This window comes from Pseudomonas fluorescens, from assembly GCF_902497745.1.
Lineage (GTDB): Bacteria > Pseudomonadota > Gammaproteobacteria > Pseudomonadales > Pseudomonadaceae > Aquipseudomonas > Aquipseudomonas fluorescens_BM.
In genome coordinates this window covers 225,479-281,118 of sequence record NZ_CABVHJ010000001.1, presented here as the reverse complement: position 1 = coordinate 281,118, position 55,640 = coordinate 225,479, and the positions used below count along the sequence as shown (strand labels likewise).

At 59.8% G+C, this 55,640-nt stretch carries 55 protein-coding genes and 1 pseudogene (2 of these 56 running past the window's edge); 31 read left to right on the top strand and 25 right to left on the bottom strand.

From position 1 onward, the window contains the following. Positions 1-1,198: the 5' portion of a bifunctional phosphopantothenoylcysteine decarboxylase/phosphopantothenate--cysteine ligase CoaBC gene (coaBC, locus tag F8N44_RS01370; RefSeq protein ID WP_095119812.1), read on the bottom strand. It extends 11 nt beyond the left edge of the window; only the first 1,198 of its 1,209 coding nucleotides appear in the window; its start codon is at positions 1,196-1,198; its stop codon lies off the left edge, out of view. Positions 1,199-1,332: 134 nt separating this feature from the next. Here coaBC and radC point away from each other — a divergent pair, with 134 nt between their 5' ends. Beyond that, on the top strand, positions 1,333-2,007 hold the full coding sequence (radC, locus tag F8N44_RS01365) for a RadC family protein (RefSeq protein WP_150649024.1): 675 nt from the start codon (positions 1,333-1,335) through the stop codon (positions 2,005-2,007). Positions 2,008-2,156: 149 nt separating this feature from the next. On the opposite strand, the gene F8N44_RS01360 is transcribed toward radC, so the two are convergent. Then, complete coding sequence (locus tag F8N44_RS01360; protein WP_150649023.1) at positions 2,157-3,743, bottom strand: ABC transporter substrate-binding protein; 1,587 nt, start codon at positions 3,741-3,743, stop codon at positions 2,157-2,159. Positions 3,744-4,191: 448 nt separating this feature from the next. Here F8N44_RS01360 and rpmB point away from each other — a divergent pair, with 448 nt between their 5' ends. After that, entirely contained in the window at positions 4,192-4,425 is a 234-nt protein-coding gene (rpmB, locus tag F8N44_RS01355; RefSeq protein WP_007920377.1) for a 50S ribosomal protein L28, read from the top strand. Positions 4,426-4,436: 11 nt separating this feature from the next. Continuing rightward, positions 4,437-4,592 carry a 50S ribosomal protein L33 gene (rpmG, locus tag F8N44_RS01350; RefSeq protein ID WP_003177274.1) on the top strand — a complete coding sequence of 52 codons (156 nt, stop codon included), beginning with the start codon at positions 4,437-4,439 and terminating at the stop codon, positions 4,590-4,592. Between the two features lie 180 nt (positions 4,593-4,772). Here the strand turns inward: rpmG and F8N44_RS01345 are convergent, their stop codons facing one another. Further along, on the bottom strand, positions 4,773-5,135 hold the full coding sequence (locus F8N44_RS01345) for a cupin domain-containing protein (RefSeq protein WP_150649022.1): 363 nt from the start codon (positions 5,133-5,135) through the stop codon (positions 4,773-4,775). 239 nt (positions 5,136-5,374) lie between these two features. On the opposite strand from F8N44_RS01345, the gene F8N44_RS01340 reads away from it, so the two are divergent. Together F8N44_RS01340 and F8N44_RS01335 are read left to right on the top strand one after the other, a co-directional pair. After that, positions 5,375-6,868, top strand: a complete 1,494-nt coding sequence (locus F8N44_RS01340; protein WP_041071948.1) for an aldehyde dehydrogenase — start codon at positions 5,375-5,377, stop codon at positions 6,866-6,868. Between the two features lie 188 nt (positions 6,869-7,056). Beyond that, positions 7,057-8,199: an MFS transporter gene (locus F8N44_RS01335; RefSeq protein ID WP_150649021.1), complete on the top strand. Its 1,143-nt coding sequence runs from the start codon at positions 7,057-7,059 to the stop codon at positions 8,197-8,199. A gap of 87 nt (positions 8,200-8,286) precedes the next feature. Here the strand turns inward: F8N44_RS01335 and F8N44_RS01330 are convergent, their stop codons facing one another. After that, positions 8,287-9,855 (bottom strand): phospholipase D family protein, encoded by a 1,569-nt coding sequence (locus tag F8N44_RS01330; protein WP_150649020.1) that lies wholly within the window; start codon positions 9,853-9,855, stop codon positions 8,287-8,289. A 60-nt stretch (positions 9,856-9,915) separates the two neighbouring features. Beyond that, positions 9,916-11,337: a PLP-dependent aminotransferase family protein gene (locus F8N44_RS01325; RefSeq protein WP_150649019.1), complete on the bottom strand. Its 1,422-nt coding sequence runs from the start codon at positions 11,335-11,337 to the stop codon at positions 9,916-9,918. A gap of 178 nt (positions 11,338-11,515) precedes the next feature. On the opposite strand from F8N44_RS01325, the gene F8N44_RS01320 reads away from it, so the two are divergent. After that, on the top strand, positions 11,516-11,761 hold the full coding sequence (locus tag F8N44_RS01320) for a DUF1127 domain-containing protein (protein ID WP_150649018.1): 246 nt from the start codon (positions 11,516-11,518) through the stop codon (positions 11,759-11,761). Between the two features lie 144 nt (positions 11,762-11,905). Here the strand turns inward: F8N44_RS01320 and F8N44_RS01315 are convergent, their stop codons facing one another. After that, complete coding sequence (locus F8N44_RS01315) at positions 11,906-13,216, bottom strand: NAD(P)/FAD-dependent oxidoreductase (RefSeq protein WP_150649017.1); 1,311 nt, start codon at positions 13,214-13,216, stop codon at positions 11,906-11,908. 148 nt (positions 13,217-13,364) lie between these two features. Here F8N44_RS01315 and F8N44_RS01310 point away from each other — a divergent pair, with 148 nt between their 5' ends. Continuing rightward, the gene (locus F8N44_RS01310; RefSeq protein WP_150649218.1) at positions 13,365-13,718 is read left to right on the top strand and encodes a YkgJ family cysteine cluster protein; all 354 of its coding nucleotides are present in this window, start codon (positions 13,365-13,367) and stop codon (positions 13,716-13,718) included. Between the two features lie 87 nt (positions 13,719-13,805). On the opposite strand, the gene F8N44_RS01305 is transcribed toward F8N44_RS01310, so the two are convergent. Next, positions 13,806-14,294, bottom strand: a complete 489-nt coding sequence (locus F8N44_RS01305) for an Lrp/AsnC ligand binding domain-containing protein (protein ID WP_003177284.1) — start codon at positions 14,292-14,294, stop codon at positions 13,806-13,808. 156 nt (positions 14,295-14,450) lie between these two features. Here F8N44_RS01305 and dadA point away from each other — a divergent pair, with 156 nt between their 5' ends. From dadA to F8N44_RS01275, 6 genes are all read left to right on the top strand, one after another. Further along, complete coding sequence (gene dadA, locus F8N44_RS01300) at positions 14,451-15,755, top strand: D-amino acid dehydrogenase (protein WP_150649016.1); 1,305 nt, start codon at positions 14,451-14,453, stop codon at positions 15,753-15,755. Continuing rightward, positions 15,727-16,080, top strand: a complete 354-nt coding sequence (locus F8N44_RS01295) for a RidA family protein (RefSeq protein ID WP_150649015.1) — start codon at positions 15,727-15,729, stop codon at positions 16,078-16,080. The genes dadA and F8N44_RS01295 overlap by 29 nt, the downstream gene beginning before the upstream one ends. Before the next feature lie 94 nt (positions 16,081-16,174). Further along, complete coding sequence (gene alr, locus F8N44_RS01290) at positions 16,175-17,248, top strand: alanine racemase (protein WP_150649014.1); 1,074 nt, start codon at positions 16,175-16,177, stop codon at positions 17,246-17,248. 88 nt (positions 17,249-17,336) lie between these two features. After that, on the top strand, positions 17,337-17,885 hold the full coding sequence (locus F8N44_RS01285) for a cupin domain-containing protein (RefSeq protein WP_007920393.1): 549 nt from the start codon (positions 17,337-17,339) through the stop codon (positions 17,883-17,885). Between the two features lie 181 nt (positions 17,886-18,066). Next, complete coding sequence (locus tag F8N44_RS01280) at positions 18,067-18,483, top strand: c-type cytochrome (RefSeq protein WP_318182727.1); 417 nt, start codon at positions 18,067-18,069, stop codon at positions 18,481-18,483. Positions 18,484-18,847: 364 nt separating this feature from the next. Beyond that, positions 18,848-20,770 (top strand): acetyl-CoA hydrolase/transferase C-terminal domain-containing protein, encoded by a 1,923-nt coding sequence (locus F8N44_RS01275; protein WP_150649013.1) that lies wholly within the window; start codon positions 18,848-18,850, stop codon positions 20,768-20,770. 132 nt (positions 20,771-20,902) lie between these two features. Here the strand turns inward: F8N44_RS01275 and F8N44_RS01270 are convergent, their stop codons facing one another. Beyond that, on the bottom strand, positions 20,903-21,475 hold the full coding sequence (locus F8N44_RS01270; RefSeq protein ID WP_034152041.1) for a xanthine phosphoribosyltransferase: 573 nt from the start codon (positions 21,473-21,475) through the stop codon (positions 20,903-20,905). Between the two features lie 57 nt (positions 21,476-21,532). Beyond that, positions 21,533-23,542 (bottom strand): DNA helicase Rep, encoded by a 2,010-nt coding sequence (gene rep, locus F8N44_RS01265; protein ID WP_150649012.1) that lies wholly within the window; start codon positions 23,540-23,542, stop codon positions 21,533-21,535. 262 nt (positions 23,543-23,804) lie between these two features. On the opposite strand from rep, the gene F8N44_RS01260 reads away from it, so the two are divergent. Then, the gene (locus tag F8N44_RS01260) at positions 23,805-25,478 is read left to right on the top strand and encodes a putative bifunctional diguanylate cyclase/phosphodiesterase (RefSeq protein ID WP_150649011.1); all 1,674 of its coding nucleotides are present in this window, start codon (positions 23,805-23,807) and stop codon (positions 25,476-25,478) included. A gap of 107 nt (positions 25,479-25,585) precedes the next feature. Here the strand turns inward: F8N44_RS01260 and F8N44_RS01255 are convergent, their stop codons facing one another. Then, the gene (locus tag F8N44_RS01255) at positions 25,586-26,980 is read right to left on the bottom strand and encodes a NorM family multidrug efflux MATE transporter (RefSeq protein WP_150649010.1); all 1,395 of its coding nucleotides are present in this window, start codon (positions 26,978-26,980) and stop codon (positions 25,586-25,588) included. Between the two features lie 158 nt (positions 26,981-27,138). Here F8N44_RS01255 and F8N44_RS01250 point away from each other — a divergent pair, with 158 nt between their 5' ends. The 3 genes from F8N44_RS01250 (at position 27,139) to F8N44_RS01235 (ending at position 31,652) form a co-directional block, all read left to right on the top strand. Continuing rightward, positions 27,139-28,059 carry a LysR substrate-binding domain-containing protein gene (locus F8N44_RS01250; protein WP_150649009.1) on the top strand — a complete coding sequence of 307 codons (921 nt, stop codon included), beginning with the start codon at positions 27,139-27,141 and terminating at the stop codon, positions 28,057-28,059. Positions 28,060-28,241: 182 nt separating this feature from the next. Further along, positions 28,242-30,218, top strand: coding sequence for a methyl-accepting chemotaxis protein (locus tag F8N44_RS01240; protein WP_064389541.1), 1,977 nt, complete (start codon positions 28,242-28,244; stop codon positions 30,216-30,218). Positions 30,219-30,437: 219 nt separating this feature from the next. Further along, positions 30,438-31,652, top strand: coding sequence for an aldose 1-epimerase family protein (locus tag F8N44_RS01235; RefSeq protein ID WP_150649008.1), 1,215 nt, complete (start codon positions 30,438-30,440; stop codon positions 31,650-31,652). Here F8N44_RS01235 and F8N44_RS01230 read toward each other — a convergent pair. The 3 genes from F8N44_RS01230 to F8N44_RS01225 all read right to left on the bottom strand — a co-directional run bounded on the left by F8N44_RS01230 (position 31,649) and on the right by F8N44_RS01225 (position 33,972). Further along, positions 31,649-33,142 carry a YifB family Mg chelatase-like AAA ATPase gene (locus F8N44_RS01230; RefSeq protein ID WP_110718106.1) on the bottom strand — a complete coding sequence of 498 codons (1,494 nt, stop codon included), beginning with the start codon at positions 33,140-33,142 and terminating at the stop codon, positions 31,649-31,651. The two genes, F8N44_RS01235 and F8N44_RS01230, sit on opposite strands and share 4 nt — an antisense overlap. 172 nt (positions 33,143-33,314) lie before the next feature. Continuing rightward, positions 33,315-33,485, bottom strand: a complete 171-nt coding sequence (locus F8N44_RS31245; protein ID WP_171057229.1) for a hypothetical protein — start codon at positions 33,483-33,485, stop codon at positions 33,315-33,317. Between the two features lie 34 nt (positions 33,486-33,519). After that, on the bottom strand, positions 33,520-33,972 hold the full coding sequence (locus F8N44_RS01225) for an N-acetyltransferase (protein ID WP_224794712.1): 453 nt from the start codon (positions 33,970-33,972) through the stop codon (positions 33,520-33,522). A 913-nt stretch (positions 33,973-34,885) separates the two neighbouring features. Between F8N44_RS01225 and F8N44_RS01220 the strand changes: the two genes are divergently transcribed. Beyond that, the gene (locus tag F8N44_RS01220) at positions 34,886-35,155 is read left to right on the top strand and encodes a HigA family addiction module antitoxin (protein ID WP_116254251.1); all 270 of its coding nucleotides are present in this window, start codon (positions 34,886-34,888) and stop codon (positions 35,153-35,155) included. On the opposite strand, the gene F8N44_RS01215 is transcribed toward F8N44_RS01220, so the two are convergent. Next, complete coding sequence (locus tag F8N44_RS01215) at positions 35,150-35,671, bottom strand: Bro-N domain-containing protein (RefSeq protein WP_150649007.1); 522 nt, start codon at positions 35,669-35,671, stop codon at positions 35,150-35,152. The genes F8N44_RS01220 and F8N44_RS01215 overlap by 6 nt on opposite strands. 364 nt (positions 35,672-36,035) lie before the next feature. Then, complete coding sequence (locus F8N44_RS01205) at positions 36,036-36,296, bottom strand: accessory factor UbiK family protein (RefSeq protein ID WP_007920416.1); 261 nt, start codon at positions 36,294-36,296, stop codon at positions 36,036-36,038. Between the two features lie 414 nt (positions 36,297-36,710). Here F8N44_RS01205 and glnK point away from each other — a divergent pair, with 414 nt between their 5' ends. The 4 genes from glnK to sutA all read left to right on the top strand — a co-directional run bounded on the left by glnK (position 36,711) and on the right by sutA (position 39,495). After that, positions 36,711-37,049 (top strand): P-II family nitrogen regulator, encoded by a 339-nt coding sequence (gene glnK / locus F8N44_RS01200; protein WP_002555808.1) that lies wholly within the window; start codon positions 36,711-36,713, stop codon positions 37,047-37,049. Positions 37,050-37,087: 38 nt separating this feature from the next. Continuing rightward, complete coding sequence (locus F8N44_RS01195) at positions 37,088-38,425, top strand: ammonium transporter (RefSeq protein WP_007920417.1); 1,338 nt, start codon at positions 37,088-37,090, stop codon at positions 38,423-38,425. A 215-nt stretch (positions 38,426-38,640) separates the two neighbouring features. Further along, positions 38,641-39,066 (top strand): secondary thiamine-phosphate synthase enzyme YjbQ, encoded by a 426-nt coding sequence (locus F8N44_RS01190; protein WP_007920418.1) that lies wholly within the window; start codon positions 38,641-38,643, stop codon positions 39,064-39,066. Between the two features lie 102 nt (positions 39,067-39,168). Next, on the top strand, positions 39,169-39,495 hold the full coding sequence (sutA, locus tag F8N44_RS01185) for a transcriptional regulator SutA (RefSeq protein WP_007920420.1): 327 nt from the start codon (positions 39,169-39,171) through the stop codon (positions 39,493-39,495). A gap of 189 nt (positions 39,496-39,684) precedes the next feature. Here the strand turns inward: sutA and F8N44_RS01180 are convergent, their stop codons facing one another. From F8N44_RS01180 to lptM, 6 genes are read right to left on the bottom strand one after another with little or no spacing between them, the layout of a single operon-like run. Continuing rightward, positions 39,685-40,392: an HAD family hydrolase gene (locus F8N44_RS01180; RefSeq protein ID WP_150649005.1), complete on the bottom strand. Its 708-nt coding sequence runs from the start codon at positions 40,390-40,392 to the stop codon at positions 39,685-39,687. Next, a complete protein-coding gene (gene xerC, locus F8N44_RS01175) occupies positions 40,389-41,288 on the bottom strand; it encodes a tyrosine recombinase XerC (protein ID WP_034152032.1) in 900 nt (299 codons plus the stop codon). The genes F8N44_RS01180 and xerC overlap by 4 nt, the downstream gene beginning before the upstream one ends. Before the next feature lie 2 nt (positions 41,289-41,290). Next, entirely contained in the window at positions 41,291-42,016 is a 726-nt protein-coding gene (locus F8N44_RS01170; protein ID WP_150649004.1) for a DUF484 family protein, read from the bottom strand. Between the two features lie 13 nt (positions 42,017-42,029). Further along, positions 42,030-42,860 (bottom strand): diaminopimelate epimerase, encoded by an 831-nt coding sequence (gene dapF, locus F8N44_RS01165; RefSeq protein ID WP_008084573.1) that lies wholly within the window; start codon positions 42,858-42,860, stop codon positions 42,030-42,032. A gap of 3 nt (positions 42,861-42,863) precedes the next feature. After that, the gene (gene lysA, locus F8N44_RS01160) at positions 42,864-44,111 is read right to left on the bottom strand and encodes a diaminopimelate decarboxylase (RefSeq protein WP_064389521.1); all 1,248 of its coding nucleotides are present in this window, start codon (positions 44,109-44,111) and stop codon (positions 42,864-42,866) included. Positions 44,112-44,120: 9 nt separating this feature from the next. After that, positions 44,121-44,294, bottom strand: coding sequence for an LPS translocon maturation chaperone LptM (gene lptM, locus F8N44_RS01155; RefSeq protein WP_007911098.1), 174 nt, complete (start codon positions 44,292-44,294; stop codon positions 44,121-44,123). Between the two features lie 317 nt (positions 44,295-44,611). Between lptM and cyaY the strand changes: the two genes are divergently transcribed. The 3 genes from cyaY (at position 44,612) to rnk (ending at position 45,737) form a co-directional block, all read left to right on the top strand. After that, entirely contained in the window at positions 44,612-44,944 is a 333-nt protein-coding gene (gene cyaY, locus F8N44_RS01150) for an iron donor protein CyaY (protein ID WP_150649003.1), read from the top strand. A 4-nt stretch (positions 44,945-44,948) separates the two neighbouring features. Continuing rightward, a complete protein-coding gene (locus tag F8N44_RS01145; protein WP_150649002.1) occupies positions 44,949-45,170 on the top strand; it encodes a DUF1289 domain-containing protein in 222 nt (73 codons plus the stop codon). Between the two features lie 147 nt (positions 45,171-45,317). Then, complete coding sequence (gene rnk, locus F8N44_RS01140; RefSeq protein ID WP_053124969.1) at positions 45,318-45,737, top strand: nucleoside diphosphate kinase regulator; 420 nt, start codon at positions 45,318-45,320, stop codon at positions 45,735-45,737. Between the two features lie 6 nt (positions 45,738-45,743). Here the strand turns inward: rnk and F8N44_RS01135 are convergent, their stop codons facing one another. The 3 genes from F8N44_RS01135 to F8N44_RS01125 all read right to left on the bottom strand — a co-directional run bounded on the left by F8N44_RS01135 (position 45,744) and on the right by F8N44_RS01125 (position 49,582). Beyond that, positions 45,744-48,587: a class I adenylate cyclase gene (locus F8N44_RS01135; protein WP_150649001.1), complete on the bottom strand. Its 2,844-nt coding sequence runs from the start codon at positions 48,585-48,587 to the stop codon at positions 45,744-45,746. Between the two features lie 183 nt (positions 48,588-48,770). Next, positions 48,771-49,016: a TIGR02647 family protein gene (locus F8N44_RS01130; RefSeq protein ID WP_150649000.1), complete on the bottom strand. Its 246-nt coding sequence runs from the start codon at positions 49,014-49,016 to the stop codon at positions 48,771-48,773. A gap of 275 nt (positions 49,017-49,291) precedes the next feature. Beyond that, complete coding sequence (locus F8N44_RS01125) at positions 49,292-49,582, bottom strand: hypothetical protein (RefSeq protein WP_150648999.1); 291 nt, start codon at positions 49,580-49,582, stop codon at positions 49,292-49,294. A 123-nt stretch (positions 49,583-49,705) separates the two neighbouring features. On the opposite strand from F8N44_RS01125, the gene F8N44_RS01120 reads away from it, so the two are divergent. Then, complete coding sequence (locus tag F8N44_RS01120; protein WP_150648998.1) at positions 49,706-50,365, top strand: glutathione S-transferase; 660 nt, start codon at positions 49,706-49,708, stop codon at positions 50,363-50,365. 124 nt (positions 50,366-50,489) lie between these two features. On the opposite strand, the gene argH is transcribed toward F8N44_RS01120, so the two are convergent. After that, positions 50,490-51,884 carry an argininosuccinate lyase gene (gene argH, locus F8N44_RS01115; RefSeq protein WP_095187961.1) on the bottom strand — a complete coding sequence of 465 codons (1,395 nt, stop codon included), beginning with the start codon at positions 51,882-51,884 and terminating at the stop codon, positions 50,490-50,492. Positions 51,885-52,126: 242 nt separating this feature from the next. Here argH and F8N44_RS32130 point away from each other — a divergent pair. From F8N44_RS32130 to F8N44_RS01095, 5 genes and pseudogenes are all read left to right on the top strand, one after another. Then, positions 52,127-52,360, top strand: a pseudogene (locus tag F8N44_RS32130) (sensor histidine kinase); the annotation flags it as partial. After that, a complete protein-coding gene (locus F8N44_RS01110; RefSeq protein ID WP_150648997.1) occupies positions 52,357-53,103 on the top strand; it encodes a LytR/AlgR family response regulator transcription factor in 747 nt (248 codons plus the stop codon). The pseudogene F8N44_RS32130 and the gene F8N44_RS01110, both read left to right, overlap by 4 nt. A 137-nt stretch (positions 53,104-53,240) precedes the next feature. After that, positions 53,241-54,182 carry a hydroxymethylbilane synthase gene (gene hemC, locus F8N44_RS01105; protein WP_150648996.1) on the top strand — a complete coding sequence of 314 codons (942 nt, stop codon included), beginning with the start codon at positions 53,241-53,243 and terminating at the stop codon, positions 54,180-54,182. After that, positions 54,179-54,940 carry a uroporphyrinogen-III synthase gene (locus F8N44_RS01100; RefSeq protein ID WP_150648995.1) on the top strand — a complete coding sequence of 254 codons (762 nt, stop codon included), beginning with the start codon at positions 54,179-54,181 and terminating at the stop codon, positions 54,938-54,940. The genes hemC and F8N44_RS01100 overlap by 4 nt, the downstream gene beginning before the upstream one ends. A 16-nt stretch (positions 54,941-54,956) precedes the next feature. Next, on the top strand, positions 54,957-55,640 hold the 5' portion of the coding sequence (locus F8N44_RS01095) for a uroporphyrinogen-III C-methyltransferase (protein ID WP_150648994.1). The gene runs 459 nt beyond the window's last position; the window shows 684 of its 1,143 coding nt (coding positions 1-684); its start codon is at positions 54,957-54,959; its stop codon lies beyond the right edge, outside the window.

The following is a 55,640-nucleotide window of genomic DNA, read 5'->3' as shown; positions in this document are numbered from 1 at the left end:
TCAGACGTTCGGCGATAAAAGTGACCAGTTGGCGAGCGATCTTGCTCTTGCTGGTCTGGGCGAAAACCGTGGCGTGCAGCGCACGGTCAATCACGCTGCAGGCGTTTTCTTCACTGTTGAAACCGATGCTCGGGTTGGCGACGTCATTGGCGACGATCAAATCGAGATTCTTGTCCTTCAGCTTGCGCGCAGCGTAGTCGAGCAGGTGTTCGGTCTCGGCGGCGAAGCCGACACTGAACGGACGGTCGGGACGGGTCGCGATGGTGGCCAGGATGTCCGGGTTACGCACCATTTGCAGGACGAAGCCGTCACCGCTCGTAGGATCTTTCTTGAGTTTTTGCGGGGCAACGACTTCCGGGCGGTAGTCCGCGACCGCTGCAGAGGCGATGAACACGTCGCACGGGATCGCCGACTCACAGGCCGCGAGCATGTCGCGGGCACTGACCACGTCGATACGGGTGACGCGATCCGGCGTCGGCAGGTGCACCGGGCCGCTGATCAATGTGACGCGGGCGCCGGCTTCTACCGCGGCTTCGGCGAGGGCAAAGCCCATTTTCCCGGAGCTGTGGTTGGTGATGTAGCGCACCGGGTCGATGTTTTCCTGGGTCGGGCCGGCGGTAATCACTACGTGCTTGCCGGTCAGCGCCTGACGCTGGAAGCAGTCGGCCGCGCATTGCGCCAGATCGGTGGCTTCCATCATGCGGCCCATGCCGACGTCGCCGCAGGCCTGGCTGCCCGAGGCCGGGCCGAAGGTCTTCAGGCCACGGCTCTCAAGGAGTTGCAGGTTGGCCTGGGTCGCCGGATCGCGCCACATCGCCTGATTCATCGCGGGGGCGACGGCCACGACGGCGTCGGTGGCGAGTACCAGCGTGGTCAGCAAATCGTTGGCGATGCCTTGGGCCAGACGGGCGAGCAGGTCGGCGGTGGCCGGGGCGATCAGCACCAGATCGGCCCACTTGGCCAGCTCGATGTGGCCCATCGCGGCTTCGGCGGCCGGGTCGAGCAGGTCGAGGTGCACAGGGTGGCCGGACAGCGCCTGCATGGTCAGCGGGGTGATGAACTCGGCGCCGCCATGGGTCATGACCACGCGCACTTCGGCGCCCTGGTCGATCAGGCGACGAACCAGATCGGCGCTCTTGTAGGCCGCGATGCCGCCGCCGACGCCCAGAACGATGCGTTTCCGATACAGCCGCTGCATAGGTCTGCCTTTCATTTCGTTGATGACTGCGGTGCGATGCCCCCTCCCCAGGGTTGAATCGACCGCAAAAAAGATGGGCTACGATATCACAGCGACCGCTACGGAACAGCGGCGCCCACAGACAGGGAATGTGTATGAGTATTCGCGATTGGCCTGCGGCGGAACGCCCGCGGGAAAGGTTATTGGAGCACGGGGCAGCGAGCCTCTCGGACGCTGAGTTATTGGCGATTTTTCTGCGCACCGGATTGCCCGGAATAAGCGCTGTGGACCTGGCGCGCAATCTGTTGACTCAATTCGGCAGCCTGCGTTTGCTGCTTGAGGCCGATCAGGACGCATTCAGCAAACAATTGGGACTCGGGCCGGCGAAGTTTGCGCAACTGCAGGCGGCTCAGGAAATGAACAGGCGGCATCTGGCTGAGAGATCACGGCAGAAACCAGCCCTGGAAAACCCTCAGGTCGTTCGCGATTATCTGAAAGCGATGCTGCGTCACGAACCGCATGAGGTGTTTGGTTGCCTGTTTCTCGACTCCAAACATCAAGTCCTGAATTTCGAGATCCTGTTTCGCGGCTCGATCGACAACACCAGCGTGCATCCGCGCGAGGTTGTGAAGCGATGTTTGGCCAATAACGCGGCGGCGTTGATCCTGTGCCACAACCATCCATCGGGGAACACTGACCCGAGTCAGGCCGATCGATTGCTGACCAAGCGTTTGCAGAAGGCGCTGGAGTTGATTGATGTGCGGGTGCTGGATCACTTCATCGTCGGCGATGGTGAGCCGCTGTCGATGGCGGAGTGTGGCTGGATGTAGTTCTCAGGGACAATGCAAGTCCCCTGTGGGAGCGAGCTTGCTCGCGAAGGCGCAGTGTCAGTCAGCATCATTTTTACTGACAGACCGCTTTCGCGAGCAAGCTCGCTCCCACAGGTTTGATTGCATCCCCAGGTGATGTGCTGGGCAGGTTATTTGAGGTTGACCTTGGAATAGTCCTGACGGCCGAACGGGCTCACGGAGTAACCCTGCACGTCTTTACGCGTCAGTGCGTAGGCCGTCGGATGTGCGAGAGGCAGCCACAGCGCCTGCTGTTGAATCTGCGTCTGCGCCTGCTCATACAGCTTGGTGCGCACGCCTTGCTCGCTGGTGGTCTTGCCGGCGCTGATCAGCTTGTCCAGATCGGCGTTGCAGTAGCGTGCGAAGTTGGTGCCCGATTTGACCGCTGCGCAGGAAAACTGCGGCGTGAGGAAGTTGTCCGGGTCGCCGTTATCTCCGGCCCAGCCCATGAACAGCAGATCATGCTCGCCAGCCTTGGCGCGGCGGATCAATTCACCCCACTCGATCACGCGGATTTCCGCCTGAATGCCGATTTCCGCCAGATCTGACTGCAACATCTGTGCGCCCAGGCTTGGGTTCGGATTCAGCAGGCTGCCGGAAGGGCGCGTCCAGATGGTGGTCTGGAAACCGTCCTTCAACCCGGCCTTGGCCAGCAATGCCTTGGCTTTGGCGACATCGTGCGGGTAACCCGGCAGGTTCTTCGCGTAGCTCCAGGTGTTCGGCGGGTAAGGGCCGTTGGCCGCTTCGGCGGTGTCTTCAAACACAGCCTTGATGTAGTTGGCCTTGTCGAACGCGAGGTTGATCGCTTGACGCACTTCCGGCTTGTCCAGCGGCGGATGCTGGCTGTTGATGCCAACGAAAGCGGTCATGAATGCGTCAGTCTTTTCGACTTTCAGCGTCGGTTCTTTCAGCGCGGCTTGTACGTCGAGTGGCTTCGGTGACAGGGCGATCTGGCATTCATTGCGTCGCAGCTTTTGCAGGCGCACGTTGGCGTCCGGCGTGATGGCGAAGATCAACGGGTCAACCGAAGGCTTGCCGTGGAAGTAATCCGGGTTGGCCTTGTAGCGGATGGCTGCATCTTTCTGGAAGCGATTGAACACGAACGGGCCGGTGCCGATTGGCTGGCTGTTGAGCTTGTCCGTGGCATTGGCTTTCATCAGTTTGTCGGCGTATTCGGCGGAGTAGATCGAGGCGAAGCCCATGCTCAGGGTCGCCAGGAATGTTGAATCCGGATGATCAAGGGTAAAGCGTACGGTCAGCGGATCGAGTGCGTCGATCTTCTTGATCAGTGCAGGTAACTGCATCGACTGGGCATGCGGGAAGCCGCTCTGGGCGACTTTGTGCCACGGGTTGGCCGGGTCGAGCATGCGGTCGAAGCTGAATTTGACGTCTTCGGCGGTCAGCTCACGGCTTGGCTTGAAGTAGTCAGTCGTATGAAACTTCACCTGCGGGTGCAGCTTGAACACGTAAGTCAGGCCATCGGTGCTGACTTCCCAGCTGTCGGCCAGGCTCGGCACGACCTTGCCGCTGGCGGTGTCGAAATCCACCAGGCGATTCATTAGCACGTCAGCCGAGGCGTTGGTGGTGGTCAGCGAGTTGTACTGCACCACGTCGAACCCTTCCGGGCTGGCCTCGGTGCAGACGCTCAGCGCGGCGGCCTGGGCCAGGGGGCTCAGCAGGAGCGGGGCGAGCAACAGGGGTAGGGCAGCGAGGCGCATGGTCGGTTTCCTTTTACAGATCGAAGGCCCATCTGCAAGTGCAGTCTGGAAAAGGCCTACCCTAGAGGGCTGGATTACAAATGACTATCCCCTTTTTGCATTTTCGGGGCACAGTGATGGCAGTTTTTCAGACCACGGCGTCACGTTAAAAGTCGGAAACGCCTGCGCGGGCGATTTTCTGCGACGAGTGGTAAAAATCGATGTCAGCCTTTATCCAAGGCGTTCGCGGGCTGAAAAAGCGCCTTTTTGTGGATTGATTGCACACCGATTGTTGTTGCTCCGAAGTCTTTCTGGTATAAAGCAGCGCTCTTTTCTAGGGGCCCGGTTCCTTCACTGTAGGTGTAGCCGGTAAGACCTCTAAAGAAACGCGGCGCCTGGCGCCAAATGACTGAGAGATTAAGCGGCCAACCCATGCCGGGTTGGGCATGTGGTTTTAGAGGGCTGAGGCATGTCGAGAGTATGTCAAGTTACCGGTAAGGGTCCGGTGACTGGGAATAACATTTCCCACGCAAACAACAAAACCCGTCGTCGTTTCCTGCCGAACCTGCAGCATCACCGCTTCTGGGTTGAAGAAGAGAAACGTTTTGTGCGTCTGCGCGTATCTGCCAAAGGCATGCGTATCATCGACAAGCGTGGCATCACTGTCGTGCTCGCCGAACTTCGCCGCGATGGCAAGATTTAAGGGAGCTAATCATGCGTGAATTGATTCGTTTGATCTCGAGCGCCGGTACTGGTCACTTCTACACTACCGACAAGAACAAGCGTACTACCCCGGACAAAATCGAGATCAAGAAATATGATCCGGTTGTTCGCAAGCACGTGATCTACAAGGAAGGCAAAATCAAGTAATTGATTTTTCCCGACTTACGAAAAAGGCCCGTATCTCACGATACGGGCCTTTTTTGTTGCCTCGGTTTTTGTGTCGCCTGTCCTGACGCCTTCGCGAGCAAGCTCGCTCCCACAATGGAATGCGGTAGGAATGTGGGAGCGAGCCTGCTCGCGAAGAGGCCGGTAAAATCAGCGAAAAACTCAAGCCTTCTGTTCAAAGATCACATAAATCTTGCGGCAAGCCTCCAGCACTTCCCAAGTGCCACGAAACCCCGCCGGAATCACGAACCGGTCGCCCACACGCAAGGTCTTGGCATTGCCATCGCTGTCACGCAGCACCGAAACGCCCTGCAAAATCTCGCAATATTCATGCTCGGTGTAATTCACCGTCCACTGTCCCACCGCACCTTCCCACACGCCGACGCCCATCTGCCCGCAAGGGCTGTCGTACTGATGGAACACCGCTTGCTCAGGATCACCCTTGAGCACTTTCGCCGGATCCGGGCGATAGCGTTCGGCTTCGCTGCTGGTGAGGCTGATGTCGACGACGTTCTGGATGTTCATTGTTGTTATCCCCCGTGAATACGGCGCGATTGGCTGGAAAGGGCCAAAGTCTATGTTGATTAAAATCAACACCGCAAGGCCGTATGGCCACCTTATGTCAAATATATTGAAACAACCCCGGCCGCTGGTTTAGGGTGGCGGGTGCCTCTGGCCGAAAAACCGGCTGGCCGGGCAGAATTCTTGAGGACGCTGGCGAAGATCGCGCGGCGCTCGTATTCAACAAGCGGAGGACACTCGAAATGACCACCCTGACTCGTGCCGACTGGGAACAACGCGCCCGCGACCTGAAAATCGAAGGCCGCGCTTATCTCAATGGCGAATACACCGACGCCGTCTCCGGCGAGACCTTCGAGTGCATCAGCCCGGTCGACGGCCGTCTGCTCGGCAAGATCGCCAGCTGTGACGCCGCCGATGCTCAGCGCGCCGTGGAAAACGCCCGCGCCACGTTCAATTCCGGCGTCTGGTCGCGCCTGGCGCCGACCAAACGCAAAGCCACCATGATCCGTTTTGCCGGCCTGCTGAAGCAGCACGCCGAAGAACTGGCCCTGCTCGAAACCCTCGACATGGGCAAGCCGATCAGTGATTCGCTGTACATCGACGTTCCGGGCGCGGCGCAAGCGCTGAGCTGGAGCGGTGAAGCGATCGACAAGATTTACGACGAAGTCGCGGCCACGCCGCACGATCAACTGGGTCTGGTGACCCGCGAGCCGGTGGGCGTGGTCGGTGCCATTGTGCCGTGGAACTTCCCGTTGATGATGGCCTGCTGGAAACTCGGCCCGGCACTGTCGACCGGTAACTCGGTGATTCTCAAGCCGTCGGAAAAATCCCCGCTGACCGCCATCCGCATCGCGGCGCTGGCCGTTGAGGCCGGTATTCCGAAAGGCGTGCTCAACGTGCTGCCGGGTTATGGTCATACCGTTGGCAAGGCGCTGGCCCTGCACAACGATGTCGACACACTGGTGTTCACCGGTTCGACCAAGATCGCCAAGCAACTGATGATCTACTCCGGCGAATCGAACATGAAGCGTGTCTGGCTGGAAGCCGGCGGCAAGAGTCCGAACATCGTCTTTGCCGATGCCCCGGATCTGCAAGCCGCCGCTGAATCCGCTGCCAGCGCCATCGCCTTCAACCAGGGCGAAGTCTGCACCGCTGGTTCGCGTCTGCTGGTCGAGCGTTCCATCAAAGACAAGTTCTTGCCGATGGTGATCGAGGCGCTGAAAACCTGGAAGCCGGGCAATCCGCTGGATCCGGCGACCAACGTCGGTGCGCTGGTCGACACTCAGCAGATGAATACTGTGCTGTCGTACATCGAATCCGGCCACAGCGATGGCGCCAAGCTGGTCGCTGGCGGTAAGCGCATTCTTCAGGAAACCGGCGGCACTTATGTTGAACCAACGATTTTCGACGGCGTGAGCAACGCGATGAAGATCGCTCAGGAAGAGATCTTCGGCCCAGTGCTGTCGGTGATCGCTTTCGATACCGCTGAAGAAGCGATTCAGATTGCCAACGACACGCCGTATGGCCTGGCGGCTGCGGTATGGACGCAAGATATCTCCAAGGCCCACCTGACCGCCAAGGCACTGCGTGCCGGCAGCGTCTGGGTCAACCAGTACGACGGGGGTGACATGACTGCGCCGTTTGGCGGCTTCAAGCAATCGGGCAACGGCCGCGACAAGTCGCTGCACGCGTTCGACAAGTACACCGAACTGAAGGCGACGTGGATCAAGCTGTAAGCCGCTGAGGGGAGCCTGATTCAATCAGGCTCCCGAACCAGACAGAGATCCCCTGTGGGAGCGAGCTTGCTCGCGAAGGCGGTGTATCAGTCAGCCCATGTGCTGAATGTGAAACCGCTTTCGCGAGCAAGCTCGCTCCCACAGTGGTTTTGTGGTGCACATAATAATTATCCACAGGAGCGTGGAACATGCGTTGGGCGACGTATTTCGCCGTGTTGGCGTCTGTCTTGAGTGTCGGTCTGGCCCTGGGGGTCAGCATGCCGTTGGTGTCGTTGCGCCTGGAAGGCTGGGGTTACGGTTCCTTCGCCATCGGTGTAATGGCAGCGATGCCGGCGATTGGCGTGTTGTTGGGCGCGAAGATTTCCAGTCATCTGGCGGCGCGCTTCGGCACGGCGAACCTGATGCGCTTGTGCCTGTGGGCTGGGGCATTGTCGATTGGTCTGCTGGCGCTGTTGCCGAGCTATCCGATCTGGCTGGTGCTTCGGCTGATGATCGGCGTGATCCTGACCATCGTGTTCATCCTCGGCGAGAGCTGGATCAATCAACTGGTGGTCGAGCACTGGCGCGGGCGATTGGTGGCGCTGTATGGCAGCAGCTATGCGTTGAGCCAACTGTCGGGCCCGTTGTTGCTGGGTGCTTTGGGCACTGAACATGATTACGGTTTCTGGGTCGGTGTCGGTTTGCTGGTGGTTTCGCCGTTGCTGTTACTCGGTCGCAGCGGTGCGCCAAGCAGTGAAGCGAGCAGCGTGACGTTCCGCGACCTCTGGGGCTTCGCTCGCGAGCTGCCGGCAATTGCCTGGGCGGTGTCGTTGTTTGCCGCGTTCGAGGCGATGATCCTGACGTTGCTGCCGGTGTATTGCCTGCAGCAGGGTTTCACCGCTGAAACCGCGCTGGCGATGGTCAGCACCGTGGTGGTGGGGGATGCGTTGCTGCAACTGCCGATTGGCGCGTTGGCCGATTACCTGTCGCGACGTACGTTGTTCGCGGGTTGCGCGGTGGTGTTGATGCTGTCGAGTCTGGCGATTCCGCTGTTGCTCGATACGCTTCTCATCTGGCCGTTGTGGGTGCTGTTCGGGGCGAGTGCCGGTGGCTTGTTTACTTTGTCGCTGATTCTGATTGGCGAGCGTTATCGCGACGATGCGCTGGTACGCGCCAATGCGCACATCGCGCAATTGTGGGGTGTCGGTTGTCTGGTCGGGCCGCTCGCGGCGGGGGCGGGCAGCCAGTGGATCAGCGGGCATGCGTTGCCGTTGCTGATGGCGATCGGGGCGTTTGGCTTGGTGATTCTGCTCTTGCGCCAAGGGGCGTTTGGCACAGCGCAGACGGCTTGAAGTCAAAAGATCGCAGCCTGCGGCAGCTCCTACAGTTGGAATGCATTCGTTCTGCAGGAGCTGCCGAAAGCTGCGATCTTTTGCTCTTTAAAGCATTCGCTCAAGCCCGACAGTGGTGCTGAACCACGCGTTGAATCGTCGCCACCAACTCCCCGGCTCTTTGGTCAGGGTATGCATCTGGCCGTGGTCTTCGGTGACCCAGACAATCTGGCCATCCTGTAATTTCGCCTGATAACTCAGCGCTGGCGCCATGCCTTGCAGGGCCAGTTCGCGAACATGTTCGGCAAGCTCAGGGCTGTCGACCAAGACCCCGACTTCCGTGTTCCACAGCACCGAACGCGGATCAAAGTTGAACGAGCCGATAAACGATTTCTGCCGGTCGAAGATCATCGCTTTGCTGTGCAGACTTGAGTCCGAACCACGAAACGACTTGCTGTAAAACACATGCGGGCCGCTGCCGTAGTTATCCCCAGGCTGACGGCGCAGTTCATACAACTTCACGCCATGCTCCAGCAACGCTTTGCGATACGGCGCATATCCGCCATGCACCGCCGGTACATCGGTGGCCTCCAGCGCGTTGGTCAGCAGGCTCACCGAGACGCCGGCATCGGCGCGACCGGTCAAGTACACCAGCCCCGGTTGGCCGGGCACGAAGTACGCTGAAATCATGATCAGCTCTTTGCTCACGCCTCTGAGCTCGGGTGCCAGTTGCGTGGTCAGCAGCAATTGCGGATCCGGTTCGCCTTTGGCCAACACTTTGCTCGGCGCATCCCACAACGCCTGATTCCATGCCCAGATCAGCTCTTTGCGCCAGATGTCCATGCGCGGCGCGGTCTTGAACGTCATGAGCTGCTGATAGAGCGCGTGATTTTGTTTACGGGTTTCTTCCAGCGATTCTTCCAGCCGGGTGCGAGTGTTCTGCAGATCCTTGGCGGTCGGTTGGCTGGTAAGGAATTCATCGATCGGTTTGCTCAGGGCGCTGTTCCAGTACTGGTCGAAACTGTGTCCGAGCTGCTCGGCCACCGGCCCGACGCTGAGCATGTCGATGTCGGTGAAATTCAGGTTCGGTTCGGCGTCGAAATACTCGTCGCCCAGATTGCGCCCGCCGACGATGGCCACGCTGTTGTCCGCCAGCCACAGCTTGTTGTGCATGCGCCGGTGTTGCAGCGACAGGTTGAACAAGCGGCCAGCCGCGCGCGTGACGCCGGTGCTACGGCCCAGATGCAGCGGGTTGAACAGGCGGATCTGAATCTGCGGATGTGCCGCCAGTGTCGCGATGATCTGGTCGAGACCATCGCTGGTGGTGTCGTCGAGCAGAATGCGCACACGCACGCCACGATCGGCAGCCTTGAGCAGTTCCTCCACCAGCATCCGCGTGCTGATGCCGTCGTGGACGATGTAGTACTGCAGATCGAGGCTGGTCTGGGCGTTGCGGATCAGTTCGGCGCGCGCGGTGAACGCCTCACTGCTGTTGGACAGCAGGCGAAAACCCGAGCGGCCTTGATAGGGCGCCGCTTGCGCCTGGATCGAACGGCCAAAGCTGGAGTCGGAGGCCGGCAGCGCCTGGCTCGGCTCGCGGGGAACGTCGAAACTGGCACAACCGCTCAGGAACGAGGCGAGTAACAGCAAAGCGAGTAGGGGCTGTCTGAAGCTCACGTAGGGTCATTCCGAATGGCGGCTAGGGTCGGCATATGGACGCGGTTCTCTGGAAAAAGGTCAGTCGGCTGCGGCCAGTAATCTGACGGCCGTCTCGCCGACCTTGCGCACCGCCTCTTCGATCTGCGCTGTCGGTTTGGCAGCGTAGTTCATTCGCAGGCAATTGCGGTACTTGCCCGAGGCGGAAAAGATGCTGCCGACGGCAATCTGTACGCCTTGGTCGTGCAACTCACGATTCAGTTTCAAGGTGTCGAAACCTTCCGGCAATTCGACCCACAACATGAAGCTGCCTTGCGGTCGACTGGCGCGGGTGCCTGCAGGGAAATAGCGGGTCACCCAATCGATCATCAGGTCGCGGCTGCGCTGATATTGCGTGCGCATGCGCCGCAAGTGCGGTTCGAAATGACCGGCTTTGAGGAATTCGGCGATAGCGATCTGGGGCTGCGGTGCGGTCGATCCGGTGCTGATGTATTTCATGTGCAGCACGCGCTCGAGGTATCGTCCCGGTGCGACCCAACCAATGCGCAGCCCTGGCGCCAGGGTCTTGGAAAACGAACTGCACAGCAATACGCGGCCGTCTTCGTCGAAGGATTTGATCGTGCGTGGGCGCGGGTAGGTGTAGGCCAGTTCGCCATACACATCGTCCTCGATGATCGCCACATCAAAGCGTTGCGCGAGGTTGAGCAGGGCGCGTTTGCGCGACTCCGGCATGATGTAGCCGAGCGGGTTGTTGCAATTCGGGGTGAGCTGAATGACCTTGATCGGCCATTGTTCGAGTGCGAGTTCCAGCGCTTCGAGGCTGATGCCGGTAAGCGGGTCGGTGGGAATTTCCAGGGCTTTCATGCCCAGGCCTTTGAGCGTTTGCATGGCGCCGTGGAAGCTCGGCGAATCGACCGCGACGATGTCGCCCGGCTCGCAGATCGCATGGATGCTGGTGGACAGCGCTTCGTGGCACCCGGTGGTGACGACCAGGTCGCTGGCGCTCAACTGGCAACCGGAATCGAGCATCAGCCGAGCGATCTGTTCGCGCAGTTCGAGAGTGCCGTGAATGTTGTCGTAATACAGGCCGGGCATGTCCTGGCGGCGGCTGATCCGCGCCAGACCGCGCAGCAGCGGTTTCATGGTTGGCGAACTGATGTCGGGCATGCCGCGACCCAGTTGCACGACATCCTTGCGCGGCACCGCGCGAATCAACTCCAGTACTTGATCCCATTGCGAAATCTCCACCGGCCGTTGCGCCGGACGACCGACGGCGGGCAACTCCGGCAGCTCGCGACCGACCGGCACGAAGTAGCCGGACTTGGGTTTTGGAGTGGCCAAGCCACTGTCCTCGAGCATGCGATAGGCCTGTTGCACCGTGCTCAGGCTGACCCCGTGTTCGACGCTCAAGGCACGCACCGACGGCAACCGATCGCCGGGTCGATAGAAACCGTTTTCGATGCGCGTGCCGAGCAATTCGGCGAGGTTTACGTAAAGGGTCATGGCTCTGCCTCGGTGCGGTTATTCGATATACCAGTACAGATGTGGCAAAAAACGACAATTCAGTCGGCAAAGCGGTAAAACTGTATGGAGTTAATACAGTCGCTTTGAATCTGTAATGGTTTTGCTCGCCCGCGCATCATGGAATCTCTGGCTACCCAAGTAAACAGGAGCATTGAAAATGAACGGCTTGAGCGATGTGCGGCTGACGTTACACAGTCAGGAACTGGCGGCAGGGCAGAAGGATCGTGCACGCAATGAGATCATGCGTAACGCACCGTCCGGCCTGAGTCGCTGGGATCTGTTCTGGCATCGTCTGCACACGCGCAAGGCCTTGCTGGCGCTGACGACGGACCAGCTCAAGGACATCGGGCTGACCCGTGAGCAGGCGCAGGAGGAGGGGTTGAAGCCGTTCTGGCGGATCTGAGATCTGTATTGTTCTTGCGGGCCCTTTCGCTAGCAAGCTCGCTCCCACAGGGGATCTATGGTGGATGGGAAACTTGTATCCATTGAAGATTAATGTGGGAGCGAGCTTGCTCGCGAAGGCGTTCTTAGGGTCGTTGAAAAGCTGTCAGACCAACTCTTTCATCCGATGCCACAACATCCCCAACGCCAACAGCGGCGAACGTAAATGCTTGCCGCCCGGGAAGGTGATGTGCGGGACCTTTGCGAACAGGTCAAAGCCACCGCTGTGCTGCCCGCTGATTGCTTCGGCGAGCAACTTGCCCGCCAGGTGCGTGGCATTCACGCCGTGCCCTGAATAGGCCTGGGCGTAATACACATTCTGTTGGTCATTGAGCCGGCCAATCTGCGGCAACCGGTTCGCCCCGATACCGATCATGCCGCCCCACTGATAGTCGATTTTCACGCCAGCGAGTTGCGGGAATACTTCGAGCATCTTCGGCTGCATGTAGGCGCCAATGTCTTTTGGATCGCGTCCCGAGTAATGGCAGGCACCGCCGAACAGCAGGCGGCGATCCGCCGAGAGCCGGTAGTAATCCAGCGCGACACGCTGGTCGCAGACCGCCATGTTCTGCGGCAGCAGGTTATGTGCCTGTGCTTCGCTCAACCGCTCGGTGGCGATGATGTAGCTGCCGGCTGGCAGGACTTTGCCGCTGAGTTGTGGATTCAGATCATTGAGATAGGCATTGCAGCCGAGGACCAGCGTCTTCGCGCTTACCGAGCCTTGCGCCGTGTGCACCTTCACTTCAGGTCCGTAATCGATACGCGTCACCGACGAATGTTCAAACAGTTTGACGCCCAACTGCTGCGCCGCTGCCGCTTCACCCAGCGCGAGATTCAGCGGATGCAGATGTCCTGAACCCATGTCGATCAAACCGCCGACATAGCGCTTTGAGCCGACCACCGTGTGCATTTCGTTGGCTTGCAGCAAGCGGGTTTCGTAGCGATAGCCAAGGCCACGCAATTCTTCGGCGTCTTCGGCAAAGCCTTCGAGGTCGGACGGTTTGTTGGCGAGGTCGCAGTAGCCCCAGGTCAGGTCACAGGCAATCTGAAAGCGCTCGACGCGCTGGCGAACGATTTCCACCGCTTCCAGGCCCATGAGTTTCATCTCGCGCACGCCGTCGCTGCCGATGACATTGGCGAATTGATCGAGACCGTGACCGACGCCGCGAATCAACTGCCCGCCGTTGCGGCCGCTGGCGCCCCAGCCGATCTTGTGCGCCTCGAGCAACACCACGCTGAGGCCGCGTTCAGCCAGTTCCAGCGCGGTGTTCAGCCCGGAAAAGCCACCGCCAATCACGCAGACATCGGCCAGCACTTCACCTTGCAGCACTGGATGATCGGGCTGCGGCAGGCTGCTGGCGGCGTAATAAGAGTCAACGTGGGGTTGGCTCGCGGAGGTGAAGGCGCGGGCAGTCATGGGCGTCATCCAACGGCTAAGGTGTCGAGAAAATTTGACGGAGCATAAGCCGCACGCCCGAACGTGGGCAACATTGGTCGGCCTGCGGTGTCTGGATCAGGGCTTTTGCGGCACAATTGCCGCCTATTCCTCCTCGGTCAGCGCTGCAATGAGCTGCAACAGCCAGAAAATCCGCACCTTGCGCCAGCAGATACCCTCGTTCGAGTGCGTGCCCGGCTGCCACGATTGCTGCGGTCCGGTAACCACCTCGCCGGAAGAAATGTCCCGCCTGCCGCGCAAGACTCGTGCCGAGCAGGATGCGGCGATGGAAGAGTTGAACTGTGTGCACCTGGGACCGAATGGCTGCACGGTGTATGAGGAGCGGCCGCTGATTTGCCGGTTGTTTGGCACGACCAAAACCTTGCCTTGCCCGAATGAGCGGCGGCCGGTGGAGCTGATTCATCCGCGTGTCGAGAAGCAGATCTTCGAGTACATGGCGGCGAATCGGCAGGTGTTGGTCTAAAAGATCGCAGCCTTCGGCAGCTCCTACAGAGAAATGCATTCCCATGTAGGAGCTGCCGAAGGCTGCGATCTTTTGATCTTCAGAACCTCAATCCGGAATCGGCAGGCTCAGGCTCTCCTTCACCTCTTCCATTACGATATAACTCTTCGACTCGCGCACATGCGGCAGCTTCAGCAGAATGTCTCCGAGCAGCTTGCGGTACGAGGCCATCTCGGAAATCCGCGCCTTCACCAGATAGTCGAAATCCCCTGACACCAAATGGCACTCCAGCACGTGCGGCAATTTCAGCACTGCGCGGCGGAACTCCTCGAAAGTGTCGCCGGATTTGTAGTCGAGGCTGATCTCGACGAACACCAGCAAGCTACCCTTCAAATGCTGCGGATTCAGCCGGGCGTTGTAGCCCATGATGATTCCTTCGCGCTCCAGACGCCGCACCCGCTCGGTGCACGGCGTGGTGGAGAGGCCGACCTTTTCGCCTAGTTCGGTAAAGGAAATCCGCCCGTCCGCCTGCAGGATCCGCAAGATGTTGCGGTCGATCTTGTCCAGCTCACGTTTGGTCTGAGTGTTGGTACGCATAGGGGATGCGCCTCCGTGAAAAGGGTTTTTGCCGAGAATTGTCGCCAAATATAGGCGCTTATATAGTGAAAAGCACTGGCATTTCTTTTTTACACTGCGCGCATCACTGCTCTAACAACAGACGTACGCGGCCCTGCCGCGATGAGGGATACAAAAATGCGCGTAATGGTCTTGGGTAGCGGCGTCATCGGTACCGCCAGTGCTTACTATCTGGCCCGTGCCGGGTTTGAAGTGGTGGTGGTCGACCGGCAGCCGGCTGCGGCCATGGAGACCAGTTTCGCCAACGCCGGCCAGGTCTCGCCGGGCTATGCCTCGCCGTGGGCCGCGCCGGGCGTGCCGCTGAAGGCGATCAAGTGGTTGCTGCAACGCCACGCCCCTCTCGCGATCAAGGCCACCGCTGACATCGACCAGTACCTGTGGATGGCGCAGATGCTGCGCAACTGCACCGCCAATCGTTACGCGGTGAACAAGGAGCGCATGGTGCGTCTGTCCGAGTACAGCCGCGACTGCCTCGATGAACTGCGCGCCGAAACCGGCATCGCTTACGAAGGCCGTAGTCTCGGCACGACTCAGCTGTTCCGCACTCAGGCGCAGCTTGATGGCGCCGCCAAAGACATCGCCGTGCTGAAAGAATCCGGCGTGCCGTTTGAAGTACTCGACCGCGCCGGCATTGCCCGCGTCGAGCCGGCGCTGGCGGGTGTCACTGACATCCTCGCCGGTGCCCTGCGCCTGCCGAACGACCAGACTGGCGACTGCCAGATGTTCACTACCCGTCTCGCCGAAATGGCGGTGAAACTGGGTGTGGAATTCCGCTTCGGTCAGGACATTCAGAAACTCGACTACGCCGGTGATCGCATCAACGGCGTGTGGATCGACGGCAAGCTGGAAACCGCCGACCGCTACGTGCTGGCGCTCGGCAGCTACTCGCCGCAACTGCTCAAGCCGCTGGGCATCAAAGCCCCGGTGTATCCGCTCAAGGGTTACTCGCTGACCGTGCCGATCACCAACCCGGCGATGGCCCCGACCTCGACCATTCTCGATGAGACCTACAAGGTCGCGATCACCCGGTTCGACAACCGCATCCGCGTTGGCGGCATGGCCGAGATCGCCGGTTTTGACCTGTCGCTGAACCCGCGTCGCCGCGAAACCCTGGAGATGATCGTCAACGACCTTTATCCTCAGGGCGGTAATCTGGCCGAGGCGAGTTTCTGGACCGGTCTGCGTCCGACCACCCCGGACGGCACGCCGATCGTCGGTGCCACGCCGTTCAAGAACCTGTTCCTCAACACCGGTCACGGCACGCTCGGTTGGACCATGGCGTGCGGTTCCGGTCGTTTGCTGGCCGATCTGATGGCGAAGAAAAAGCCGCAGATCAGCGCCGAAGGCCTCGATATTTCCCGTTACGGCAACAAAATTCAGGAGTCCGCAAAACATGGCAATCCAGCGCCAGCTCACCAATGAGCGCATGAGTCAGATCGTCAGCCACAATGGCACCGTGTATCTGGCGGGGCAGGTCGGCGACGACTTTGACAGCGGAATTGAACAGCAGACTCGCGAAGTCCTTGCCAATATCGAGCGTTTGCTCGATCTGGCCGGCACCGACAAACAACACCTGCTGTCGGCGACGATTTACCTGAACGACATCGAGGCGCACTTTGCCGGGATGAACTCGGTGTGGGACCAGTGGCTGCCAAAAGGCGCTGCCCCGGCCCGTGCCACCGTCGAAGCGAAAATGGCCAAGCCGAGCATCCTCGTCGAGATCTCTATCGTCGCCGCGCTGCCGTAACCGTTGTAAAGATCCCTCTCCCGGCGCTGTTGGCGGTCCACGTCGTCAGTCGGCGCCGGTTTTTATTCCCCTGACCGCCTAGAAGTCTGCCGCCATGCGTCCTGCCCGTGCCCTGATCGACCTGGAAGCCCTGCGCCACAACTACCGAATTGCCCGCGAAGTCACCGGCGCCAAGGCGCTTGCGGTGATCAAGGCCGATGCCTACGGCCATGGCGCGGTGCGTTGCGCGCAGGCGCTGGAAGCCGAGGCCGACGGGTTTGCCGTTGCCTGCATCGAGGAGGCTTTGGAGCTGCGCGCTGCCGGCATTCGTGCGCCGGTGTTGTTGCTTGAAGGGATCTTCGAGGCCGATGAGCTGGCGTTGATCGTCGAGCATGATTTCTGGACCGTGGTGCATTCGCTTTGGCAGCTCGAAGCGATCGAGCAGGCAACGCTAAGCAAGCCGATTACTGTTTGGCTGAAGCTTGATTCCGGCATGCACCGAGTTGGCCTGCATCCAAAGGACTACCCAGCGGCCTATCAGCGGCTGCTGGCCAGCGGCAAAGTCGCGAAAATCGTCCTGATGAGCCACTTCGCCCGTGCTGATGAACTGCATGCGCAGAGCAGCACCGAGCAAGTCGCGGTGTTTGAAGCGGCGCGTCAGGGTCTGGCCGCTGAAGTCAGCCTGCGCAACTCGCCGGCCGTGCTCGGTTGGCCCAAGATTCACAGTGACTGGGTGCGCCCGGGCATCATGCTTTACGGCGCGACCCCGTTCGAAGAGGCCAACGCCGTGGCTGATCGCCTGCAACCGGTAATGACCTTGGAATCGAAAGTCATCAGCGTGCGTGAACTGCCGGCTGGCGAGCCCGTAGGCTACGGCGCCAAATTCATCACTGACAAGCCAATGCGCATCGGCGTGGTCGCCATGGGTTACGCCGATGGCTATCCGCGTCAGGCGCCGACCGGCACGCCGGTTTTGGTGGCTGGCAAGCGCAGCCGCATTCTCGGTCGCGTGTCGATGGACATGCTCTGCATCGATCTGACCGATGTGCCGGAAGCCGACCTCGGTTCGACCGTCGAATTGTGGGGCAAAAACATCCTCGCCAGCGAAGTGGCGCAGTGGGCCGACACCATCCCGTACCAGATCTTCTGCAACCTGCGTCGGGTGCCAAGGCTCTATTCCGAGGGTTGACGCCGCTGCGGGGGCCAAGTGTTGTAAATACTGAACGCTGTCGCCATGATAACGCTCAATATTCTTACAACATCAGGAGGCTCCCGCCTTGGACGTCGGTGAACGACTGCAATCGATCCGCAAGCTCAAAGGGCTTTCCCAGCGTGAACTCGCCAAACGCGCGGGCGTCACCAACAGCACCATTTCGATGATCGAAAAGAACAGCGTCAGCCCTTCGATCAGTTCGCTGAGGAAGGTGCTTGGCGGCATTCCCATGTCCATGGTCGAGTTCTTTTCCGAAGAAATCCTGCAGGAAGTCCCGACCCAGATCGTCTACAAGGCCAACGAGCTGATCGACATTTCCGACGGCGCCGTGACCATGAAACTCGTCGGCCGCGCGCACCCCAGTCGCGCCATCGCCTTCCTCAATGAAATCTACCCGCCAGGCGCCGACACCGGCGAAGAAATGCTCACCCATGAAGGCGAGGAAACCGGGATTCTGGTGGAAGGTCGTCTGGAACTGGTGGTGGGTCTGGAAACTTTTATTCTCGAAGCCGGCGACAGCTACTATTTTGAAAGTACCAAGCCGCATCGTTTCCGTAATCCGTTCGACGCGCCTGCGCGACTAATCAGCGCAGCCACGCCGGCGAATTTTTAACAAAGAGGCGCCAGGCCATTACGGCAAAGGCACCCGGAGAGTTTTTCTACCGTGCGGTATAACCCCTTCGACTATGGGGTTGTTTCAGTGTGACGGGCTACCCGCTATACTTCCGCCCGCCTGCGAACCGTGGCCGCAGGCGTGAATAGCCACCATTGAGGGTGAACGCGTGAATCTAATTATGAAAATGCTGGCTGCACCAGCAACCGTATTGGCCCTCTGGGCTGTCAGCGCTCAAGCTGCGACGAATGATGACATTGCCAAACGCCTCGAGCCGGTCGGCCAGGTGTGTGTGCAAGGGCAGGAATGCAAAGGGATGGAAGTTGCCGCTTCCGCTGGCGGCGGTGGCGGGGCGAAGTCCCCTGATGACGTGATTGCCAAGCACTGCAACGCTTGCCACGGTAGCGGGTTGTTGGGTGCGCCGAAAATCGGTGATGGCGATGCTTGGGGTAAGCGCGCCAAAGAACAAGGCGGCATTGATGGTCTGCTGGCTAAAGCAATCACCGGCCTGAACGCGATGCCTCCGAAAGGCACCTGCGCGGATTGCTCGGACGACGAGCTGAAGGGCGCGATACAGAAGATGTCCGGCTTGAAATAAGGCGTGCATCTGACGAAAAAAGCCGTCTTCGGACGGTTTTTTTGTGGGCGCGATTCAAGAACCCCTCACCCCAGCCCTCTCCCGGAGGGAGAGGGGGCAGACCGAGTTGTCTGGCGTTATACATCGACCTGAAAGACCTTAGCGATTATGGATTCCGCAAAGCTATTTCAAGTCGGCGTACCTCCCCAATATCCCCCGATCAGTCCCCTCTACCTCTGGGAGAGGGCTAGGGTGAGGGCAAGCGATCTCCAGCCATAAACAACCCCTGTGGCCGACAATCGTCCAGGACTTTGGGCTGTTCTTTGCAGCAAACTCAAGGCAATCTCGGTCTACCCCTATTCACGGAACGGGCAGGAGGCTTCAGATGGTGCAGTTGTGTTCGATCGAACAGGCAGTGGACGACGTGCTGGCACGCTTGCCGGCGCACATCCACATGGGCATGCCGCTGGGCCTGGGCAAGCCTAATCACTTCGTCAACGCGCTGTACCGGCGGATCAAAAGCCTGCCCGAGCGGCAGCTGACGATCTACACCGCCCTGTGCCTCGGCCGCCCGGCATTGGGTGATGGCTTGCAGAAGCGCTTTATCGAACCCTTCGTCGAGCGCGTCTTCGGTGATTACCCGGAATTCGATTTCCTCGCCGACCTGCACCGCGACAGCCTGCCCGCCAATATCCGCATCGAACAGTTCTTCATGCAGCCCGGCAGCCTGCTCAACAGCGCCCCGGCCCAGCAGGATTACGTCAGCAGCAACTACAGCCACGCCGCCCGCGACATCAACGCCGCCGGCCTGAACCTGGTGGCGCAATTGCTCGCCAGCAGCAGCGAACATCCGGATCGCCTGAGCCTGAGCTGCAACCCGGACATCACCCTCGACCTGTTGCCGATGATCGCCAAACGTCGCGAAGCCGGGGAGACTATTTTGCTGGTCGGTCAGGTCCACACCGATCTGCCGTACATGCCCGGCGATGCAGAAGTCGATATCGACACCTTCGACCTGCTGATCGACGCCAAGGACAGCAGCACGCTGTTCTCCACGCCGAACATGCCGGTGGGCTTTCAGGACCACTTCATTGGTTTGCACGCCAGTACGCTGGTGCGCGACGGCGGTACGTTGCAGATCGGCATCGGTTCGATGGGCGACGCGTTGACCGCCGCATTGCTGGCGCGTCAGGCGGATAACACCGGTTATAGGGCATTGCTCGACGACATCAACCTCAGCCAGTGGGCGCAATTGATCGAGCGCGAGGGCGGCACGGGGCCATTCGCCAAAGGTCTTTACGGCTGCAGCGAAATGTTCGTCAACGGCCTGCTGGTGCTGGCGGATGCCGGGATCATCCGGCGCAAGGTCTATCCCGACGTGCAGACTCAGGAACAGGCCAACGCCGGCACTCTCGACGAGGCGGCGCAAACCGATGGCATCTCGGTGCACGGCGGATTCTTCCTCGGCCCGCGCAGTTTCTACGAGCGCCTGCGTGAGTTACCGCAGAGCAAACGCCTCGAATTCAACATGACCCGCATCAGCTATATCAACGAGCTCTACGGGCAGGAAGAACTCAAGCGCTTGCAACGCCTCGATGCGCGCTTCATCAACACCGTGTTCACCATGACGTTGCTGGGTGCAGGTGTGGCGGATCAGCTCGAAGACGGGCGGGTACTCAGCGGTGTCGGCGGGCAATACAACTTCGTGGCGCAGGGGCATGCGTTGCACGATGCCCGCTCGATTCTGATTCTGCGCAGTTGGCGTGAGTCCGGTGGCGACGTCAGTTCCAACATCGTCTGGGAATACGGCCACTGCACGATCCCGCGGCACCTGCGCGACATCGTCGTGACCGAATACGGCATCGCCGATCTGCGCGGAAAATCCGACGCTGTGGTGATCGAGTCATTGCTGAATATCAGTGACTCTCGCTTCCAGCAGGGTTTGATCGAGCAAGCGCAAAAAGTCGGCAAGCTGCCGAAGGATTTCCGCCTCGACCCACGCTTCGCCGATAACACACCGCAACGTTTGCAGGCGATCGCCGCACGGCATCCGAACCTGTTTCCGGAATATCCGCTGGGCTGTGATTTCACCGCGATCGAACGGGATCTATTGCGTGCGCTGAACTGGCTAAAAAGCAAATTCAAACTCACCGAAATCCTCGAACTCGGCAAAGCCGCCCTCGACGCCCCCGAAGCATCGCTCTACCCCGAACACCTCGAACGCATGCAACTCACAAACCCGGAAGGCCTGAAAGAAGACCTCTTCCAACGCCTGCTCCTCACGGGTTTGAAAGGCACCGCGCAGTAACTGCCCACCGAAAAACCCACTGTGGGAGCGAGCCTGCTCGCGAAAGCGGTGTATCAGTCAACCAAGATGTCGACTGACCCTAAGCATTCGCGAGCAGGCTCACTCCTACAGGGGGGCTGCGGTGCGGCTGGTCTATTCGATGAAGGTGACCACGCCACCCGTCAGCGATTTCACCCGGGCCAGCGACTCTACGCGGTAGCCCTGCGAGTCCAGCTCGGCGCGGCCGCCCTGGAACGATTTTTCGATGACGATGCCCAGGCCGGCGACGGTGGCGCCGGCCTGTTTGATGATCGAGATCAGCGCTTGCGAGGCCTTACCGTTGGCCAGGAAGTCGTCGATGATCAGCACGCGGTCGCTGCTGGTCAGGTGACGCGGGGAGATGGCCACGGTGCTTTCGGTCTTTTTGGTGAACGAGTAAACGGTTGCCGACAGCAGGTTTTCCGTCAGGGTCAGGGACTGTTGCTTGCGGGCGAAGATTACCGGCACGCCGAGGTTCAGACCGGTCATGATCGCCGGGGCGATGCCCGAGGCTTCGATGGTGACGATCTTGGTGATGCCCGAGTCCTTGAACAGCGAGGCGAATTCGTCGCCGATCAGCTTCATCAGAGCCGGGTCGATCTGGTGGTTCAGGAAGGCGTCGACCTTCAGGACCTGGTCGGAAAGCACAATGCCTTGTTCGCGGATTTTCTGCTGCAATGCTTCCATGAAGCTGTCCTCATTTGGCGCTTTGTGCGCCGAAGGTCTAGTAAAAAGTGGTCAATTCTAGCGCTTTAACATCGCGCGTATATCGGCCAATGCGTTGTTGCCGCGCACGGCTTTGACTTCGGTCGGTGTGTCGTCGTTGCCTTCCCAGGCCAGATCGTCCGGCGGCAGCTCATCGAGGAAGCGGCTCGGCGCGCAGTCGATGATCTCGCCGTACTGCTTGCGCTTGGCGGCGAAGGTGAAGGCCAGGGTCTGGCGCGCGCGGGTGATGCCCACGTAGGCCAGGCGGCGTTCTTCTTCGATGGTGTCGGCTTCGATGCTGGAGCGGTGCGGGAGGATTTCCTCTTCCATGCCCATGATGAACACGTAGGGGAATTCCAGGCCCTTGGACGCATGCAGCGTCATCATCTGCACGCCTTCGGCGCCATCCTCTTCTTCCTGCTGACGTTCGAGCATGTCGCGCAGGACCAGTTTGCCGATGGCGTCCTCGACGGTCATCTCACCTTCTTCGTCCTTCTCGAGGGTGTTTTTCAACGCCTCGATCAGGAACCAGACGTTGCTCATCCGGTAGTCGGCAGCCTTGTCGCTGGAGCTGTTGGTGCGCAGCCAGTTCTCGTAGTCGATGTCCATGACCATGCTGCGCAGTGCCGAGATCGGGTCTTCGCCGGCGCACTGCTCGCGCACTTTGTCCATGAAACGCTTGAAGCGCGCCAGGCGATCGGTGAAGCGGCTATCCAGATGCTCGCCCAGACCGATTTCGTCGGTGGCGGCGTACATCGAGATCTTGCGCTCGGTGGCGTAGTTGCCGAGTTTTTCCAGGGTGGTCGAGCCGATTTCCCGGCGCGGCACGTTGATCACTCGCAGGAAGGCGTTGTCGTCATCCGGATTCACGATCAGGCGGAAGTAGGCCATCAGGTCTTTCACCTCCTGACGGCCGAAGAAGCTGTTGCCGCCGCTCAGGCGGTACGGCACCTGATGGTGCTGCAGCTTCAGCTCGATCAGCTTGGCCTGATAGTTACCGCGATAAAGGATGGCGAAATCGCTGTAGGGGCGGTCGGTGCGCAAGTGCAGGCTGAGGATTTCCATGGCCACGCGCTCGGCTTCGGCGTCCTCGTTACGGCAGCGGATCACGCGGATCTCGTCGCCGTGGCCCATCTCACTCCACAGTTGCTTTTCGAATTCGTGCGGGTTGTTCGAGATCAGCACGTTGGCGCAGCGCAGGATGCGACTCGTCGAGCGGTAGTTCTGCTCGAGCATCACCACTTTCAAGGACGGATAGTCGTCCTTGAGCAGCATCAGGTTTTCCGGCCGCGCGCCGCGCCAGGCGTAGATCGACTGGTCGTCGTCGCCTACCACGGTGAACTGGTTGCGCTTGCCGATGAGCATTTTTACCAGCAGGTATTGGCTGGCGTTGGTGTCCTGGTATTCGTCGACCAGCAGGTAGCGCACCTTGTTCTGCCACTTTTCGAGAATGTCGGCGTGTTCTTCGAAAAGCTTTACCGGCAGCAGGATCAGGTCGTCGAAGTCCACCGCGTTGAACGCTTTCAGCGTGCGCTGATAGTGGGTGTAGACGATGGCGGCAGTCTGTTCCTTGGGATTACGCGCGTTCTCCAGCGCCTGAGGCGGCAGGATCAGGTCGTTTTTCCAGGCGCCGATCATGTTCTTGATCTCGTCGACGCCGTCGTCGCCCGCATATTCCTTCTGCATGATGTCGGTCATCAGGGCTTTTACATCGGTCTCGTCAAAAATCGAGAAACCGGGTTTGTAGCCCAACCGCACGTGTTCCTTGCGGATGATGTTCAGACCGAGGTTGTGGAAGGTGCAGACGGTCAGACCGCGACCTTCGCCGGCGCGCAACAGGGTGCCGACCCGTTCTTTCATCTCGCGCGCGGCCTTGTTGGTAAAGGTCATGGCGACGATGTACTGGGCGCGGATGCCGCAGTTCTGGATCAGGTGCGCGATTTTGCGCGTGATCACGCTGGTCTTGCCGGAGCCAGCACCGGCGAGCACCAATAGAGGGCCGCCGACGTAGTTCACGGCTTCTTGCTGCCGGGGATTGAGTCGGGACATACGAAAATTCGGGAGTCGTTGACGAAATGGGCCGGCATTTTAACAGGCTCAGAGAATTGTGCTGCTCTCTCCGACTTGTGACGTACCACGCGATCCAAATTTGCCGGTTTTGTTACTTTCGCGGAGGATGCGCGGTGATTTTGCGGCTAATGTACTCATTCGTGACACAAAATAACGTTTTGATAACCGTTGTCATTTGGTCATTGAACATCGCAACGGCATAATGCCCCGCCCACATCTTTGCAGAGTCTAGGGAGCTAGCTTGTCTACGCCTGTCGAACCCTTGCGTTTGCTGCTACTGGCCGAAGAGCCAGCGTGGACAGCGTTATTGCGCGAGTGTCTGGCTCCGATGGGGAGCGCGGCGGTGCTGATCAGTGCGCCGAGCTGGGACTCGGTCAGCAGTTTGTTCGAAGACAACCGCCATGCGGTGTTGTTGACCATTCCTGCTTTGCAGCCAGCTCCGGGCCGTTGCAGCCTGCCGACGGTGTTGCTGCTGGAACACGAGCCGGACACAGCGCCGGTTGGCGTCAGCGACTGGCTGGTGTTCGATGCCCTCGACGCCGGCATGCTGCGCCGTTGCCTGCGCCATGTGCGCGAACGCGGCGTTCTCGAAAATACCCTGCAACGCCTCGCCGAACAGGATCCGTTGACCGGCATCGCTAATCGCCAGGGTTTTCAGACCTTGCTCGCCGCGCGCCTCGCGGAAAACGACGGGCGCGGCCTGGCCCTCGGGCATCTCGATCTCGATAACTTCCGCCACGCCAACGACGCCCTCGGTCATCAGGCGGGCGATCGCTTGATCCTGCAAGTGGTCGCACGGCTGAAAAGCCAGCTGGAGGCCGGCGATCAGCTGGCGCGTCTCGGCAGCGACGAATTTGCCCTGCTGATCGACACCCGGCGTGCACCGCAGCGCGCCGAGTGGATGGCCGAACGCATTACCGAAGCGCTCGCCGAGCCGTATTGGGTGGATGGTGAAAGCCTGCTGATCGGCTCCAGCCTCGGCATCGCTCACGCCCGGGCGCAGGGCGGCGCCGACCCGCTGATGTGGCACGCGCACATTGCCATGCAGCAAGCCAAGAGCACCCAGGGCTGCACCTTTCATATCTTCAACGAACGCATCAACCGCAACGCGCGAAGCATGGCTGACCTCGAAAGCGAGCTGCGCCGGGCCTTGCGTCGCGATGAGCTGGAGCTGCATTACCAGCCCCGTCTGAACATGCAGGATGGCCAGATTGTCGGCCTCGAAGCCTTGGTGCGCTGGCGTCACAGCGAGCGCGGTTTGCTGCCGCCGAGTGAATTCGTGCCACTGGCCGAGCAGAGTGGTTTGATCGTGCCATTGGGTTACTGGGTGATTTCCCGGGCCCTGCGCGATATGCAGGCGTTGCGTGAACGCGGGTTGCCGGCGCTGCACATGGCGATCAACTTGTCGTTCCGCCAGTTTCAGGACAGTCAGTTGTTGCCGACGTTGAGCCGGTTGATTGCCGAACGTGGCGTTGAAGCGCAATGGCTGGAATTCGAACTGACTGAAACCGCCGTAATGCGTCGTAGCGATCTGGTCAAGCAGACCATGGACGCCCTCGGCCGTCTCGGCGTGCGCTTTTCGCTGGATGACTTCGGTACCGGGTTTTCCTCGTTCGTGCACCTCAACAGCCTGCCGATCACTTTGCTGAAGATCGACAAAAGCTTTGTCGGTGGCATGGAGCAGCGCGAGGAGAACCGCAAACTGGTGCACGCGATGATCAATCTCGCGCACAACCTGCATCTGGAAGTGGTCGCGGAAGGGGTCGAGACGCCGGAGCAGCTGGAATTGCTGCGCGGGTTTGGCTGCGATCAGGTGCAGGGTTATCTGATCAGCCGGCCGTTGCCGTTGGCGGAACTGGTTGAATATCTGACCTTCGGCTCAAGCCAACAGCCAGCCCTCGAAATCGTAAGCTGAACACATAACCCTGTGGGAGTGAGCCTGCTCGCGAAGGCTGCGACACATTCAACTCATATGTGTCAGTTACACCGCTTTCGCGAGCAAGCTCGCTCCCACAGGGGGGCTCATTCAGGCTGCGGGATGTTGAAGCCCTGAGATTGCGGCTCCAGCCAAATCATCCGCTTCATCTTCCACTCGAACGCCAGCGTCAAACTCACCGCCGCACATGCCAGGCCCAGCGCCAGCCCCCACCAGACACCCGTCGGCCCCCAGTTCAAGTGAAACGCCATCCACCACGCCGCTGGCGCACCAATCAGCCAATAGCAGCCGAGCCCGACCAGAAATGTGGTCTTCGCATCCTTCAGCCCTCGAATGCAGCCCATGGCAATCGTCTGCGTGCCGTCGAACAGTTCGAACCACGCCGCCACCGCCAGCAGGCTCACCGCGAGGCGAATCACCTCGGCAAACGCCGGATCGTTGTGATCGAGGAACAACCCGACCAACTGATTCGGCAACAGCCAGAACACCATGGCGAAACCCAGCATGACCACGGCGCCAAAGACGATCCCGACCCGCCCGGACATCCGTGCATCGCTCAATTGACCGGCGCCGTAATGCTGGCCGACGCGCATGGTGATTGCGTACGACATACCCGCCGGCACCATGAACGCCACCGAGACGATTTGCAGAGCAATCTGGTGCGCACCCAATTGCGTGCTGCCCATGGTGCCCATGCACAGCGCCGCGAAGGCGAACAAACCGACCTCCACCGCGTAGGTGCCGCCAATTGGCAGGCCGAGGCGCCACAGCTCTTTCAGGTACTGACGGTTCGGCCGCGACAGGCCCGCGCGCAGCGGATAAGCGTCATACGCCGGATGCCGACGGATATGCCAGGCCAGCGCCAACGCCATGCAGTTGGCAACAATTGCCGTGACCAGGCCGATCCCCGTCAGGCCCATTTTCGGCAGGCCGAACATGCCGGTGATCAGCGCGTAATTAAGCAGGAAGTTGGCCACCGTGCCGGCCAGGCTGATGACCATCACCGGTGTCGCCCGGCCAATTGCGCTGGTAAAACCGCGCAAAGCCATGAAGCTCAGGTAGCCGGGTAGGGCGAAGGGCAGGGCAATCAGGAATTGCCCGGCAGCGTTGACGTTGGTTTCGGTCTGGCCGAACAACAGCAACACCGGTTTCAGATTCCACAGCAACAACCCGGCGCCCAGCGCCATCAGCCACGCCAGCCACAGGCCAGCCTGAGTCAGCCGTGCGGCGCCAATGATGTCGCCGGCGCCTTTGCGAATCGCCACCAGTGTGCCGACTGCCGCAATCACGCCGATGCAGAAAATCGATACGAACGAGTAAGTCGCCGCACCGAGACCGCCGCCCGCGAGCGCTTCGGGACTCAGGCGGGCCATCATTAAAGTGTCAGTCAGCACCATCAACATGTGCGCCAACTGTGAAGCAATCAACGGCCCTGCCAGCCGCAGAATGGCCCAGAGTTCGGTACGCACAGGATGCTGCATGGTCATCACCACTCGATTTCAGAGGGAACAGGAGACCGTCGATTCTCGGCGCTTGGCAGGCTTTGCACAAAGGGATAAAAAGGATGGGTGGCATGATTAAAACTCATCTTGAGCAGTTATCGTCAGACTGGCTGCATCCCGCTATAGGAGCTTTATGTATGTCTCGTCGTCTTCCTCCCTTGTATGCCCTGCGCGCATTTGAAGCGGCGGCACGGCACAGTTCGTTCACCCGTGCGGCGGAAGAGTTGTCGATCACCCAGAGCGCAGTCAGTCGGCATATTCGAACGCTGGAAGATCATTTCGCTTGCCGGCTATTCCATCGCAGCGGTCGCAACCTCCAACTGACCGAGGCCGCTCGCTTGTTGTTGCCCGGCATCCGCGAAGGCTTCACGGCGCTGGAACGTGCCTGTAATACCTTGCGCGCTGAAGATGACATCCTGCGCATGAAAGCCCCGTCGACCTTGACCATGCGTTGGTTGCTGGCACGGCTCAGTCGCTTCCGCCACTTGCAGCCGGGCAACGAAGTGCAACTGACCAGCGCCTGGATGGATGTCGATTCGGTGGACTTCAACGATGAGCCGTTTGATTGCGCGGTGTTGCTGAGTGACGGGCATTTTCCGCCGGACTGGGAGGCGAGCCTGCTCTTTCCTGAAGAGCTGATTCCGGTGGGTGCGCCGAACCTGCTGAATGATCAGCCATGGGATTTGGCCCGGCTGGCGTCCACCGAATTGCTCCATCCGACCCCGGATCGGCGTGACTGGCGCAGTTGGCTGGAACACATGGGGCTGTCCGATCAGGTGTCGCTCAAGGGCGGACAGGTGTTCGATACCCTCGAGTTAGGGATGATCGCCGCGGCGCGCGGTTATGGTGTGTCGATGGGCGACCTGTTGATGGTCGCCGAAGATGTGGCGCAGGGAAGACTTAGCCTGCCGTGGCCGACCGCCGTCGCCAGCGGACTGAATTATTATCTGGTGTGGCCAAAAACCCGTCCGGGAGGTGAACGTTTGCGCCGCCTCAGCGACTTCCTGCAAGGCGAAGTCCGCGCCATGGAACTTCCGGATGTAACACGCTTGAGCTGAAACGTTCGAGCCGCCACAATGCCGGCCTTGTGCCATAACCCTGCTGCTCGCTCAAGTATTCGGCTTTACCGCCGAATACGTGCATGTGGAACCGTCGTGCCGGTATCCACGATTCACCCCCACTATTAAAAATTATCCGAGCTGCGATCAAGGAGGATCGGAAAGTTCGGCCAGGAGCTGTCATGTCTCAACCTCGCGCTCGGATCGCCTCACAGTTAGGCCTCGCCCTCGCCGTGATACTGGCGATAGTTATCAGTGGCAGTACGGTGTTCGCCCTGCGTTCGCTGGATTCCGCCAACCTTGCCACCCGTGAAGAGCATCTGGCCAGTGAGGCGCGGCTGCTGGCCGACCAATTGAGCACCTTTCACGGCACGCTGCGTGAAAGCACCCAGCGGCTCAGCGGGTTGTTTGAGAAGCGCTTTAGCGCGGGTCTGAGCATTCATCCAAGTGAACCGGTGACGGTGGCCGGCACCCAGACCCCGGGCCTGCACCTGGGCAGCGAAGTGTTGAACAACAACTTCAAGGAAGTCGACGAGTTCAAGCAGATGACCGCCGGCGTCGCCACGCTGTTCGTGCGCAGCGGCGAAGACTTCGTCCGGGTCAGCACCTCGCTGACCAAGCAGGACGGCACTCGCGCCATCGGCACCTTGCTCGACCACGCGCACCCGGCGTACGCGAAGTTGATGGCGGGGCAGAGCTATGTCGGCCGCGCGTTGCTGTTCGATCGTTCCTACATGACCCAATACACCCCGGTGCGCGATGGCAGCGGCAAGGTGATTGCGGTGCTGTTCGTCGGCTTCGATTACACCGATGCGCAGAACGCCCAGTTCGACAACCTCAAGCGCTTCCGTATCGGCCAGACTGGTTCGCTGGCGCTGCTCGATGAGCAGAGCAAATGGCTTGTTGCACCGGCAGGTGTACAGGCGCTTGATCAAGCGATTCCAGTGATCAAGGATCTGGCGAAATCGCCGGGCAAAGGTCAGTTCTGGGGCGACAAGTCCGAAGATTTCTACAGCGTCGCGGTGCCGTTTGATGGTGGCCCGTGGTCGGTGGTAGCAAGCATGCCGAAAGCCGAAATCCGCGCAGTGACGTGGAGCGTCGGTACGCAACTGGCGATCGGCAGTCTGTTGGCGATGCTGCTGGCGGTCGGTTCCGTGGTCTGGTTGCTGCGTAGCAAACTGGCGCCACTGAGCGATCTCGTCCGTCAGGCGGAAGCCTTGGGCGCCGGTGATCTGAGCGTGCGCCTGAACGTGTCGAGCAACGACGAAATCGGTCAGTTGTCCCGCGCGTTCAACCAGATGAGCCAGGCGCTGTCGACCATGGTCGAGCACATCCGCCGCTCTTCGGAAGAGGTCAACAGCCGTGCCCAGGCCCTGTCCGGTTTGTCCGGCGGTGCCTATGAAGGCATGGAGCAACAGTCCGGGGAAATCACCAGCATGGCCGGCGCAGTGGAAGAGTTCAGCGCGACCTCGCTGAACATTGCCGACAACATGGGCGCGACCCAGCGTCTGGCGCAGGAAAACGCCCAGCAAACCCAGATTGGCCGCAGCTCGATGGAAGAAGCGTCGTCCTCGCTGGAGCAAATCGCTGGCGCCCTGAACAGCACCGCCACCGTGATCAACACCCTCGGTCAGCGTTCGCAGGAAATTGGCGGCATCGTTGGCGTGATTACTTCGATTGCCGAGCAAACCAACTTGCTGGCGCTCAACGCAGCGATCGAAGCGGCCCGCGCCGGCGAACAAGGTCGCGGCTTTGCCGTGGTAGCCGATGAAGTGCGCAGCCTGGCCTCGCGTACCCGCCAGGCGACTGATGAAATTTCCAGCATGATCCACAGCATCCAGCAGGAAACCGGCAACGCGATCAGCACCATGGAGCAGGGCAATGTGCTGATGCAGGAAGGCTTGTCGCGCAACGCCAACGTGGCGTCGGCGCTGGCGCGTATTGACGAGCAGAGCCGATCGGCGGGGCAGCAGTTTGCCGCGATTACCACGGCGACTCAGGAGCAGAGCAGCACCGCAACATTGTTGAGCAGCAATTTGCAGAGTATTGCGTTGGCCAACAGTGAGCAGCGTGAGGTTGTGTCGAATCTGGCGGTGACTGCTAAAGAGCTGGAGAAGCTGGCGGCGGATTTGCGTTCCGAGGTTGATCGCTTCCGTTGATACAGCCTTGATATAGCTTTCGCGAGCAAGCTCGCTCCCACTGTTTCCGAGGTAGCTCACAAATCGTGTGAACAACCGAAAAACCTGTGGGAGCGAGCTTGCTCGCGAAGGCAACGCCGCCGATCCATGGCAAATCACCCTCTATGTCTATCTTCTCTACTTGCTGAAACGTTTCCGCAGCGCTATAAAAATGGCACAACTCCAATAAAGGCTGCTGCCATGACCCCGCTCAAACTCGCCGTCGCCCTCGGCGCATTCACTGCTGCTTCCCACGCCATGGCTTGGGATTACGTCCTTCTCGATACCAACAAGCCCGCGCAAAACTGGACCATCACCAGTGAACAGCTCGGCGTGAAAACCGACAAACCCTTCTCCGTCAGCCTGCGTACCTTGCACGGTGGGCGCCAGGAAGGCGTCAGCATCGTTGATATCGATAACGGCACAATGAAACTCTCGGTGGTGCCGACCCGTGGCATGAACGTCTTGCAAGCCTCTGTCGGCAACGTACGCATGGGTTGGGATTCGCCGGTCAAGGACGTGGTCAACCCGGCCTTTATCGAACTTAACGGACGCGGTGGGCTGGGCTGGCTGGAAGGCTTCAACGAGCTGGTGACCCGCTGCGGTTACGAGTGGGTCGGCCATCCCGGTATGGACAATGGTGAATTGCTGACCCTGCACGGCCGCGCCGCCAACATCCCGGCCAGTACCGTCACCCTGCACATCGACGAAAAGCCCCCCTACGCCATCAGCCTGCGTGGCGAGCTGAAAGAACAGGCCTTCAAGAAAGTCGACTTCTCGGTCATCACTGAACTGGTCACCGAGCCCGGCAGCGTGCGCTTCGCACTCAACGATACGCTGACCAACAACGGTGATTATCCAAAGGAATACCAAGCGCTGTATCACAGCAATTTCAGTACGCCGTTCCTTGAGCAGGGCGCCCGTTTTGCTGCGCCGGTAAAACAAGTGTCGCCGTTCAACGACAAGGCCAAGGGTGATCTGGCCGACTGGCAGACCTATCGCGCGCCGACCAAGGACTACGACGAAACCGTCTATAACGTCGTGCCTTACGCCGACGCCAAAGGCGAAACCCTGACTGTTCTGCATAACAAGGCAGGCAGCCTCGGTGTTTCTGTCGGCTTCAATACCCAGCAGTTGCCGGTGTTCTCCCTGTGGAAAAACACCGATACGCAAGGGCAGGGCTATGTCACGGGGCTGGAGCCGGGCACCAGTTTTTCCTACAACCGTCGCTATCAGCGTCCGCTGAATCTGGTGCCGACCATTGCACCGAAGGAACACAAACAATTCCAGATCAGCTACAGCCTGCTTGCAGACAAGGGCGCCGTGGATAACGCTTTGAAGCGCGTGACCGAAATTCAGGCGGGGCGCGAGACCGAAGTGCGGCAGACGCGGTTGGTTGATCTGACCGAACATTAAGGTGTCGCCGGCCGGTATTGCAGCGCCTCTGCCAAGTGTTCGCGTTTGATTGCATCGACTTGCTCAAGGTCTGCCAGAGTGCGGGCGACCTTGAGTAGCCGGTGTGCCGAGCGCAGCGATAGCGTCAGCCTTTCACAGGCTGATTCCAACCATTTCTCATCGGCTGTGGATAACTTGCAGTGTTTTTTCAGTCCTGGCAGATCGAGAAATGCATTGGCACAGCCTTGACGCTTTTGCTGTCGTTCGCGAGCTTCGGCCACCAACGCTGCGGCGCTGGCGCTGTCTTCTCCAGGCTTCACCTGCGGGTTCAACGCCGTCGCTTCCCGCGCCACCGTCAGGTGCAGATCAATCCGATCCAGCAAAGGCCCCGATAGCTTGTTGCGATAGCGCTGCACCATGTCCGGTGTGCACGAGCACTTGCCGCTTGGCTCGCCAAGATATCCACAAGGGCAAGGATTCATCGCCGCGACCAACTGGAAACGTGCCGGAAAGCGCACGCGATCCTTCGCCCGGGCTATGACGATATGTCCGGACTCCAAAGGCTCGCGTAAAACCTCCAATACCTTGCGATCAAACTCCGGCAGCTCATCGAGAAACAGCACGCCATGGTGGGCGAGGGTGATCTCACCGGGTTGCGGTTTCGAACTGCCGCCGACCAGTGCCGGCCCGGAGGCAGAGTGGTGCGGTTGACGGAAGGGACGCTGCGGCCAATGGGTCAGTGGTGCGCCACTGGCGACGGACTGAATCGCCGCCACCTCCAGTGCTTCACTCTCGGCCAGCGGTGGCAACAGTCCCGGTAATCGACTGGCCAGTAATGTCTTACCCGTTCCCGGCGGCCCACTAAACAGCAGGTTATGGGCACCCGCAGCAGCAATCAGCAATGCCCGTTTCGCCGCCACTTGCCCCTGCACTTCATTCAAGTCGGGATAAGGCTTGCTGGCATGCATCAGTCCGTCGGAGACATAGGGCTCAACCGGCGTATGCCCATTGAAATGCGCCACCGCCTCCAGCAAATGATCCACCGCAAACACCTTCAACCCCGAAGCCAGGCAGGCCTCCTCGGCATTCGCCCGCGGCACCACCAGCGCACGACCCGCCTTGCGCGCGGCCAACGCTGCCGGCAACACCCCGCGCACCGCCCTTACTGCGCCGGACAATGCCAACTCTCCCAGACATTCCACATCGTCCAGCGTCAGACACGGCACCTGCACACTCGCCGACAGAATCCCCAAGGCAATCGCCAGATCAAACCGCCCGCCATCCTTGGGCAGATCCGCCGGCGCCAGATTCAAAGTGATCCGCCGCGCCGGAAACTGCAGCCCGGAATTGATGATCGCGCTGCGCACCCGATCCTTGCTCTCCTTCACCGCCGCCTCGGGCAGACCGACCATGGTCAGCGACGGCAGACCGTTGGCCAGATGAACTTCGACGGTAACAGCGGGGGCTTCCACGCCAATCTGGGCGCGGCTGTGGACGATGGAGAGGGACATGGTCGTTCCTTGAGCTGAATCGGGGGCCGCTTCCTGCGGGTTTTTGGAAGGGTAGTCGGGGGAGAGGGCGTTGGTCGGACAGTTTTAAGGGCGAACCTTCACTGGATGTTGCTGAAGACACTAATTCTCAGGCATAAAAAAACCGCCTGTCAGGCGGTCATTTTTGCGGTACTCAGGTTCCACCACCGGCGAGCCAACCATCGGGCTCCATTTCCTTGCCATAGGTCGCGGCCACTTTCAGAAAATGCCGCTGACTGGCTGAAACTCTGTCCGGTAATCCGAGTGCCTCGGTACCCGGTTTGGAAACCCGTGCCGGTTGGGTTTTCTGTTTCTTCTGCTTCATAAACACCTCACGTGCCGGGATGCTTGATTCGATCTTATTGGTCGTCCAATGGAAAGACAAGGCGACCGGTTGTATCAAAATAAAATCCCAGCGTTTGATAGTAAGGGATGGCACCTGAATCTGGCTCTTGTACTTCGATTTGCGTGCACCCCAGCTTCCGGGCGTAGAACTCTGTTGTCAGCAATGCCATCGGAGCGATCCAGCCCCGCAAGGTATTCGTCTTGCAGGTGTGTCCCTGCAAAAGGACGATTTTCATGCAGATCGTGCTTCTTCGCGGCGTTGCGTAGCACAGTCCGCACAGTTCTTCTTCGTACCAGAACGCCAAGTCCAGCCCTTTTGCATCTTTGGTCTTCCAGTCCAAAACAGCGTCCCATGGATACCCAACGGGGCCGGTCCACTGGTGGAATGCGTTGATTGCTACTGGAGTAATCGGATCGATCCTGAGTGATAGAGCATCAACTCCAGCTGCCAGGGCTTCTGGGTCCATGGACATTGTTTGATGTGCGAGTTTTCGGGATTCAGATTTGAGTGTCTGATTTCGAAGTTCGGTACCTTTGCCTTTTCTTCGCATCGTCTTGTTCTGTGGGATCAATCTGCAGACGATATCGAAGGCATTGATGCTTACGTAATCAGACGTAGGGGACGGTCCTCGTAGGACTGTGCTTGCGTTAGTGAAGGACGTTGGAGATGGCCAGTTCAGGGGGTGAGAGGGCGGAGAGGCAATACTTTATACCGGCATGGATGAGGGTTTTGCGCTGCTCTCGATCGTAAATGAGCTTTGACTCCTGAGCGGTACTGAAGGATCCTCACGTTCGAGGACTGCAACTGCGCATTCGTCGGGACTGGGCACCAGCAAAAGCTCCCCCGCATTTTTGGCAGCAGAGAAAGCTGGTTTCTCTGAAGTAGTGACGACGGGCTAGCCTGTCGGATTCTGAACCCAAGGCCGTGAAGTCAGGAGCTAAAGAATCGCTGCGACTATTCCTCCGAACAAAAAAAGGCGTCCTATGGACGCCTTTTTTATTTTTCACTCAGGACCTTCTACCGGCCAGCGCGCCGCTTGGCTCAAGCGCTGGCCCACATGTAACAGCAACTTCAATAAATCGCCGTTGGTTGGCTGACATATCCCCAGCCAAACGGAGTGCTTCGAGGTGCAAATCAACAATCTGAAATAGCTTTTCCTTCCTCTTCTTATCCTTCACAGATACCTCCATTTTGATGGGCGTATTTCGTTTGCCAATGTAATGACATGCGTAAGGGCTGCGTAACTGGGCGCAGACTCTGATGTTTGTAGGGCTATGCCCTAATAGTTGTAGGACGTCGGCGAAAGGGTTTCGACGGTCTTGTATCGCGGAGTCGGATGCTCCAGTTTGGCCACTCAATGCAGCCTCTGGAGGCGAAAAATGGACCGCAATGGTATGCGCCCGATTCATCCGGGCGAGGTTCTGAATAAGGAATTCATGGAGCCGTTGGGCATGACTGTCATGGATCTGGCCATGCCCACGAAATGGCCCGAAAGTGAGATCGAAAAGCTTGTGAAATGCCAGCTCGGGATCTGCGCCGATCTGGCAATCAGCCTTGCCACTTATCTCAACACTACGCCTGAGTTCTGGATGAATCTACAATCGACTTACGATTTGCGCAGGGCCCAGCTCCGGCATGCGGGTTTATAGCGATTGCAGCATTCGCGAAGCTCTTTTCCACCATGGCCCCGTCATTGGGCGCTTGGTCTGTTCCCGTTCCACCATCATCTGCGGCACATCTTGTAACCGTATCCACGGCTGGTTATTCCAGTGCAACAAACTCAACGTCATGTCCGGCCAACTGAGCAAGCTGAGGTGTGGGCGTTCGCTTGTGGTGGGGTGTTGGGCGTCGCGCAGGGTGGGGATGACTTGGTGGGTGATCCATTCACGCAGCGCTCGGTATTCGGGGCAGTAGTGGTAGACGAGGAGGGCGTAGATGCCTGATTCGCTGATCAGCAGGGTGTTTTCGATCTGGTTGTGGATCAAGGTTTTGTGGGTTTGGTATTGGTCTGGGTCGAGTTTTCGCAGCATTCGTTCATTGAGGTAGATGTGCAGCAGGCGGCTCAGGTCTCGGGCGCAGAACCAGGGTTGGTTCTGGATGAGGAGGGCGTGGAGGGGGAGTTTGTGGCGGGTGAAGATGTTAGGTGTCAGGTAGTTTTCGTCCATGGTTCAGTTCTCGAATTCAAGTGAAGAAAACTGCTTCTGTTCGTCGCCAAACGAAAAGGGTGGCAGCTAAGCGCGGGTTGGCGAACCGGTGAATTCGAAACCGGCAGACCCTGAGGTCTCCCACGCAAAGCCGCCATAACTCGTTGAGAGAAAAAACCTCTCTGTGAATTTAGTTGCATTGCGTCAAATTCGATCCAGGTCGCCAAACCCGCTGCTGAATATTCAGCATCGGGTGAGCTTAGAAACCTGGGCTTTTCGGCGCAATCGGACGGCGGTCATTCAGGTTGTAGGACGTTGCCGGGATGGTTGAAGGGCTGGAGATCAAAAGATCGCAGCCTTCGGCAGCTCTTACAGGGGGCGCGCGTTATTCGGCGGGCGGTGTCAGCTTGGCTTCCATCTCGGCGACTTTGGCTTCGAGGCTTTCGAGGCGGGCGCGAGTACGCGCCAACACAACCATCTGGCTATCAAACTCTTCACGGCTGACCAGATCGAGTTTGCTGAAGGCACTTTGCAGCAGCATCTTGAACTGGCTTTCGATTTCGGCTTTTGGCAGCGGGGTGTCGCCGCTGAACAGGCGGGAGGCGGTGCCGCTCAGGGCGTCGAGGAAGTCTTTGGGCGCGAGCATGGTGGATGTCCTGGAAACAATGGCCGGCAGTGTATCACGCAGTGTCTATAGTCAATCTCGTGGTCAGGGATGCACGCTTTTCGCGCAGGCGGACGGACGGCGACGCACCGTTGTTGTGCGTATCCGCTGTGCCTTCTGCACGGGATGGCTTGCGGCAGCGGCCAAGGGATTGAAATCAGGGGATTTTGGCGAGATGGCAAGCTTTCTGCTTAGTCACCTTCGACCCATGCACTGATGCAGTCGCTGTGACGAATGCAGTGCGGCAGACGGAGCGGGGAGTTTCGTCGGCAGCGGTTAGCTGGCGTCAGTCGGGCAGGTACGGCCGACGATGCGTTACAAAGCCAGGCACTGCGCTTAGACTTGAGTCGGGTTTGTTTTCCTGGGGCAAGTCCACCAATTCGGGAGAGAGTTTTCATGAAGCTAGTCACTGCCATCATCAAGCCGTTCAAGTTGGACGACGTGCGCGAGTCGCTGTCCGAAATCGGCGTGCAGGGCATTACCGTTACTGAAGTCAAAGGCTTCGGCCGGCAGAAGGGTCACACCGAGCTGTATCGCGGCGCGGAATATGTGGTCGATTTTCTGCCCAAGGTGAAAATCGACGTGGCCATCGACGACAAGGATCTGGATCGGGTTATCGAGGCGATAACCAAAGCGGCCAACACCGGCAAGATCGGTGACGGCAAGATCTTCGTGGTCAATCTGGAACAGGCGATTCGCATCCGTACCGGCGAAACCGATACCGACGCGATTTAAACGCCGCCACAAACCCCAACGCCCCAGGAGAAAACAATATGACTCTGCGTAAATTCGCAGGGCTAGGAGCCCTGTTGTCCATCGTAATGCCAAGCCTTGCAATGGCGGCAGACGAAGTGGCGGCCCCGGTCCTCAATTCCGGCGACACTGCCTGGATGCTCACCTCGACAGCCCTCGTGCTGTTCATGACCATCCCCGGCCTGGCGCTGTTCTACGGCGGCATGGTTCGCTCGAAAAACATTCTTTCCGTGATGATGCAGTGCTTCGCCATTACCGGTCTGATCAGCATCCTGTGGGTCATTTATGGCTACAGCATTGCGTTCGACACCACCGGCATGGAGCAGGGCGTCGTCAACTTCAACTCGTTCTTCGGCGGCATGGGCAAGGCGTTCCTTGCCGGTGTCACGCCTTCGAGCCTGACCGGCCCAGCGGCTTTGTTCCCTGAGGCGGTGTTCATCACCTTCCAGATGACCTTCGCGATCATCACCCCGGCGCTGATCGTCGGTGCGTTCGCCGAGCGGATGAAGTTCTCCGCGATGCTGATCTTCATGGGCATCTGGTTCACCCTGGTTTATGCACCGATCGCGCACATGGTCTGGTCCGGCAACGGCGGCCTGATGTGGGACTGGGGCGTACTCGACTTCGCCGGCGGCACCGTGGTGCACATCAACGCCGGTGTCGCCGGTCTGATTGCCTGCCTGGTATTGGGCAAGCGTAAAGGCTTCCCGACCACCCCGATGGCTCCGCACAACCTCGGTTACACCCTGATGGGCGCGGCGATGCTGTGGGTCGGCTGGTTCGGCTTCAACGCCGGTTCCGCTGCGGCGGCCAACGGCACCGCCGGCATGGCGATGCTGGTCACTCAGATCGCTACTGCTGCTGCGGCACTGGGCTGGATGTTTGCCGAGTGGGTTACCCACGGCAAGCCAAGTGCACTGGGCATCGCTTCGGGTGTGGTTGCCGGTCTGGTAGCAATCACTCCGGCTGCCGGCACCGTGGGCCCGATGGGCGCGCTGGTGATTGGTCTGGCGGCGGGCGTAGTGTGCTTCTTCTGCGCTACCACGCTGAAACGCAAACTCGGTTATGACGATTCCCTGGACGCCTTCGGCGTACACGGTATCGGCGGTATCCTCGGCGCGATCCTCACCGGTGTGTTCGCAGCTCCGGCTCTGGGTGGCTTCGGCACCGTGACCGATATCGGTGCGCAAGTGTGGATTCAGGTCAAAGGTGTGGGCTTCACGGTGATCTACACCGCGATCGTCACCTTCATCATCCTCAAGGTACTCGACGCTGTGATGGGTCTGCGTGTGACCGAAGAAGAAGAGTCGGTCGGCCTTGATCTGGCACAACACAACGAACGCGGCTACAACCTGTAAGTACGCGCATTAAAAAATTTGCCCGGTTCGCCGGGCATTTTTTTGTCCGGAATTTGTCATTCAGAGAGCAGCTGAAAGGATTTTTCGTACTGCTTTGGTCGTGTTTACGACGGGCGTTTTTCTGCGGCCAATGGCTTACATGATTGCAGGAATATTAGGGCCTTTGTTTTTTCCCAGAGCGCGCTAGAATGCGCCCCGAACGTGCGGAGAACTGTATGTGGCAACAGACTCTGATAACCCTGCGGGCACGGCCCCGGGGCTTTCATCTGGTAACGGACGAGTTACTCGCTGGCCTGCCTGAACTCAGGGAGTGCCGGGTCGGTCTGTTGCATTTGTGGCTGCAGCATACCTCGGCGTCGTTGACCATCAACGAGAACGCCGATCCGGCGGTACGTCGCGACTTCGAACGATTTTTCAATCGTCTGATCCCACAAGGAACAGACGGCTATGAGCATAACGACGAAGGCCTGGACGACCTCCCGGCGCACTTCAAGGCCAGCGTGCTTGGCTGCCAGATCAGTCTGCCGGTTTCGGCAGGTCGCCTGGCACTGGGGACCTGGCAAGGCGTTTATCTGGGCGAGCACCGTGATCATGGCGGTGCCCGAAAAGTCCTCGCCACCTTGCACGGTGAAGGGGCATAAACCGTTGGTCACCAATGGTTACTGATTTTTTAACGGCGACTTTCGACAGTTGCCAAAGCTGGTCTATAACTAATCTGCTTTTCGCAAGTCATGAGGTAGAACATGAGCGACGATGATCTGGAAAACGACGACCTCGAAGTAGGCGACGAAGACGAGGCCGAGGAAGGTCTGGAAGCAGCAGCGGAAGACGTTGCTGACGACGATGGTGGCGACGATACGCCGGCCCCGGCTGCCAAAGGCAAAGCCAAGGCTGCGGTGTCGGTAGACGAGTTGCCGAGCATTGAAGCCAAGAACAAGGAGCGCGACGCCCTGGCCAAGGCCATGGAAGAGTTCCTGTCGCGCGGCGGCAAGGTTCAGGAAGTGGAGGCCAACGTGGTCGCCGATCCACCGAAGAAGCCAGACAACAAGTACGGCAGCCGCCCTATCTGAGGCGTGCCGCTTGCTTGCTGAAAAAGCCCGCCGTCGCTGCGGGCTTTTTCATGCCTGGAATAAAGGAGCTGAAGTGAATGCAGTTCCCTTGTGGGAGCGAGCTTGCTCGCGAATGCGGTAGGTCATTCAGCATTGCAGTGACTGACCTGACGCTTTCGCGAGCAAGCTCGCTCCCACAGGTTTTGTGGATTATTTCGAGTTAGCATTCCAGCGGGCAAGCACCGCTGGCAGGTCGCTCAGGCTACGAATCTCGGCATCCGGCAGGCGATCCGCTTCCCAGACTTTGCCCGCCGGGTTAAACCAGATAGCCCGCAACCCGGCCTGCTGCGCCCCGGCAATGTCGTCACCCGGATGATCGCCGATATGTACGGCGGTTTCGGCTGTAGCGCCACCGCGCTGCAAGGCTTCATGAAACAACCGGGCATCCGGTTTGGCGATGCCGATATCTTCCGCGCACAAGGCAAACTTGAAGTAGTCCGCCAGCCCTAACCGGCGTACATCGGCATTGCCATTGGTGACCACGCCGAGCGCATAGTGATTGGCGAGAATCTCCAGCACCGGCTCGACTTCAGGGAACACCTCGATCTGATGCCGCGCATGCAGAAACACTTCAAAGCCCTTTTCGGCCAGATCGGATGCTTCGCCATGGGCGTACCCGGCGTCTTCCATCGCATGAAACAACACCCGCCGCCGAAGCGCACTGATGCGATGTTTCAGCCCCGGCTCACTGGCCAGCACCCGCTCACGAATCGCCCATAAATGCTCCACCGGCACTGCGCCCAGGTTCGGCGCATGTTCGCTCAGCCATTCGCGCAATACCGCCTCGGCGCTGACAATCACCGGGGCGGTGTCCCACAAGGTGTCGTCGAGGTCGAAGGTGATCAACTGGATGCTCATGAATCATCGCCTTTCATGCGTTTGGCCCGGGGGTGGGCGCTGTCGTAGACCGCCGCCAGATGCTGGAAGTCCAGGTGGGTGTAGATCTGCGTGGTCTTGATGTCCGAGTGGCCGAGCAGTTCCTGCACAGCGCGCAGGTCCTGCGAGGATTCCAACAAGTGGCTGGCGAAGGAGTGGCGCAACATGTGCGGGTGCAGGTTCTGCCCCAATTCGCGTTCGCCGGCCAGTTTTACCCGCACCTGAATCGCTCGCGGGCCGAGGCGCCGGCCTTGCTGGCTGACGAACACGGCATCGTCCGCCGGGTTGGTCATGGCCCGCAACGGCAGCCATTGTTCGATCGCTTCACGGGCCTTTTTGCCCACCGGCAACAGACGGGTTTTGCTGCCCTTGCCAAGCACCTGAACCATGCCATCGGCCAGATCTAGCTGATCAAGATTAAGCCCGGTCAGCTCTGACAAGCGCAGGCCGGAGGAGTAGAACAACTCAAGAATCGCCTGATCCCGACGTGCGAGAAAATCGTCCTCGACCGCACCTTCAAGCAGTTGCAGCGCACGATCGGTGTCGAGAGTTTTCGGCAGGCGACGTTCGCCTTTCGGCGGCGCCAATCCGGTCGCCGGATCGTGGTCGCATAGACCTTCGCGATTCAGATAGTGATAAAGCCCGCGTACTGCCGATAGCAGCCGCGCGAGGCTGCGCGAGGATTGCCCCTGCGCATGCAACCGGGCAATCAGACTGCGCAGGCGCTGAATATCCAGCGCGGCCCAGCTGCCGATGTTCTGTTTCACGCACCAGCCGAGAACTTTGTCGAGGTCGCGGCGGTAGGCCGACAGCGTGTGCGGCGACACCTGTCGCTCACTGCGCAGGTGTTCGCAGTAAGCGTCCAGTTGTCGTTCCATATTCAGCGTACCGAGCGCAGGGAGCTGTTGACCCGTGGCAGCACGCGGCCCATGACTTCGGCGATGTAACTGAGGAACAGCGTACCGACCGAACTCTTGTAGTGCTGCGGATCACGGCTGGCGATCGCCAGTATGCCGTGGATGCCTTGATGGCTGACCGCGACCACAGCAGTGGAGCCGATCTGCTTGCGCTGTTCTTCGCCGAAGAGGAAGTCCAGTTCATGCTCGCGCAGGCTGCCGCTGACGCTTTTGCCTTCGGTGAGCAAGCCGCCGATGGCGACTTGGGCGTCCGCGTGGGTAACCCAGCGACCGACCGGCGCTGGGTTGTCACCGAGCAGGATCAGGCTGACAAAAGGCACCTGAAAGTCTTGACGCAGACTGTCTTCGACGCTGATCACCACGTCTTCAAGACTGGAGGCGTCCATCAGGGCGAGGATCAGGCGACGAGTCTTGTCGAACAGGCGATCGTTGTCGCGGGCGACGTCCATCAACTGCGAGAGGCGGTGGCGCATCTCGATGTTGCGGTCGCGCAGAATGGTCATCTGCCGCTCGACCAGCGAAACGGTATCGCCACGCTGGTGAGGAATACGCATCGCGGGCAGCAGTTCTTCGTGCTCGACGAAGAAGTCCGGATGCGCCTCGAGGTATGCGGCAACCGCTGCCGCCTCCAGGCTCTCGGACGCTGATTCGTCGGACTGTCGGGCGGGTACCTGAGGCTTATCGGTCATGGTTTCTGCTCACTCAAAGACGTACTTGTCCTTCGTATACACGCACTGCCGGACCGGTCATCAGTACCGGTTGGCCAGGGCCTGCCCATTCAATGGACAGACGCCCGCCGGGCAGGTCGATCAATAGCGGCGAATCCATCCACCCCTGGCTGATCGCAGCGACAGCCGCTGCACACGCGCCGGTGCCGCAGGCCTGGGTTTCCCCGGCGCCACGTTCCCAGACGCGCAACTGCGCACGGTTACGGTCGATGACCTGGAGAAAACCGACGTTAACTCGCGCGGGGAAGCGTGGGTGATGTTCGATTTTCGGCCCCAGTTCATGCACAGGTGCGCTGTTGATGTCCTGCACGCGCAATACCGCGTGGGGGTTGCCCATCGACACGGCGGCCAGCTCGACCGTGGTGCCGTCGACTTCCAGCTGATAGCTGATGGCCTGCGCCGGCGCTTCGAACGGAATGTCCGCCGGCACCAGACGCGGAGCGCCCATGTTCACACCGATCTGGCCGTCGTTACGCACGTCCAGTTCGATGATTCCGCCCTTGGTCTCGACGCGGATCTGCCGTTTGGCGGTCAGACGCTTGTCGAGCACGAAGCGGGCGAAGCAGCGCGCGCCGTTGCCGCATTGCTCGACTTCCGAACCATCGGAATTGAAGATCCGGTAACGAAAATCCACGTCCGGATTGCTCGGCGCTTCGACGATCAGCAACTGGTCGAAACCGATGCCGGTATGGCGGTCGCCCCATTGCTTGGCGTGCTTTGGCTGAATATGCGCGTGCTGGCTGACCAGGTCGAGAACCATGAAGTCATTGCCCAAGCCGTGCATTTTGGTAAAACGCAGCAGCATGGGTTACTCCGGCAGCAGGCTTTCGCCGGCAAACAGCTCAGCCACGGTTTCGCGGCGGCGCACTTCAAAAACCTGGTCACCGTCTACCAACACTTCGGCCGCACGGCCACGCGTGTTGTAGTTGGAACTCATCACAAAACCATAGGCACCGGCCGAATGCACGGCCAGCAGATCGCCTTCGGCCAGGGCCAATTCGCGGTCCTTGGCGAGGAAGTCACCGGTTTCGCAGATCGGGCCGACGATGTCGTATTTGCGCGCAGCGGTGTCACGCGGTTTGACCGCCGTAACGTCCATCCACGCCTGATACAGCGCCGGACGGATCAGGTCGTTCATCGCCGCGTCGACGATGGCGAAATCCTTGTGCTCGGTGTGCTTGAGGTACTCGACCTGAGTCAGCAGCACGCCGGCGTTGGCAACGATGAAACGGCCTGGCTCGAACACCAGCGCCAGATCACGACCGTTCAGACGCTCGCGCACGGCTTTGATGTAGTCGGCAGCCAATGGCGGCTCTTCATCGCGATAACGCACACCCAGACCACCACCGAGATCGATGTGGCGCAGGTGAATGCCGCAATCGCCGAGACGATCGACCAGATCCAGCAGGCGGTCGAGGGCATCAAGGAACGGTGGCAGCGTGGTCAGTTGCGAACCGATGTGGCAGTCAACGCCCACTACTTCCAGGTTCGGCAGATGTGCGGCACGCACGTACACGTCTTCGGCGTCGGCGATGGCGATGCCGAACTTGTTCTCTTTGAGACCGGTGGAAATGTACGGGTGGGTGCCGGCATCGACGTCCGGGTTCACCCGCAGCGACACCGGGGCGCGAACGCCGAGCTCGGCGGCAACCACTTGCAGGCGCTCGAGCTCGTCGGTGGATTCGACGTTGAAGCAATGCACGCCGACTTCGAGGGCGCGACGCATGTCGTCACGGGTCTTGCCGACACCGGAGAAGACGATCTTGTCAGCGCTGCCGCCAGCGGCGAGCACGCGTTCCAGCTCGCCACGGGAAACGATGTCGAAACCCGCACCGAGGCGTGCCAGGACATTCAGCACGCCGAGGTTGGAGTTGGCTTTGACCGCAAAGCAGACCAGGTGCGGCATGCCGGCCAGCGCATCGGCATAAGCCAGATACTGGGCTTCGATGTGTGCGCGCGAGTAAACGTAGGTGGGCGTGCCGAAGCGGTCGGCGATGGCGGACAGCGCCACACCTTCCGCGAACAGCTCCCCGCCACGGTAGTTAAAAGCGTCCATGGCGATCCCTTATTGGTAAACGTCGTGCTTGTGTGCTTTGGACGGCTGCTTCTGCGAAGACTGGGCTTGCTCGGCCGGGTCCTGATCGTCATCCGGCAGGTACAGCGGGCCTTTTTGACCACAGGCGGAAACGAGGCAGGCAACCGCGACGAGCGCAGCAAGGGAAGAGATCAGGCGCTTCATGGCGAAATCCTTGAAAATGCGTTAATTGCGCCGGAGTATACCGGCCACCCGGCGGCTTGCCTATGCGAGGGGGGGGCCGTCCGGCGGGGCTCTCTGGATGCACCTGGAACCTTGTGGGAGCGAGCCTGCTCGCGATGGCGGTGTGTCAGGCAACAATAATGTTGAATGTGCCGGCCATTCGCGAGCAGGCTCGCTCCCACAGGGTTGGGTGTTCGATGCCCTGACCGGTGCTTGGTCGTTAATCTTTGCAATCGGCCGGCAGCGTCCGTATCTTTCGGCGCTTGAGCCTGATCAGAACATTTTTTGAGGTTGCCGCAATGAGTTTGTCCGAAGCCCGTTTTCACGATCTGGTCGATGAAACCCAGGAAAAACTGGAAGACATCTTTGACGAAAGTGATCTGGATATCGACATGGAGAACTCGGCCGGTGTGCTCACCGTCAAGTTCGCAAACGGCTCGCAGCTGATCTTCAGCCGTCAGGAGCCGCTGCGTCAGCTGTGGCTGGCGGCGGTGTCCGGTGGTTTCCACTTCGACTACGACGAAGAAAGCGAGCGCTGGATGTGCGACAAGAGCGAAGAGCAATTGGGCGAAATGCTTGAGCGCATCGTCAAGCAGCAGGCCGGCGCCGAATTCGATTTCGAAGGTCTGTGATTCCGTGACTGACACCGCGCCTGCTCGTCCGCCCAAGCCGCTTTACAGCAACATCAGCCCGGCCGTGCCTTCGCCGTGCAGTGGCGTGTGCCGGCTGGATGAGCAGAAGGTTTGCCTCGGCTGCTTCCGCCATGTCGAGGATATTCGCGAATGGCGCTCGGCGGACGATCAACGCCGCCGGGTCATCTGCGCCCAAGCCGCAGACCGCCGCAATTCCTCAATGTAGGGGCTGGCCGGGTGGGTGACTTGTATATTTTTTGAGCTGTGATAGTGTCCGAGCACGCCTCAACCCATCGAGGCCTGGTGAAAACCCCGTCTTTTTTGGCGGGGTTTTGCTTTTTTTGTGTGCAGAAGAAAGGAGTCTGCCCGGATCATGACCGCACCTTCCATCACCCTTACCCGTCTGGACGTGCAACGTCTGGAGCGCCTGATCGACAACCTGAATGAGAAAGACCAGGCTGCGCCGGGCGTGATTGCGCTGCAAACCGAGCTGGACCGCGCCGACACCGTGGTCGGCCACGATGAAGTGCCCGCCGATGTCGTGACGATGAATTCCCGTGTGCATTGCCGCGAAGAAGGCAGTGGCAAGGACTATCACCTGACGCTGGTCTATCCCAAGGATGCCAACGCCGATGAAGGCAAGATTTCCATCCTGGCTCCGGTCGGCAGCGCACTGCTGGGCCTGAAAGTCGGTCAACATATCGACTGGCCGGCGCCGGGTGGCAAGACCCTGAAGCTGACCTTGCTCGAAGTCGAATCGCAACCGGCCAACGGTGGCGCGTTTCCCGAGTAACCCGCCTCAGACCTGTTCGAGCGCCTCGTTCAGGGCGCGCTCCAGGTCGGCCTTGTAGCGCAGATACAAATTGCTTGAACTCTGCCCGTCACCGAGCAGGCCTGAAAGGTCGAGGTCGGTGATGTAGCAGCGATAGCGTTCGCTCTCGCGGCGCTGCTCGATGATCTCGCGGGCGACCACGCTGAACAGCTGGTCGCCATGTTCCAGCTCGCTGAATTCCCGTTGATTGCAATACAGGGTGACCTGCACTTCGCCCGGTGCGGCTTTGCCGACGATCGCCTGCACGTCGTAGAACGGCTTGTTCACAGGTGTCTGCGGTGCCGGCCGCGCTTCGACCCGGCGCGCGCGTCCCGGGCCGGAAGGCAATAATTGGTAATACAAAGTTTCGAGGCGAGCATCCGGGCCGGCGTCCATCGGCAGCACGGCTTCGCGGCGGAACAGGATCGATTGCAGGAAACGCTGCAACGGCACCAACAGGCTCTGCTCATCGTGGTAAGGCAAATGTTGTTGCCACAGCGCATTGAACTCATCCAGCACGTACAACTCTGCCTTCTGCTCGGTGATCCGGTAGAACACCTGAATACATTCCGGCTGGCCCATCGGCAGGATCAGTGCGAGGTCGTGATCCTCCAGCGCCATCGGGTCCAGATGCAGTGGGCTGTAGCGCGGCTGTTCCTCGCCGAGGTAATCGAGCAGGGCCGGCAGGGTGGCGAGGGCGACGTGGTTGACCTGGCCCGGCACCAATTCCAGTACGTGGTAATGCTGCTGCACCTGAATCAGATAGCGGTGATTCAACTCGCTGAGCAACAGGTTCTGCGCGGTGTCGATGATTTCTTCAACCCGGCGGGCAATAAACTGCGCGCGGTTGTGGCAGAAACAACGCACCTTTAGCTTCGGCTGCAATGGTCCGCGCGGAAGATTATTAAGGTAATCGCGCAGGCAACCGAGCAGGGCATGCGGGCCATCGAAGCGGTTGACCAGTACTTCGTTCCAGCTGTTCAGCGTGACCTGATCCAGCGTCAGTACAAGGTTTTCGCGCACGCCGGCGTAGCTCAGCGAATCGGTGCGCTCGGTGGTCATCAGGATGTTCAGGTCGCGGTGATGTTTGAGCGGATCAATACCGACGTTGACCAGAATCAGCACTTCGCTTGGCACAGCGGCACGTAGCAGCGGCTCCTCGGCGACTGTAGGCAAGGGCAGGGCGATGCACTGTTGCAGGCTGCCGAGCAGGTTGAACAGCTCGAACTCGCTGAGATCGCTGGTGCCGGGATGTAAAGCCAGGCGCGTGCTGCTGTCGATCACGCCGTTGCGGTGGCACCAGGTCAGCAACTCAAGCAACTCACGGCTACGCTTGATCGGCGCGAAGTGTTCCCACTCCAGCGCCGTGAGGCTGCCGTTGTATAGGCCCCACTGGGTTTGTCCCGGTTCCTTTTTATTGCGCGACTGCACCAGCGTCAGGGTGTCTTCGGCCAGATCCGGGGCGATGCCGGGGTTGATGAACTCGACCTTGTCGGCCTTGCGTTCAAAGGCGGCATAGAGTCGGCGGCCGAGCACATTGAGGTCGCGTTTGTTGATCAGGCTGACCGTCTGCTCGGTGCGGGCAAACTGGGTAAGGAAGCGGTAGCTGTAGTTCAGCTCATTGACCAGCGCGCGGCGTTCGGCGCTGACCTGGCGGACTTTCCACTGGCTGCGGCTGTCGAGCAGCGTCAGTTGTCGCTGATCCCAATGCCACTCGCTGGCCAGCCGTTCCAGCAACGAGCGTTGCCAGCTCTGGGTGCGGCTGTTACCGGTGAGCTTGCGATTGACCTTGAGGTACAGCGCGCGGCGCACCAGTTCCAGACGTTCCGGCTCGTTGCGCGCAATGAGGTATTCCTCGATGCGCCGGTACACGACCATGTACGGATCCAGCTCATCGAGATCGAGCTGATTGGCGAACACGGCTTTTTTGAAGCGCAGGCTCAGGCACTGCACCTGTGGGTGTTCGCTGGCGTAAACCTCGGTCAGCAGCAGTTTGAGCACCGATTTGTAAGGGGACTCGATGCCCTTGAACAGCTGCCACAATCCGGCGCCGATGAACTCGCCTGGTGGAATCGTCGCCAGATGGCCGAGATCCAGGGTTTCGTCAGCGCGGATAAAGCGCTTCGACAGCAAGGTATGAGTGTAAAGGTCGTAGGCGGTTTCTTCGTAGACCGGCACCAGCCACCAGATCGGTGTACGTCCGGCCAGCCAGATCGCCGTGCGGTAGAACTCGTCCAGCAGCAAGTAATGCTGGGTGGTGCCGCAGTTTTCCGAGCTGAGCTGGGTGTCGCGTTCGCCTTTGACGAAACGCTTCGGGTCGATCAGGAAAAAATGCGCTTCCGCACCCTGGCTCGCGGCCCAGACTTCCAGTAACTGGCATTTCTTGCTCAGTTCGGCGAGCTCACTTTCGCTCAGATCCGGCGCGTGGCAGACCCACACGTCCATATCGCTCTGATCGGCCTGCGCCAGCGTGCCGAGGCTGCCCATCAGGAACAGGCCATGAATCGGTCGCGGCGGATTGCTGCCGTGGCGCGGCTTGTAGGAGAACGAGCGGGTCAGGCGTTGGGCTTCAGCGAGTGTATCGGCGTCCGGTTCGTAATTGGATACCCCGGCCGGCGTACTGCTCGAGACATAACCCGGCAGCAGCGGGTGATTGACGTGGAAAAACAGCGGGAGCAGTGTCAGTACGCCTTGTTGGCGTGTCGACAAGCCCTCCAGCGCGCGACCTAAGCGCCCTTCATTGAGTTTGAGAAAGCGCGCTCGCAGCTGGCTGAGTACCTTGCGGTCGATGCCTTCGTCCAGGTCGGGGCGGATTTCGTTGGTGCGCGTCATGTCAGCTCAAACCGGCTCGCAAGCTCGGACGTAGAGGGTCTCGGAATGGGAGGCAGTTTAGCCTTTGCGCAGCGGGACTTTTAAGCTGAATTTGTTTTTTGACGTCAGATTTCTATCGCGGACGACCGGGCAGGCCCGCGGAAATCCCGTGGCAGGAGTTCCCGTGGGCAAAGTCGGGGAGGATCAGGCGGTTTGTTCTTCTCTCAGAATGGTCAGCACGGTTTGCACATTTTGCGCGGCATCGCGACCGAGGCTGGTCAGATACCCGCCATCGGGCTGGTCGGTCAGTTCTTTTTCAAAGAGGCGTTTAGCGGCAGAAATATGCTTCGGGGCAGCGGTCTGATGAATTTTCAGACCTTCCTGGGAACTGTCCAGGTTGAAGAGTGCGAGGACTTCCAGTTCGGCAACCAACTCAGGGGTAAGCGACATAAGGACTCCAGACTTTCTAGGAATTGGACGACAGCGCCCCTAAGGTGAACCCGCTTTTGCGGCATGTCCAGTGCTCAGATCAGGGATTTTGTCTTGAGGCGGATTCCAGTGTAGTCGGGGCTCAGGCGCAGGGCCGATAGATGGGTGACAAATTGTGTGGGAGCTAGCTTGCTCGCGAAAGCGATGTGTCATTCACCAAATAAGTTGACTGATAAAACGCCTTCGCGAGCAAGTCGAATCGTCGCACCGTCGCTCCCACAGGGGGGAATGTGTTGTTACTGCTTTTCGGGTGGCAATTCCGGCAGTGCACGCAGCGCCGCTTCGTACCATTCGGTATCAAATGCACGGTCTTCATCGAGCATCGCGTCAATCTCGTAAGCCAGCACGTGCGCCATCAGATTGAGGATCTCTTCGCGCTCGACACCCACCAGGGTCAACTTGTTGAAAGTCGCTTTGGCCGCTGGCGGGTTGTCGCTTTCGATCTGGTTTTCGATCGCTTCGATCAACGTCGCTTCGGTGAACTCTTCTTCGTCGTTGTCATTGTCGATGTCTGTCGGCTCGCTCATGGCAGGCTCCTCATGGAAAGGCGCCAGTTTACCCGCATTCAGCGGCGTGATGCTGCTGGCGGGAAACGCCTGAGCGATCTATAAACAGGCACTGCCCACCCCGCACGGCCTGGAGGCTATGTGATGCTCAAGCTTTACGGATTCTCAGTCAGCAACTACTACAACATGGTCAAACTGGCGCTGCTGGAAAAAGGCCTGCTGTTCGAAGAGGTCACGTTCTATCCGGCGCAGACACCGGAATCTCTGGCCATCAGCCCGCGCGGCAAGGTCCCGGTGCTCGGCGTAGACGCCGGTTTCATCAACGAAACCGCGATCATCCTCGAATACCTCGAACAGACCCAGAAAGGCACGCCACTGCTGCCGAGCGATCCGTTCGAGCGCGCGCAGGTGTTGGCGATTGCCAAGGAAATCGAGCTGTACATCGAACTGCCGGGACGCGCCTGCTATGGCGAAGCGTTCTTCGGCATGACCCTGCCGGACGCGATCAAGGAAAAGACCAAGAGTGAATTGCTGCTGGGTTTTGCGGCGCTTGGCCGACACGGCAAATTCGCCCCGTACGTGGCGGGCGACAGTCTGAGCATTGCCGATTTGTACTTCCTCTACAGCGTACCGCTGGCCTGTGCGGTCGGGCAGAAGCTGTTCGGAATTGATTTGCTGGCAGAGTTGCCGCAGGCGAAGGCACTGCTGGAGCGACTTGAGCAGAATCCGCATGTGCAGAAGATCGCGGCGGACAAGGAAGCGGCGATGCCGGCGTTTTTGGCGATGATAGCTGCCAAGAAGTGATTTTTGGTGTTCTGAAGATCGCATTCGCGAGCAAGCTCGCTCCCACAGGGTTATGTGCTGAAACACGATTACGTGTCCGACGCAAAACCTGTGGGAGCGAGCTTGCTCGCGAAGCTTTTGGCTTTTAGCGGCTGGCGATCAGGGCCTGACCGCGCACCACAGCTGCCTTGACCTGCGCCGGCGCAGTCCCGCCGATATGGTCACGGGCATTCACCGAGCCTTCCAGAGTCAACACGGCAAACACATCCTGCTCGATCTGATCGCTGAACTGGCGCAATTCTTCCAGGCTCATCTCGGCCAGATCCTTACCCGTGTCCACGCCGTACTTAACAGCGTGGCCAACGATTTCGTGGCAATCACGGAACGGCAGACCACGACGCACCAGATAATCCGCCAGGTCAGTCGCGGTGGAGAAACCACGCAGCGCCGCTTCACGCATGATCGCGTGCTTCGGTTTGATCGCCGGAATCATGTCGGCAAAGGCACGCAGCGAGTCGCGCAGGGTGTCGGCGGCGTCGAACAGCGGCTCTTTGTCTTCCTGGTTGTCCTTGTTGTAAGCCAGCGGCTGGCCTTTCATCAAGGTCAGCAGGCCCATCAGTGCGCCGAACACACGGCCGGTTTTGCCACGCACCAGCTCTGGCACGTCAGGGTTTTTCTTTTGCGGCATGATCGAGCTGCCGGTGCAGAAACGATCCGGCAGATCGATGAACTGGAACTGCGCGCTGGTCCACAGCACCAGCTCTTCGGAGAAGCGCGACAAGTGCATCATCGCGATGCTCGCGGCCGAGCAGAATTCGATGGCGAAGTCACGATCGGACACGTTATCCAGCGAGTTGCCGCCGACGGCGTCGAAACCCAGCAGTTGCGCGGTGTATTCACGGTCGATCGGGTAGGTGGTGCCAGCCAGCGCGGCGCTGCCCAGCGGCATGCGGTTGGTGCGCTTGCGGCAGTCGACCAGACGCTCGTAGTCGCGGCTGAGCATTTCGAACCAGGCCAGCATGTGGTGCCCGAAGGTCACTGGCTGTGCGGTCTGCAGGTGGGTGAAGCCGGGCATGATGCTCGCGGCTTCGCGCTCGGCTTGTTCCAGCAGGCCTTTTTGCAGACGGGTGATTTCAGCGAGGATCAGGTCGATCTCGTCACGCAGCCACAGGCGGATGTCGGTGGCGACCTGGTCGTTGCGGCTGCGCCCGGTGTGGAGCTTTTTGCCGGTGACGCCAATGCGATCGGTCAGGCGTGCTTCGATGTTCATGTGCACGTCTTCGAGGTCGATGCGCCAGTCGAACTGGCCAGCCTCGATTTCGCCCTGAATGGTCTTCAGGCCATCGATGATGGTGTCGCGCTCGGCATCGGTCAGCACGCCGACCTTGGCCAGCATGGTGGCGTGGGCGATCGAGCCCATGATGTCGTGGCGATACAGGCGCTGGTCGAAAGTGACGGAGGCGGTGAAGCGGGCGACGAAGGCGTCGACGGGTTCACTGAAGCGGCCGCCCCAGGACTGATTGGTCTTGTCAGTGCTCATGAATTCGCTCGTATCGGCTTGAAGAAAAAAGGCGTGAAACGCTGGCGCGGATAATAACAGGGTTGCCCAGACTGTCGCTGACACCGGTCGATACGTTTTTTTCTCATCGACTCAGTCATAGGCGGCGCTGGCCCTGGCGGATTTGCGCAAGGATATTTTTCGATTGAGCAATATCGGCCCGACGAGCGTCTACAGTAGGACATAAGGGTCGGCGCGACTGCGGATCGCGCAAAGGTCTGGCCGCCGACTATAAGAAGAGGGGGGTGGGTGTATTGTCCTTCGGCAATCCCCGTGAGAAACGCAGGAAACAGCGGGCTTCGAGCAGTACGACCCGGACACTGGCAAATATTGCTGGCCGACGTACGGCACTTTTTGGCGCTCGGGCTAGTCTTAGCGTGGATCGCGGTGACGGACGTCACTTCACCTGTCTACGCTATCCTTGTGCGAGACTCACGCAGGAATCCAGCGCAATATGAATGTCCTGATCGTTGATGACGAACCACTTGCTCGCGAGCGCCTCAGCCGAATGGTGAGCGAGCTCGAGGGCTACACAGTTCTGGAGCCCAGCGCCACCAATGGCGAAGAGGCGTTGGCACTGATCGACAGCCACAAGCCGGATATCGTGCTGCTCGATATTCGTATGCCGGGCCTGGATGGCCTGCAGGTTGCTGCCCGTCTGTGCGAACGCGAAACGCCGCCGGCCGTGGTGTTTTGCACCAGCCCCGATGAATTTGCCGTGGAAGCCCTGCAGGCCAGCGCCGCGGGCTATGTGGTGAAACCCGTGCGAACCGAACATCTGCATGACGCCCTGAAAAGGGCTGAACGTCCCAATCGGGCGCAACTCTCGGCCCTGACCCGTCCCGCTGCCGAAAGCGGCACCGGCCCACGCAGCCACATCAGCGCCCGCACCCGCAAAGGCATCGAACTGATCCCGCTGGATCAAGTGGTCTACTTCATCGCCGACCACAAATACGTGACCCTGCGTCACGAAACCGGCGAGGTGCTGCTGGACGAACCGCTCAAAGCCCTTGAAGACGAATTCGGTGAGCGCTTCGTGCGTATCCACCGCAACGCGCTGGTCGCCCGTGACCGCATCGAACGACTGCAGCGCACGCCACTGGGACATTTTCAGCTGTTCCTCAAAGGTCTCAATGGTGATGCGCTGATCGTCAGCCGTCGGCATGTGGCCGGTGTGCGCAAGATGATGCAGGGGCTATAGCCCGGTCATTTCGGGCGGCCGCTCTTTCCTTTACCAGGCACTGTCGGCCAGGGAGGCCGTGCCGTTTCTGATTCAAGTCAAAGTGGATTTGGCTGAGCTGTTATTATCCGCCGTATCTATTCAGTACGGATTGATCCATGTCCTCTCGCGAAATCCGCATCGCCACCCGTAAAAGTGCGCTGGCCCTCTGGCAGGCCGAATACGTCAAAGCACGTCTGGAAGCGGCCCATCCGGGGCTGCTGGTGACACTGGTGCCCATGGTCAGTCGCGGCGACAAGCTGCTCGATTCGCCACTGTCGAAAATCGGCGGCAAGGGTCTGTTCGTCAAAGAATTGGAAACCGCGCTGCTCGAGAACGAAGCCGACATCGCCGTGCACTCGATGAAAGATGTGCCGATGGACTTCCCGGAAGGCCTTGGCCTGTTTTGCATCTGCGAGCGCGAAGACCCGCGTGATGCCTTCGTTTCCAATACTTTTGCAAGCCTGGAGGCGTTGCCGGCCGGCAGCATCGTCGGTACTTCAAGCTTGCGTCGTCAGGCACAGCTGCTGACCCGTCGTCCGGATCTGCAAATCCGCTTCCTGCGCGGCAACGTCAACACCCGCTTGGCCAAGCTCGATGCTGGCGAGTACGACGCGATCATCCTCGCGGCCGCCGGCCTGATCCGCCTCGGGTTCGAAGATCGCATCACTTCGGCGATCAGCGTCGACGACAGTCTGCCGGCCGGTGGCCAAGGTGCAGTCGGCATCGAATGCCGCAGCGCCGACACAGAAATCCACGCCTTGCTCGCACCGCTGCATCACGCCGATACCACTTCGCGTGTGACCGCCGAACGTGCCCTCAACAAACATTTGAATGGCGGCTGCCAAGTGCCGATCGCCTGCTACGCCGTGCTCGAGGGCGAGCAGTTGTGGCTGCGCGGTCTGGTCGGTGAGCCGAGTGGCGGCAAGCTGCTCAGCGCCGAAGCCCGGGCACCGCGCGCCGAGGCCGAAGCGCTGGGTGTGCAAGTTGCCGAAGACCTGCTGCGCCAGGGTGCGGATGACATTCTCAAAGCGGTCTACGGCGAGGCAGGTCACGAGTGACCGGTTGGCGCCTGCTGCTGACGCGCCCCGCGGAAGACTGTGCCGCGCTGGCGCAGACGTTGGCGGCGCAGGGTTTTTTCAGTCATTGTCTGCCGCTTCTGGACATTGTCGCGCTGCCGGTCTCTGAGAAAATCCGTCAGGTGATTACGCGGTTGCCGAGTTGCAACGCGGTCATCGTGGTCAGCAAACCGGCGGCACGCATTGCGCTGGATCTGCTCGATGGCTCGCCTTCGTTGATGATGCCTTGGTTCAGCGTCGGCGCGGCGACTGCGCAGATTCTTCGCGATCACGGCCTCGACGTCAGCTTCCCGGCGGACGGCGATGACAGCGAAGCCTTGCTGCAATTGCCGCGTCTGCGTGAGGCGGTCAGCCAGCCCGGTGCGCAGGTGTTGATCCTGCGCGGTGAAGGCGGGCGCGAGTTGCTCGCCGAGCGCCTGCGCGAGCTTGGTGCTAGTGTCGAGTATCTGGAGTTGTATCGACGCGCCCTGCCGGCCTATGCCCCGGATGAGCTGCCACGACGGATCGAAGCGGAACGCTTGAACGGGCTGGTGGTCAGCAGTGGACAGGGTTTCGAGCACCTGCGCCAGATGGCCGGTGATGCCTGGCCGACAATTGCGCGGTTGCCGTTGTTTGTTCCAAGCCCTAGGGTCGCCGAGCTGGCAGGTGCCGCCGGGGCTCAAACAGTTGTGGATTGCCGCGGCGCAAGTGCCGCGGCTTTGCTGACGGCGTTGCGGGAGCATCCCGAACCCGTTTTCTAATGCAAAGGATGGATACGTGAGCGAAACAGCCTTGCCCAAAGATGATGTCCAGCCTGTGATTGAAACCCAGGTTGAAACTCCACCGCCGGCCACAGAGCCGCGCCGAGGCAATGGACTGGCCATCGTCGCCCTGTTGCTCGGTGCTGCCGGCGTCGCGATCGGTGGCTGGGGTGTCTGGCAGGTGCGTCACCTGCAGACCAATACTCAGCAGCAATCCGGTGAAGTGCAGGCATTGAACGATCAGGCGCAGAGTCTGAAGCTCAATGAACAGCGGCTGACAGAGCGCCTCGCGCAGTTGCCAGGTGCTGACGAACTCGCCGAACGCCAGCGTCTGGTGACGCAACTTCAGGGCGATCAGCAACGCCTCAATCAGCGTCTGGAAACCGTTCTGGGTGCCAGCCGCAAGGACTGGCGTCTGGCCGAGGCCGAGCACCTGCTACGACTGGCCAGCCTGCGCCTTTCGGCGTTGCAGGACATCAGCAGCGCTCAGGCGCTGGTACAGGGCGCTGACGAAATTCTTCGTGAGCAAAACGATCCCGGCTCTTTTGCCGCTCGCGAGCAAGTGGCAAAAACCCTGGTGGCGCTGCGCAGCACGGCGCAACCGGATCGCACCGGATTGTTCCTGCGTCTTGGCGCATTGCGCGATCAGGTCATCGACCTCACCGAGCTGGCGCCGGAGTACAAGGATCGCGGCGAATCG

Bases quoted from the DNA above. Each gene is read 5' to 3' on its own strand.
- F8N44_RS01280 (WP_318182727.1), top strand. From the start codon at position 18,067: ATGAAAATGCTGGCTGCACCAGCAACCGTATTGGCCCTCTGGGCTGTC.
- lysA (WP_064389521.1), bottom strand. From the start codon at position 44,111: ATGGACGCTTTTAACTACCGTGGCGGGGAGCTGTTCGCGGAAGGTGTG.
- rep (WP_150649012.1), bottom strand. From the start codon at position 23,542: ATGTCCCGACTCAATCCCCGGCAGCAAGAAGCCGTGAACTACGTCGGC.
- F8N44_RS01190 (WP_007920418.1), top strand. From the start codon at position 38,641: ATGTGGCAACAGACTCTGATAACCCTGCGGGCACGGCCCCGGGGCTTT.
- F8N44_RS01345 (WP_150649022.1), bottom strand. From the start codon at position 5,135: ATGAACATCCAGAACGTCGTCGACATCAGCCTCACCAGCAGCGAAGCC.
- hemC (WP_150648996.1), top strand. From the start codon at position 53,241: ATGTCCTCTCGCGAAATCCGCATCGCCACCCGTAAAAGTGCGCTGGCC.
- F8N44_RS01195 (WP_007920417.1), top strand. From the start codon at position 37,088: ATGACTCTGCGTAAATTCGCAGGGCTAGGAGCCCTGTTGTCCATCGTA.
- F8N44_RS01255 (WP_150649010.1), bottom strand. From the start codon at position 26,980: ATGCAGCATCCTGTGCGTACCGAACTCTGGGCCATTCTGCGGCTGGCA.
- xerC (WP_034152032.1), bottom strand. From the start codon at position 41,288: ATGGAACGACAACTGGACGCTTACTGCGAACACCTGCGCAGTGAGCGA.
- F8N44_RS01360 (WP_150649023.1), bottom strand. From the start codon at position 3,743: ATGCGCCTCGCTGCCCTACCCCTGTTGCTCGCCCCGCTCCTGCTGAGC.
- F8N44_RS01250 (WP_150649009.1), top strand. From the start codon at position 27,139: ATGTCTCGTCGTCTTCCTCCCTTGTATGCCCTGCGCGCATTTGAAGCG.
- rpmG (WP_003177274.1), top strand. From the start codon at position 4,437: ATGCGTGAATTGATTCGTTTGATCTCGAGCGCCGGTACTGGTCACTTC.
- F8N44_RS01235 (WP_150649008.1), top strand. From the start codon at position 30,438: ATGACCCCGCTCAAACTCGCCGTCGCCCTCGGCGCATTCACTGCTGCT.
- argH (WP_095187961.1), bottom strand. From the start codon at position 51,884: ATGAGCACTGACAAGACCAATCAGTCCTGGGGCGGCCGCTTCAGTGAA.
- rpmB (WP_007920377.1), top strand. From the start codon at position 4,192: ATGTCGAGAGTATGTCAAGTTACCGGTAAGGGTCCGGTGACTGGGAAT.
- F8N44_RS01315 (WP_150649017.1), bottom strand. From the start codon at position 13,216: ATGACTGCCCGCGCCTTCACCTCCGCGAGCCAACCCCACGTTGACTCT.
- sutA (WP_007920420.1), top strand. From the start codon at position 39,169: ATGAGCGACGATGATCTGGAAAACGACGACCTCGAAGTAGGCGACGAA.
- F8N44_RS01335 (WP_150649021.1), top strand. From the start codon at position 7,057: ATGCGTTGGGCGACGTATTTCGCCGTGTTGGCGTCTGTCTTGAGTGTC.
- F8N44_RS01305 (WP_003177284.1), bottom strand. From the start codon at position 14,294: ATGCGTACCAACACTCAGACCAAACGTGAGCTGGACAAGATCGACCGC.
- F8N44_RS01275 (WP_150649013.1), top strand. From the start codon at position 18,848: ATGGTGCAGTTGTGTTCGATCGAACAGGCAGTGGACGACGTGCTGGCA.
- rnk (WP_053124969.1), top strand. From the start codon at position 45,318: ATGACCGCACCTTCCATCACCCTTACCCGTCTGGACGTGCAACGTCTG.
- F8N44_RS01295 (WP_150649015.1), top strand. From the start codon at position 15,727: ATGGCAATCCAGCGCCAGCTCACCAATGAGCGCATGAGTCAGATCGTC.
- dapF (WP_008084573.1), bottom strand. From the start codon at position 42,860: ATGCTGCTGCGTTTTACCAAAATGCACGGCTTGGGCAATGACTTCATG.
- F8N44_RS01135 (WP_150649001.1), bottom strand. From the start codon at position 48,587: ATGACGCGCACCAACGAAATCCGCCCCGACCTGGACGAAGGCATCGAC.
- dadA (WP_150649016.1), top strand. From the start codon at position 14,451: ATGCGCGTAATGGTCTTGGGTAGCGGCGTCATCGGTACCGCCAGTGCT.
- F8N44_RS01240 (WP_064389541.1), top strand. From the start codon at position 28,242: ATGTCTCAACCTCGCGCTCGGATCGCCTCACAGTTAGGCCTCGCCCTC.
- F8N44_RS01130 (WP_150649000.1), bottom strand. From the start codon at position 49,016: ATGTCGCTTACCCCTGAGTTGGTTGCCGAACTGGAAGTCCTCGCACTC.
- F8N44_RS01320 (WP_150649018.1), top strand. From the start codon at position 11,516: ATGAACGGCTTGAGCGATGTGCGGCTGACGTTACACAGTCAGGAACTG.
- F8N44_RS01110 (WP_150648997.1), top strand. From the start codon at position 52,357: ATGAATGTCCTGATCGTTGATGACGAACCACTTGCTCGCGAGCGCCTC.
- F8N44_RS31245 (WP_171057229.1), bottom strand. From the start codon at position 33,485: ATGAAGCAGAAGAAACAGAAAACCCAACCGGCACGGGTTTCCAAACCG.
- F8N44_RS01230 (WP_110718106.1), bottom strand. From the start codon at position 33,142: ATGTCCCTCTCCATCGTCCACAGCCGCGCCCAGATTGGCGTGGAAGCC.
- F8N44_RS01225 (WP_224794712.1), bottom strand. From the start codon at position 33,972: ATGGACCCAGAAGCCCTGGCAGCTGGAGTTGATGCTCTATCACTCAGG.
- F8N44_RS01270 (WP_034152041.1), bottom strand. From the start codon at position 21,475: ATGGAAGCATTGCAGCAGAAAATCCGCGAACAAGGCATTGTGCTTTCC.
- F8N44_RS01325 (WP_150649019.1), bottom strand. From the start codon at position 11,337: ATGACCCTTTACGTAAACCTCGCCGAATTGCTCGGCACGCGCATCGAA.
- F8N44_RS01215 (WP_150649007.1), bottom strand. From the start codon at position 35,671: ATGGACGAAAACTACCTGACACCTAACATCTTCACCCGCCACAAACTC.
- F8N44_RS01180 (WP_150649005.1), bottom strand. From the start codon at position 40,392: ATGAGCATCCAGTTGATCACCTTCGACCTCGACGACACCTTGTGGGAC.
- F8N44_RS01120 (WP_150648998.1), top strand. From the start codon at position 49,706: ATGCTCAAGCTTTACGGATTCTCAGTCAGCAACTACTACAACATGGTC.
- F8N44_RS01125 (WP_150648999.1), bottom strand. From the start codon at position 49,582: ATGAGCGAGCCGACAGACATCGACAATGACAACGACGAAGAAGAGTTC.
- alr (WP_150649014.1), top strand. From the start codon at position 16,175: ATGCGTCCTGCCCGTGCCCTGATCGACCTGGAAGCCCTGCGCCACAAC.
- F8N44_RS01340 (WP_041071948.1), top strand. From the start codon at position 5,375: ATGACCACCCTGACTCGTGCCGACTGGGAACAACGCGCCCGCGACCTG.
- F8N44_RS01310 (WP_150649218.1), top strand. From the start codon at position 13,365: ATGAGCTGCAACAGCCAGAAAATCCGCACCTTGCGCCAGCAGATACCC.
- F8N44_RS01170 (WP_150649004.1), bottom strand. From the start codon at position 42,016: ATGACCGATAAGCCTCAGGTACCCGCCCGACAGTCCGACGAATCAGCG.
- cyaY (WP_150649003.1), top strand. From the start codon at position 44,612: ATGAGTTTGTCCGAAGCCCGTTTTCACGATCTGGTCGATGAAACCCAG.
- radC (WP_150649024.1), top strand. From the start codon at position 1,333: ATGAGTATTCGCGATTGGCCTGCGGCGGAACGCCCGCGGGAAAGGTTA.
- F8N44_RS01205 (WP_007920416.1), bottom strand. From the start codon at position 36,296: ATGCTCGCGCCCAAAGACTTCCTCGACGCCCTGAGCGGCACCGCCTCC.
- F8N44_RS01220 (WP_116254251.1), top strand. From the start codon at position 34,886: ATGGACCGCAATGGTATGCGCCCGATTCATCCGGGCGAGGTTCTGAAT.
- lptM (WP_007911098.1), bottom strand. From the start codon at position 44,294: ATGAAGCGCCTGATCTCTTCCCTTGCTGCGCTCGTCGCGGTTGCCTGC.
- glnK (WP_002555808.1), top strand. From the start codon at position 36,711: ATGAAGCTAGTCACTGCCATCATCAAGCCGTTCAAGTTGGACGACGTG.